Origin of the sequence: Blattabacterium cuenoti, assembly GCF_014251955.1 — a bacterium.
GTDB classification, from domain to species: Bacteria; Bacteroidota; Bacteroidia; order Flavobacteriales; family Blattabacteriaceae; genus Blattabacterium; species Blattabacterium cuenoti_L.
The window spans coordinates 1-57,671 of record NZ_CP059203.1; the positions used below are offsets into that span (position 1 = coordinate 1).

42 protein-coding genes, 3 tRNA genes, 1 other RNA gene and 1 pseudogene (1 of these 47 running past the window's edge) are annotated in these 57,671 nt (G+C 25.5%); 26 read left to right on the plus strand and 21 right to left on the minus strand.

Annotation, left to right across the window (positions count from 1 at the left end):
- From nusA to aspS, 3 genes are read left to right on the plus strand one after another with little or no spacing between them, the layout of a single operon-like run.
- Nucleotides 1-1,251, plus strand: coding sequence for a transcription termination factor NusA (gene nusA / locus H0H53_RS00005; RefSeq protein WP_185870507.1), 1,251 nt, complete (start codon nt 1-3; stop codon nt 1,249-1,251).
- 34 nt (nt 1,252-1,285) lie between these two features.
- On the plus strand, nt 1,286-3,958 hold the full coding sequence (infB, locus tag H0H53_RS00010; protein ID WP_185870508.1) for a translation initiation factor IF-2: 2,673 nt from the start codon (nt 1,286-1,288) through the stop codon (nt 3,956-3,958).
- Between the two features lie 54 nt (nt 3,959-4,012).
- Nucleotides 4,013-5,737, plus strand: coding sequence for an aspartate--tRNA ligase (gene aspS, locus H0H53_RS00015; RefSeq protein WP_185870509.1), 1,725 nt, complete (start codon nt 4,013-4,015; stop codon nt 5,735-5,737).
- A gap of 20 nt (nt 5,738-5,757) precedes the next feature.
- Here aspS and H0H53_RS00020 read toward each other — a convergent pair whose 3' ends face one another.
- A complete protein-coding gene (locus H0H53_RS00020) occupies nt 5,758-6,252 on the minus strand; it encodes an inorganic diphosphatase (protein ID WP_185870510.1) in 495 nt (164 codons plus the stop codon).
- A 15-nt stretch (nt 6,253-6,267) separates the two neighbouring features.
- Complete coding sequence (locus H0H53_RS00025) at nt 6,268-7,422, minus strand: dihydrolipoamide acetyltransferase family protein (RefSeq protein WP_185870511.1); 1,155 nt, start codon at nt 7,420-7,422, stop codon at nt 6,268-6,270.
- Nucleotides 7,423-7,516: 94 nt separating this feature from the next.
- On the opposite strand from H0H53_RS00025, the gene H0H53_RS00030 reads away from it, so the two are divergent.
- Entirely contained in the window at nt 7,517-9,085 is a 1,569-nt protein-coding gene (locus H0H53_RS00030) for an NAD(P)H-hydrate dehydratase (RefSeq protein ID WP_185870512.1), read from the plus strand.
- 44 nt (nt 9,086-9,129) lie between these two features.
- Here H0H53_RS00030 and lnt read toward each other — a convergent pair whose 3' ends face one another.
- The 6 genes from lnt to H0H53_RS00060 all read right to left on the minus strand — a co-directional run bounded on the left by lnt (nt 9,130) and on the right by H0H53_RS00060 (nt 17,067).
- Complete coding sequence (gene lnt / locus H0H53_RS00035) at nt 9,130-10,821, minus strand: apolipoprotein N-acyltransferase (RefSeq protein ID WP_238784266.1); 1,692 nt, start codon at nt 10,819-10,821, stop codon at nt 9,130-9,132.
- 68 nt (nt 10,822-10,889) lie between these two features.
- Nucleotides 10,890-11,316, minus strand: a transfer-messenger RNA (tmRNA) gene (ssrA, locus tag H0H53_RS00040).
- Between the two features lie 185 nt (nt 11,317-11,501).
- Nucleotides 11,502-12,653 carry a rod shape-determining protein RodA gene (rodA, locus tag H0H53_RS00045; protein ID WP_238784267.1) on the minus strand — a complete coding sequence of 384 codons (1,152 nt, stop codon included), beginning with the start codon at nt 12,651-12,653 and terminating at the stop codon, nt 11,502-11,504.
- Between the two features lie 113 nt (nt 12,654-12,766).
- Entirely contained in the window at nt 12,767-14,635 is a 1,869-nt protein-coding gene (gene mrdA / locus H0H53_RS00050; protein ID WP_185870513.1) for a penicillin-binding protein 2, read from the minus strand.
- A 511-nt stretch (nt 14,636-15,146) separates the two neighbouring features.
- Complete coding sequence (mreC, locus tag H0H53_RS00055) at nt 15,147-15,989, minus strand: rod shape-determining protein MreC (RefSeq protein WP_185870514.1); 843 nt, start codon at nt 15,987-15,989, stop codon at nt 15,147-15,149.
- A 40-nt stretch (nt 15,990-16,029) separates the two neighbouring features.
- On the minus strand, nt 16,030-17,067 hold the full coding sequence (locus H0H53_RS00060; protein ID WP_185870515.1) for a rod shape-determining protein: 1,038 nt from the start codon (nt 17,065-17,067) through the stop codon (nt 16,030-16,032).
- A 115-nt stretch (nt 17,068-17,182) separates the two neighbouring features.
- Here H0H53_RS00060 and H0H53_RS00065 point away from each other — a divergent pair, with 115 nt between their 5' ends.
- The 7 genes and pseudogenes from H0H53_RS00065 (at nt 17,183) to H0H53_RS00095 (ending at nt 26,199) form a co-directional block, all read left to right on the plus strand.
- Nucleotides 17,183-17,725 carry a 2-amino-4-hydroxy-6-hydroxymethyldihydropteridine diphosphokinase gene (locus tag H0H53_RS00065; RefSeq protein ID WP_185870516.1) on the plus strand — a complete coding sequence of 181 codons (543 nt, stop codon included), beginning with the start codon at nt 17,183-17,185 and terminating at the stop codon, nt 17,723-17,725.
- 67 nt (nt 17,726-17,792) lie between these two features.
- Nucleotides 17,793-20,114 carry a putative LPS assembly protein LptD gene (locus H0H53_RS00070; protein ID WP_185870517.1) on the plus strand — a complete coding sequence of 774 codons (2,322 nt, stop codon included), beginning with the start codon at nt 17,793-17,795 and terminating at the stop codon, nt 20,112-20,114.
- A 15-nt stretch (nt 20,115-20,129) separates the two neighbouring features.
- The gene (locus tag H0H53_RS00075) at nt 20,130-20,531 is read left to right on the plus strand and encodes a Rid family detoxifying hydrolase (RefSeq protein WP_185870518.1); all 402 of its coding nucleotides are present in this window, start codon (nt 20,130-20,132) and stop codon (nt 20,529-20,531) included.
- Nucleotides 20,532-20,591: 60 nt separating this feature from the next.
- Nucleotides 20,592-22,340 (plus strand): OstA-like protein, encoded by a 1,749-nt coding sequence (locus H0H53_RS00080; RefSeq protein ID WP_185870519.1) that lies wholly within the window; start codon nt 20,592-20,594, stop codon nt 22,338-22,340.
- A gap of 20 nt (nt 22,341-22,360) precedes the next feature.
- Nucleotides 22,361-23,584: an aspartate aminotransferase family protein gene (locus H0H53_RS00085; RefSeq protein ID WP_185870520.1), complete on the plus strand. Its 1,224-nt coding sequence runs from the start codon at nt 22,361-22,363 to the stop codon at nt 23,582-23,584.
- 112 nt (nt 23,585-23,696) lie between these two features.
- A pseudogene (gene truA / locus H0H53_RS00090) lies at nt 23,697-24,457 on the plus strand (tRNA pseudouridine(38-40) synthase TruA).
- A complete protein-coding gene (locus H0H53_RS00095) occupies nt 24,454-26,199 on the plus strand; it encodes an ABC transporter ATP-binding protein (RefSeq protein ID WP_185870521.1) in 1,746 nt (581 codons plus the stop codon). The pseudogene truA and the gene H0H53_RS00095 overlap by 4 nt, the downstream one beginning before the upstream one ends.
- Before the next feature lie 10 nt (nt 26,200-26,209).
- Here the strand turns inward: H0H53_RS00095 and H0H53_RS00100 are convergent, their stop codons facing one another.
- Entirely contained in the window at nt 26,210-27,481 is a 1,272-nt protein-coding gene (locus H0H53_RS00100) for a peptidylprolyl isomerase (protein WP_238784268.1), read from the minus strand.
- Between the two features lie 75 nt (nt 27,482-27,556).
- Here H0H53_RS00100 and lptB point away from each other — a divergent pair, with 75 nt between their 5' ends.
- Both lptB and H0H53_RS00110 read left to right on the plus strand, forming a co-directional pair.
- Complete coding sequence (gene lptB, locus H0H53_RS00105) at nt 27,557-28,288, plus strand: LPS export ABC transporter ATP-binding protein (protein ID WP_185870522.1); 732 nt, start codon at nt 27,557-27,559, stop codon at nt 28,286-28,288.
- Nucleotides 28,285-28,914 carry a thiamine diphosphokinase gene (locus H0H53_RS00110; protein WP_185870523.1) on the plus strand — a complete coding sequence of 210 codons (630 nt, stop codon included), beginning with the start codon at nt 28,285-28,287 and terminating at the stop codon, nt 28,912-28,914. The genes lptB and H0H53_RS00110 overlap by 4 nt, the downstream gene beginning before the upstream one ends.
- Here the strand turns inward: H0H53_RS00110 and H0H53_RS00115 are convergent.
- Complete coding sequence (locus tag H0H53_RS00115) at nt 28,894-29,448, minus strand: NAD(P)H-dependent oxidoreductase (RefSeq protein ID WP_238784269.1); 555 nt, start codon at nt 29,446-29,448, stop codon at nt 28,894-28,896. The two genes, H0H53_RS00110 and H0H53_RS00115, sit on opposite strands and share 21 nt — an antisense overlap.
- A 35-nt stretch (nt 29,449-29,483) precedes the next feature.
- The gene (mdh, locus tag H0H53_RS00120) at nt 29,484-30,422 is read right to left on the minus strand and encodes a malate dehydrogenase (RefSeq protein ID WP_185870524.1); all 939 of its coding nucleotides are present in this window, start codon (nt 30,420-30,422) and stop codon (nt 29,484-29,486) included.
- 120 nt (nt 30,423-30,542) lie between these two features.
- On the opposite strand from mdh, the gene gcvP reads away from it, so the two are divergent.
- Nucleotides 30,543-33,431 carry an aminomethyl-transferring glycine dehydrogenase gene (gene gcvP, locus H0H53_RS00125; RefSeq protein WP_185870525.1) on the plus strand — a complete coding sequence of 963 codons (2,889 nt, stop codon included), beginning with the start codon at nt 30,543-30,545 and terminating at the stop codon, nt 33,429-33,431.
- Here gcvP and tsaD read toward each other — a convergent pair.
- The 4 genes from tsaD to H0H53_RS00145 form a co-directional block, all read right to left on the minus strand.
- Nucleotides 33,428-34,471, minus strand: a complete 1,044-nt coding sequence (tsaD, locus tag H0H53_RS00130) for a tRNA (adenosine(37)-N6)-threonylcarbamoyltransferase complex transferase subunit TsaD (RefSeq protein ID WP_185870526.1) — start codon at nt 34,469-34,471, stop codon at nt 33,428-33,430. The genes gcvP and tsaD overlap by 4 nt on opposite strands.
- A gap of 186 nt (nt 34,472-34,657) precedes the next feature.
- Entirely contained in the window at nt 34,658-35,680 is a 1,023-nt protein-coding gene (locus H0H53_RS00135; RefSeq protein ID WP_185870527.1) for a sugar phosphate nucleotidyltransferase, read from the minus strand.
- Nucleotides 35,681-35,723: 43 nt separating this feature from the next.
- Nucleotides 35,724-36,077, minus strand: coding sequence for a dCTP deaminase/dUTPase family protein (locus tag H0H53_RS00140; RefSeq protein ID WP_238784270.1), 354 nt, complete (start codon nt 36,075-36,077; stop codon nt 35,724-35,726).
- A 2-nt stretch (nt 36,078-36,079) separates the two neighbouring features.
- On the minus strand, nt 36,080-37,564 hold the full coding sequence (locus H0H53_RS00145) for a lipopolysaccharide biosynthesis protein (protein WP_185870528.1): 1,485 nt from the start codon (nt 37,562-37,564) through the stop codon (nt 36,080-36,082).
- A gap of 148 nt (nt 37,565-37,712) precedes the next feature.
- Here H0H53_RS00145 and clpP point away from each other — a divergent pair, with 148 nt between their 5' ends.
- The gene (gene clpP / locus H0H53_RS00150) at nt 37,713-38,417 is read left to right on the plus strand and encodes an ATP-dependent Clp endopeptidase proteolytic subunit ClpP (protein WP_185870529.1); all 705 of its coding nucleotides are present in this window, start codon (nt 37,713-37,715) and stop codon (nt 38,415-38,417) included.
- 16 nt (nt 38,418-38,433) lie between these two features.
- Here clpP and H0H53_RS00155 read toward each other — a convergent pair.
- The 5 genes from H0H53_RS00155 to H0H53_RS00175 all read right to left on the minus strand — a co-directional run bounded on the left by H0H53_RS00155 (nt 38,434) and on the right by H0H53_RS00175 (nt 41,676).
- Nucleotides 38,434-38,507 (minus strand) — tRNA-Arg (locus H0H53_RS00155).
- A gap of 100 nt (nt 38,508-38,607) precedes the next feature.
- Nucleotides 38,608-38,682 (minus strand) — tRNA-Pro (locus H0H53_RS00160).
- 3 nt (nt 38,683-38,685) lie between these two features.
- Nucleotides 38,686-38,773, minus strand: a tRNA-Ser gene (locus H0H53_RS00165).
- Nucleotides 38,774-38,984: 211 nt separating this feature from the next.
- Nucleotides 38,985-41,006 (minus strand): HD family phosphohydrolase, encoded by a 2,022-nt coding sequence (locus tag H0H53_RS00170; RefSeq protein ID WP_185870530.1) that lies wholly within the window; start codon nt 41,004-41,006, stop codon nt 38,985-38,987.
- Nucleotides 41,007-41,163: 157 nt separating this feature from the next.
- Nucleotides 41,164-41,676: an Lrp/AsnC family transcriptional regulator gene (locus tag H0H53_RS00175; protein ID WP_185870531.1), complete on the minus strand. Its 513-nt coding sequence runs from the start codon at nt 41,674-41,676 to the stop codon at nt 41,164-41,166.
- A gap of 169 nt (nt 41,677-41,845) precedes the next feature.
- Here H0H53_RS00175 and H0H53_RS00180 point away from each other — a divergent pair, with 169 nt between their 5' ends.
- The 11 genes from H0H53_RS00180 to H0H53_RS03045 all read left to right on the plus strand — a co-directional run bounded on the left by H0H53_RS00180 (nt 41,846) and on the right by H0H53_RS03045 (nt 57,593).
- Nucleotides 41,846-42,037 (plus strand): Sec-independent protein translocase subunit TatA/TatB, encoded by a 192-nt coding sequence (locus H0H53_RS00180; protein ID WP_185870532.1) that lies wholly within the window; start codon nt 41,846-41,848, stop codon nt 42,035-42,037.
- Nucleotides 42,038-42,147: 110 nt separating this feature from the next.
- The gene (locus H0H53_RS00185) at nt 42,148-43,236 is read left to right on the plus strand and encodes a lytic transglycosylase domain-containing protein (RefSeq protein ID WP_238784271.1); all 1,089 of its coding nucleotides are present in this window, start codon (nt 42,148-42,150) and stop codon (nt 43,234-43,236) included.
- A gap of 82 nt (nt 43,237-43,318) precedes the next feature.
- Entirely contained in the window at nt 43,319-44,311 is a 993-nt protein-coding gene (gene recA, locus H0H53_RS00190; protein ID WP_185870534.1) for a recombinase RecA, read from the plus strand.
- Nucleotides 44,312-44,365: 54 nt separating this feature from the next.
- Nucleotides 44,366-45,133 carry an MBL fold metallo-hydrolase gene (locus H0H53_RS00195; RefSeq protein ID WP_185870535.1) on the plus strand — a complete coding sequence of 256 codons (768 nt, stop codon included), beginning with the start codon at nt 44,366-44,368 and terminating at the stop codon, nt 45,131-45,133.
- A 356-nt stretch (nt 45,134-45,489) separates the two neighbouring features.
- On the plus strand, nt 45,490-48,681 hold the full coding sequence (ccsA, locus tag H0H53_RS00200; RefSeq protein ID WP_185870536.1) for a cytochrome c biogenesis protein: 3,192 nt from the start codon (nt 45,490-45,492) through the stop codon (nt 48,679-48,681).
- Nucleotides 48,682-48,744: 63 nt separating this feature from the next.
- Complete coding sequence (locus H0H53_RS00205) at nt 48,745-49,509, plus strand: lysophospholipid acyltransferase family protein (RefSeq protein WP_185870537.1); 765 nt, start codon at nt 48,745-48,747, stop codon at nt 49,507-49,509.
- 1 nt (nt 49,510) lies between these two features.
- The gene (alaS, locus tag H0H53_RS00210) at nt 49,511-52,204 is read left to right on the plus strand and encodes an alanine--tRNA ligase (RefSeq protein ID WP_185870538.1); all 2,694 of its coding nucleotides are present in this window, start codon (nt 49,511-49,513) and stop codon (nt 52,202-52,204) included.
- A gap of 78 nt (nt 52,205-52,282) precedes the next feature.
- Nucleotides 52,283-55,066, plus strand: coding sequence for a 2-oxoglutarate dehydrogenase E1 component (locus tag H0H53_RS00215; RefSeq protein WP_185870539.1), 2,784 nt, complete (start codon nt 52,283-52,285; stop codon nt 55,064-55,066).
- 13 nt (nt 55,067-55,079) lie between these two features.
- Nucleotides 55,080-56,360, plus strand: a complete 1,281-nt coding sequence (odhB, locus tag H0H53_RS00220; protein WP_185870540.1) for a 2-oxoglutarate dehydrogenase complex dihydrolipoyllysine-residue succinyltransferase — start codon at nt 55,080-55,082, stop codon at nt 56,358-56,360.
- 14 nt (nt 56,361-56,374) lie between these two features.
- The gene (locus tag H0H53_RS03040; RefSeq protein WP_238784272.1) at nt 56,375-56,755 is read left to right on the plus strand and encodes a hypothetical protein; all 381 of its coding nucleotides are present in this window, start codon (nt 56,375-56,377) and stop codon (nt 56,753-56,755) included.
- Between the two features lie 373 nt (nt 56,756-57,128).
- Nucleotides 57,129-57,593, plus strand: coding sequence for a hypothetical protein (locus tag H0H53_RS03045; protein ID WP_238784273.1), 465 nt, complete (start codon nt 57,129-57,131; stop codon nt 57,591-57,593).
- On the opposite strand, the gene H0H53_RS00230 is transcribed toward H0H53_RS03045, so the two are convergent.
- A protein-coding gene (locus H0H53_RS00230) for a hypothetical protein (protein WP_185870541.1) crosses the window boundary here: on the minus strand, nt 57,578-57,671 show its 3' end. The gene runs 461 nt beyond the window's last position; 94 of the gene's 555 nt are visible here — the last part of the coding sequence; the start codon falls outside the window, past its right edge — the gene reads right to left on this strand; its stop codon occupies nt 57,578-57,580. The genes H0H53_RS03045 and H0H53_RS00230 overlap by 16 nt on opposite strands.

Sequence of the window (57,671 nt, forward strand, 5' to 3'; positions counted from 1 at the left end):
ATGGATAATGAAGCTTTAATAGATTCTTTTTCAGATTTTAAATATGAGAAAAATATAGATAGAGTGAATCTCATGGCTATTTTAGAAGAATCCATACGATGTGTATTGAAAAAAAAATACGATTCTTCTAAAAATTATGATATTATTGTTAATCCAGATCAAGGAGATTTAGAAATTTGGAGAAATCGGATAGTAGTCAAAGATGGTTCTGTGAAAGATATCAATAAAGAAATAGAATTATCTACAGCTCGTAAAATAGAACCAGATTTTGAAATAGGAGAAGAAGTAACGGAAAAAGTTGAACTAAAATCTCTTGGAAGAAGATCTATTTTATCTTTAAGACAAAATTTACTTTCAAAAGTAAATGAATACGATAATACAAATACTTATAAAAAATTCAAAAATAAAATAGGAGAAATTATTAACGTTGAAGTCTATCATATCTTGCCGAGACAGATTATTATGAGAGATGAGGAACAAAACGAAATGGTTCTCCCTAAACAAGAACAAATTCCAAATGATTTTTTCCGTAAAGGAGATCCTGTTAGAGTTTTGGTAAAACGAGTGGATTGGAAAGATAATAAACCCTTTGCTATTTTGACTAGAAGAGATGAAACCTTTTTAGAAGAGCTTTTTAAATTAGAAATACCAGAAGTTTCTGAAGGATTAATCACGGTTAAAAAAGTAGCACGAATTCCAGGAGAAAAAGCAAAAGTTGCTGTGGAATCTTATGATGATCGTGTAGATCCTGTAGGGGCTTGTGTTGGAATGAAAGGCTCTAGAATTCATCCTATTGTTAGAGAATTGAAAAATGAAAATATAGATGTAATTAATTATACATCTAATACACAATTATATATCACAAGAGCTTTAAGTCCTGCGAAAGTTTCCATGATGGAAGTTAATGAAAAACACAAATATGTCAATGTATATGTTCAATTTGAAGAAATATCTAAGGCAATTGGAAGGGGAGGACAAAACATCAAATTAGCTAGTCAATTAACTGGATATAAAATTCATATATTTAGAGATTTTCCTTATGAAGATGATGTAGAATTGACAGAATTCTCTGATGAAATAGAACCAGAAGTTCTAAAACAATTTCATAAAGTGGGGTTAAATACCGCAAAATCCGTTTTAAATTATAGAAATAATGATCTTATCAAACGGACTAATCTTGAAGAAAAAGTTATCAATAAAGTAGTTTCTATCCTCAAAAAAGAATTTGAAGAAGAATTCAATAATACATAAATTCTTTTATTTTTGTTCTTATTTTAATTATTATATGACTGATAAAATCAGATTAAAAACAGTATTGACGAAATTCAATATTTCCTTACAAAGAGTTGTTAGTTTTTTACAAAGAAAAGGAATCAAAATAGAAAATAATCCTAATGCAAAAATAGAAGAACAGGTATATAGGTTTCTTGTAAGAGAATTTAAAACTTACAAAGAAATACGAGATGCTTCTGAAAAAGCTTTTTTGCAAAAAAGAATAGAAAAAGAAAAAATAAAAAAAGAGGTGCTTAAATCTAAAAATATTTTTTCTGATACTCAGCAAATTATTCGTGCAAAATCGGAAAAACTAATTAGTTTTAAGAAGATCGGGAAAATAGATATTGATACATTAGAAAAAAAATATGGAACATATAAAAAAGAAAAAAAAAATAGAAAATCTTTTGAAGAAAAAAAAATTGAGAAATTTATTCCACAACAGAATAAAAATAACAACAAACCTGAACATATAGATACTATCTATCAAAAACTAGATGGGGTTATGTTAACAGGAGATAGAATTGATCTATCTCAATTTGAAAAAAAAAGAACCAAACAAGAAAATCACATTAAAAAAAAACGTAAAAGAATTAAAAAAGAAATAATTATTGAAGAAATAAAAAATATTCCTGTTAGTAGTAGAAAAAAACAGGAAAGAAGAAATGTTTTTAAAAATTCTTCTTATGATAAAAAAATGGATAAAAAAAATAAAAAAACTTATCAAAAATATGGAATAACAGACGAACAAATTGAGAAGCAGATTAAAGAAACTTTAGAAAAACTTTCCTCAAAAGGAATTAAATCAAAAGCTTCAAAAATTAGAAAAGAAAAACGTCAGTACAAAAAAGAGAAAAGAATTCTTCAGAATGAGAAAATAGAAAATGAAAAACAAGAAAAAATTCTTAAAATAGCTGAATTTACAACTGTAAATGAATTAGCGTCTATGATGAGTATAAACGCAACAGATGTTATTGTTTCTTGTATGTCATTGGGAATTATGGTCACTATGAATCAAAGATTGGACGCAGAAATCTTAACTCTTGTTGCTGATGAATTTGGATATAATGTAGAATTTGTAGGATTAGATTTAGAAGAAGCTGTTCAAGGAGATCATGATTTAGAAGAAAATTTAAAATCTAGACCCCCCATCATTACTGTCATGGGTCATGTGGATCATGGAAAAACATCTTTATTAGATTATATTAGAAAGACTAATGTCCTTGCTGGAGAAGCTGGAGGGATCACTCAACATATAGCCGCTTATAGTGTAGAATTATCGAATAATCAAAAAAGCATTACTTTTTTGGATACACCAGGACATGAAGCTTTTACTGCTATGAGAGCAAGAGGGGCACAAATTACAGATATAGCAATTATAGTTATATCTGCAGATGATCAAGTCATGCCTCAAACTAAAGAAGCTATTAGCCATGCTCAAGCAGCAAATGTTCCTATTATTTTTGTATTCAATAAAATTGATAAACCTAATGCAAAACCTGATAAAATTAAAGAACAATTGGCTAATTTAAATTTTCTAGTAGAAGAATGGGGAGGAAAATATCCTTCTCAAGAAATTTCAGCAAAATTAGGAACTGGAGTAGATAAACTATTAGAAAAGGTTCTTTTAGTCTCCGAACTATTAGATTTAAAAGCAAACCCCAATAAACCTGCTACAGGAACTGTTATAGAAGCTTCTTTGGATAAAGGAAGAGGATATATAACCACCTTGCTTCTACAAGGTGGAACATTAAAAGTAGGTGATTATGTTTTAGCAGGAAGTCATCATGGAAAAGTGAAAAATATTTTAGATGAACGTGGAAAATCCATTGCATATTCAGGACCATCGAAACCTATCACAATTCTAGGATTAAATGGAGCTCCTACTGCTGGAGATAAATTTAAAGTATTTAAAGATGAAAAAGAAGCAAAACAACTTGCTTCTAGAAGAGAACAATTACAAAGAGAACAAAATATAAGAGCTCAAAAACATTTAACTTTAGATGAAATAGGGAGACGTATAGCTCTAGGAGACTTTAAAGAATTAAAAATCATTCTTAAAGGAGATGTTGATGGCTCGGTAGAAGCTCTTGCAGATTCTCTAGAAAAATTATCTATAAATAGGATTATGATTAATATTATATATAAAAGTGTTGGTCAAATCACAGAATCTGATGTTTTATTAGCAAGCGCTTCAGATGCTATTATAATAGGATTTAATGTTAGACCCAATATTGGAGCTAAACAGATTGCAAAAAAAGAAGATATAGAAATACGGACTTATTCAATTATATACGACGTCATTAATGATATTCAAGAAGCCATGGAGGGAATGTTATCTCCAGAAATCAGAGAAAAAATATTAGGAAACGCAGAAATAAGAGAAATTTTTAAAATTACAAAAACAGGAACTATAGCTGGATGCATGGTAGTAGAAGGAAAATTATTACGTCAAGCAAAAGTAAGACTAATTCGAGAAGGAATTGTCATTCACAATGGTGGTGTTTTTACTTCTCTAAAACGCTTTAAAGAAGATGTCAAAGAAGTTTCTAAGGGATATGAATGCGGATTGGGAATAAAAGATTATCATCATCTAAAATATGGAGATATTGTAGAAGTTTACGAAGAATTATTTACTACTGCAAAGAGGACTTTTACTTCAGATAAAGATAATAAAAAAAAATAAGTTAATATCATCAAGTGGATGGATGATGAATCAATCACAATCAATAAATCAATAATGTATTCTCATCAACTACTATATAGAACACATAATTGTGGAGAACTTTGTAAAAAAGATATTGGAAAAGAAGTGGTTTTATCTGGATGGATTCAAAAATTAAGAAATCTAGGATCCTTAACTTTTATAGATATTAGAGATTACTTTGGAATAACACAACTTATTTTTTCAAAAAAAAGAAAAAAAAATACTGAATCTGAATTGGGAAAGGAATTTATCATTAAAGTTCGTGGAAAAGTAGTAGAAAGAGTCTCTAAAAATTATAAAATTCCTACAGGAGAAATAGAAGTTCTAGTCTCTCAAATTGAAGTATTGAATTCATCTATATCTACTCCTTTCCTTATAGAAGATCAGACAGATGGAGATGAAAAATCTCGTATGAAATACAGATATCTGGATATACGAAGAAATCCAATAAAGAATAATTTGAAACTTCGTCATAATATTTCTTTAGAAATACGAAATTTTCTTTCTCAAAATGGATTTTTAGAAATAGAAACCCCTGTATTAATTAATCATACTCCTGAAGGAGCTAGAAGTTTTGTAGTTCCATCTAGAATACATTCTGGAAAATTTTATTCTTTGCCTCAATCTCCTCAACTATTTAAACAATTATTGATGATTGGTGGAATTGATAAATATTTTCAAATTGTAAAATGTTTCCGAGATGAAGATGCTCGTTCTGATCGTCAAATAGAATTTACACAAATAGATTGCGAAATGGGTTTTGTCTGTGTCAGTGATGTATTGATTTTTTTTGAAAATTTTATAAAACATATATTTCAAAAAATAAAAAATATTCAATTAGAAACTTTCACACGGATTACCTATTCTGATGCAATTAGAATGTATGGAACAGATAAACCTGATTTACGTTTTGGAATGAAATTTGTGGAGTTGAATGATTTAGTTAGAAAAAAAGAAATTGAATTTTTTCAAAAACAAGAACTAACAATGGGAATAACTGTTCCAAAATGTAGTTATTATACATGTAACCAAATCAATTTAATGATTGAATGGATGAAAAAACAACCAAAGATAGGAATTGAAGATATTTTTTGGTTGAAATATTTTCCAGATAAAACATTGCTCTCTCCAATGAGTAAATTTATGAAAAATGAAGATATAATCACGTTCGTAAAACATTTTAAAGCAAACCCTGGAGATTTATTGTTCATTTTTTACGGAAAAAAAACAAGAAATCAACTCAGACAATTACGTTTAGTAGAAATGGCCCATCGTTTAAATCTAAAAAAAACTAAAGAATTTAAACCTTTATGGGTTACAGATTTTCCTCTTTTAGAATGGAATGAGGAAATTCAAAGATATAAACCCTTTCACCATCCTTTTACTAATCCCAAAGAAGAAGATCTTCCCTTTCTAGAAAAGTATCCGGAAAATATTCGTTCACAATCTTATGATTTGATCATTAATGGAGTTGAAATTGGAGGAGGATCTATACGTATTCATAATAAAAATATTCAAAATTTAATTTTGAAACATTTAGGATTATCCAAACAAGAAATCCAATCTAAATTTGGTTTTTTCATCAAAGCTTTTGAATATGGAGTTCCGCCTCATGGTGGAATTGCTTTTGGATTAGATAGATTAATCGCTATTTTAGAGGGAAAAGAAAATATAAAAGAATTTATTGCATTTCCAAAAAATAATTCTGGAAAAGATATAATGATCAATGCTCCATCTTTTTTGGAAATGAAAAAATGAAAAGAATTATACTACTTTACTTATAATAATTTATTCTTCTTATATCGTATAGAAGATTCTTCATAAACAAAAATAGCTTTCTTTTGATCTTTCCAATCTCCTATGATTACTTTTTTACCCTCTAAATCTTTGTATACCATAAAGAAATGTTCTATTTCTTTTTTCACATGAAAAGAAATTTCATCAATGCTATTAATGGGATTATAATTTGGATCTTCTGTAGGTACGCAAATAATTTTTTCATCTTCTCCTTTTTCATCAGTCATAAAAAAAATACCAATAGGTTTAACTCTAATTAAACAACCTGGAATTGTTGGTTCTGTTAAAAATACCAATACATCCAATGGATCTCCATCCTTTGAAAGAGTTTTTGGAATAAATCCATAATCTGTAGGATAACTCATAGAAGAATGTAAAACTCTATCTAAACGAATTAAATTATTTTTTTTATCAAATTCATATTTATTTCTACTTCCTTTAGGAATCTCAATGAATACATCAAAGTTTACTTCCATATATATTTTTTTGAATTATATTTTTGTGTAACAATTAAATTTTTCTAAATATAAGGCAACTTTTTTAGCAAATCCTCCTCCTAGAACTCCATCTATTACACGATGATCATAAGAATGTGATAAATAAATTTTATGTCTAATTCCAATAAAATCTCCTTTCGGAGTTTCAATTATGGAAAGTTTTTTTTGTATTACTCCTATCGCCAGGATAGCTACTTGTGGCTGATGAATAATAGGAGTTCCAAATAAATTCCCAAAACTACCAATATTGCTAATTGTATAGGTACCTCCTTGTGTTTCTTCAGGTTTTAATCGATTCGATTTAGCTCTTTTTATTAAATCATTAATAATTTTTATTAATCCTCTCAAACTATAGGAATCTGCATGTTTGATCACAGGAACTATTAAATTACCATCAGGTAATGCGGTAGCCAATCCTATATGAATATTTTTTTTTTTTCTAATATTAGTTCCATTCACAGAAATATTGATCATTGGAAGATCTTTTATAGCTTTAACTACACATTCTACAAATACAGACATTAAAGTCAATTTTTCTCCCGTATTTTTTTGAAAAGTATCTTTCATTTTTTCTCTCCATTTAACAATGTTTGTAACATCTGCTTCAACAAAAGAAGTAACATGTGCAGATATGTTTTTACTTTCTATCATATGTGATGCGGTCATTTTACGCATTCTATCCATTTCTATAATTTCCTCACTATTATTATGATATGAAAATGAAAGATTGTAAGGAGAAATGATTTTATTTTTAATATTTTGAATATATTTCAATATATCTTTTTTGGTAACACGTCCTTTGTCTCCAGTTCCTTCTATAGTTTCTAATTCATAGAAACTAATTCCTTCCCGATGAGCTATAGAACGGACAAGAGGGGAATAGAATCTTTTTTTTAATGATTCTTTTTCTTTTGTTTCTAAAATAGCTATAGCGGTTCCTACTTTAACCACTTCATTTGGAGAAAATAATTTTCTTTTCAATATTCCATTTACAGGAGAAGAAATTTCAGAATCTATTTTATCCGTAGCTATCTCTACTAAGAGATCTTCTTTTTTTATAGAATCTCCTTCGTTTTTTAACCAACGAATGATAGTAGCCTCCGCTATACTTTCACCCATGGCTGGAAGGGTCAAATTATATTCGGACATCTAAATTTTTTATCGTTTTATATTATATTATTTTTGTTTCTATGTAAAAAAGAAAAAACTAATAAAACCAAAAATAATAAATTCATTTTAAAAAATGAAAATTCTTTCGTTGAATCAAATTAAAAAAGCGGATCAATATTGTATTGATTACGAAGATATTTCTTCTGTAGAATTAATGGAAAGGGCCGCAAAAAGTTGTTTTAATTGGATGATTAAACATTATCATCATAAACTTATTAGAAAAATACCATTTATCATATTAGTAGGAAATGGAAAAAATGGAGGAGATGGACTTTCCTTATCTAAAATGTTACATTTACATGGGGTTATGGTTACGATATATATCGTAAATATTTCTAATCATTTTTCAAAAGAATTTATAATTAATAAAAATAAAATATTAAAATATGGAATAGAATTGAATACAATCAATGAAGGAGAAAAATTTCCATCGTTTAATAATAAAAACAGCAAACTTATTGATGCGGTTTTTGGAATAGGATTAAACCGTTCTATTAAAGAATATTGGAAATCTTTTTTTCATTATATAAATAATCAAAAATTTTCATCTGTTATTTCTATAGATATTCCTTCTGGACTTTTTATGGAAAAAAATCATGATGATTTTGAAGAAATTATTATAAAAGCGACTCATACATTAACCTTTCAAGTTCCAAAACTTCCTTTTTTTTTACCAGATTATGCAAATTATGTTGGAGAATGGCATTTGTTAAATGTTGGATGGAAAAAAAAATATACAAATAATATGCATGTTAAAAATTTTTATATTGATGACACAGACGTCCGTTTCATTTATAAGAAAAGAAAAAAATTTTCACATAAAGGAAATTATGGACATGGAGTTATTATAGGAGGAAGTTATGGAATGATTGGATCCATTTTTCTTTCTGCAAAAGCAAGTTTTCGAATTGGAATAGGAAAATTAAGTGTATATGTCCCACGTTGCGGAAATCAAATTATACAAACTATTCTTCCAGAAGCGATTGTAAAAACAGATATGCAAGAAAACTTAATCGGGACGATTCCCAATAGTTTTTTCACTACTACTAAGAAACATGCTGCAATAGGAATAGGAATGGGAATGGGAAAACACCCCATGACTGGATATGCATTAGAATCTTTTCTTTTAAGATTAAAAAATAAAAATAAAAAAATTCCTATGGTGATAGATGCAGATGCTATCAACATTCTATCTGGTCAATCAAACATCCTGAATCTTCTAGAAAAAGAAACTATTCTTACTCCACATCAAAAAGAATTTGATAGATTATGTGGACCATGGAAAAATGATTATCAAAAATTATATTTATTAAAAAAATTTTCTAAAAAATATAACCTTTTCCTTGTATTAAAAGGAGCACATACTGTTATTTCTACACCTCATGGGGATCTTTATTTTAATAGTACTGGAAATCCAGGAATGGCTACAGCTGGGAGTGGAGATGTACTTACAGGAATTATTACAGGATTATTAGCTCAAGGATATTCTCCAAAAGATGCTTGTATCATGGGAGTTTATTTACATGGTTTAGCTGGAGATATTGCATCAAAAGAATTAAATGAAGAATCTATAATGGCCATGGACATTATAAATTATATAGGAAAAGCTTATCAAAAAATAAAAAATCATAACATGATATAATATTATAATTCATTCATTATAATGAATAAATCTTTTTTTTATAATTATTTATTATTTATTTTATACATACGACGATATATTACTGTATATATGAAAATTATTATGGATAGAAAAAAACTGATTTTAGATATATAATCTCCATACTTGATATAGAAAGTTTTTTTTTTATTTATGAAAATTTTATTTGATAAAACTCCTTCTATTCCGTACGGAATAGAAGAAATGATTTCTCCTTTTTCGTTAATAAAACAAGACACTCCTGTATTTGCAGATCTTGCAATATATTTTCTATTTTCAATAGCCCTAAGACGTGCATAATATAAATGTTGCTGATATCCTTGTGATCTCCCCCACCATCCATCATTAGTAATAATAGCCATAAATTCTGCATTTTTTTTAAAAAATTTAGATACATATTCTCCAAATACAGATTCATAACAAATAATAGGAGCTACCTTGACTTCTAAAAAAGGATGTAGAAATATAGTAATAGGATCATCTTGTTTTCCATGTTCCATTACCGATCCTCCAAAATTAAGTAAAATGTTACCCAATATAGGAAAAAGAATTCTTTTATAAGGAAAAGTTTCTACAGCTGGGACTAGTTTAGATTTATGATGAATTTCAATCTTATCATCAGAAGATATTTGTATTATAGAATTAAATATATCAATCCATAGGATATCGTTTTCATTTTTAAAAAAAATTGGAGTAGAAGTTTTACTAAAATCTTTTTTTTTATAAAAATCGAATAATTCTATTCCTGTAATAAATACGGTTTTTGGAGAAATTTTTTTTAGATGATTTCTAAATATTGATATGATGGTGTTTCCCCCTATATTTTTCATATAAATTTTGCGACCATTTCCTGGAAATATTGTTTCAGGGGCTATAATAAAAGTATTTTTTCCAATTTTCTTATCTATTAATTTTTTCAATAAAGAAATCAATTTTTTCGTTGAAGTTTTATATTTTTGATGATATGGATGAATATTAGGTTGCAAAATTAAAACGTCAACAATTCCATCCTTTTTTTCTTCACATTTTAAGTATATATAATTTGAAATCAAAATGAGGAAAAAAATTTTTCCTATATTGAGAAATATATTTTTGTACAGAGAAAGTACGTTTTTATTCTTTTGATATTTTATAATAGAATTAATCAAACCTATGTTAACTATCCATATCCATGCCGTTCCTCCCAAAGAACCAGTATATTCATACCATTGAATCCATTCAATATGATTAGAAAATCCATTTCCTAAATTTAACCATGGCCAAGATAATTCCCATTCTAAATGCATTTTTTCAAATGAGATCCATGTACAAACTAAAAATACATATCCTATTTTTTTACTTTCTACATGTTTTTTTATCCATGAGTAAAACGTAAATACAATTGACATAAAAGAAGCATTAAGTAGAACAGGAATTAAGTAGGCTTCTATTGCAAAACTTCCATCCGGTCTTTTTGCATAAGATAACCACCATGTAGATATAGCATTCCATGTGAAAAAAGTAAAAAAAGACAATAAAAATATTATCAATACAATCTTTTTTTCTGAAAAAGAATGATTTAAATGTTCTTCTGCATATAGTAGAGGAATAAAAGCTATAAATAAATATAAAGGATTTCCGTAAGTAGGCCATCCCAATCCTAATAAAATTCCAGAAAGAAGACTGCAGAAAAAAAATTCAATTTTATCGTGTTGGATGAATCCTGATTTACAATACAATTAAAAAAAATTACTAGATTGAATTTTCAGTTTTTTTCTCTTTCTCTATTTTTCATTCAACATTTTAATTGTGGAGCTGGCGGGATTCGAACCCGCGTCCAAACAAGTAGCACAAAAGATTTCTACATACTTATCCAAAATAATTTTTTTTAGACTTAAATCGAGTTTTGGATCTCGAATAAAAGCTTAGATTCAAAAAAAACAGAATTGGAAAACTTAAGAATCATCCGTTTTCTTATCCTTATATTTATGAGTATCTCTTAATCAGTACCTATAAGGAAAAATTACTGAGAGATATTTTGCTTCTGCGTATTTTTGCAGATTTCACTTTTATGCAATAATGATGAAGAACATCATCATGCATTAAGCAGCAAAAGCGTATTGTTTTTCGCCGTTTATATGTTTGTAACGTTTTTTTTACGTGTAAAACCTTACGTCACACGGTATGCTTCCCTTTATCACTAATCTTGCTGTCAATTCCAAAAAGTCAGCCCCTTTTTTTTATTAATTAATATTAATCTCAATATCATTGAGAAAATAACAAAGACAAATTTATTAAAAAATTTTAAAAAAATCACATAAATTTACAGAAATATTAGTTTTAATTTAGAAACAGCATCCCCTACAAGACTCCTAATATTTTTTCTTTGTAAGAATAATTTTTATTGATTGATTTTCAATCAAATCAAACTATCTTGATCTGAAGCGTCTAATCTAATGAAAATAAATAATAGAACAGTAAAAGAGAAAAAAGAAGATCCTCCGTAACTAAAAAAAGGTAAAACAATTCCTATTGTTGGAAAAAGACCCATTACCATGCTTAAATTAATGAAAAAATGGATGAAAAGAATATTTCCTACTGAATATCCAAAAATTCTTCCAAAAACATCTTTTTGTTTCTCGGATAAAAAATATATTCTACTAATGAACAATAAATAAAATATAATTAATGTAACACTTCCTACAAATCCCCACTCTTCTCCTACAGTACAAAAAATATAATCCGTATGCTGCTCAGGAACAAATTTTCCTTTTGTAATGGTTCCTTTTTGATATCCTTTTCCAAAAAATTTACCGGAACCAATAGCCGTTTTTGAATAGAGAAGGTTATATCCTACATTATCTCTATATTTTCTATCAAATTCGTTTTGAAAAAGAATGTTAATCCTATCTTTATGATGTTGTTTTAAAAATTTATTAAAAAATAACGGAGAAATGATAACAAAAGTGGATAAAAAAATCAAAAGAAATAAATAAAATAATAAATCATTTATAGATCTTTTTTTTACAAGAAAAAAAAATAGGAAAACTGAAAAAATACAGAATATAATAATCCAATAGGATATATTGAAAGAAATAACAAACAAAAAAATTAAAAACAATACACATAAAAGAAAAAAGATAGATAATCCTTGTCTATATAAGGTAAAAATAAATGAAAAAAAAACTAGAGATGAACCTGGATCTGGTTGAAGAAATATTAATAATGAAGGCAATATGATTAAAAAAATAGATATAAATATATTTTTATTTTTTTTAACATTTTTTTGACTCAAGATCTTAGATATCATTAAAGATGTAGATATTTTGGCCAATTCAGAAGGTTGAAAACTAATAGGTCCAAAAACATACCAAGATTTTGATCCATTTACATTTTTTCCGAAAAAAAATACTCCAATCAAAAAAAGTAACGTAAATAAAAAAAAGAATGAAGAAAAATATTTATAATGTATTGGTTTTAATAAAAAAACCAAAAATATACAAATAAAACTAAATAAAATCCATACTAATTGTTTTTCCGCTTTCTCATAAGAAACAGAATATAGGTTCATGTATCCAAAAAAAATCATGAAAATATAAAGAATCACGATCCACCAGTCTATATTATTATTCCTTAGTAATGTTTTATTTCTTTTGATTTTTATTATCAAGAGTCTCTTTTTTTTTAATTTCTATTTTTCATTTTTGCTATATTTTCGTACACTTTTTGTAACCCTGAATTCATAATATTCTTTTCAAGATTTTTTCTATGAACATTATTTCTAATATATTTTTCTGCGATAAGACTGGCTATAGGACCTGCCCAACGAGATCCAAAACCTCCATTTTCTATGATTACAGAAATAGCTATTTTAGGATCTTCTACTGGAGCAAACAATATAAAAATAGAATGATCAGGTAAAGATATTGTTTTATGATTGATTTTTATAAAATTTTGTGAAGTGCCTGTTTTTCCAGCCATTCTAATATCCGATGATTTAAAATTTTTCCCAGTTCCAATTATAAATACTTTTTCCATTCCACTAATAATGAAATCAAAATATTTTCTTTTCACTTTAGTGTATTTAGCACGAATGTAATTAGGATTAGAAATAGGTTGATGATTGATATATTTTACAATATGTGGGGTATAAAAAAAACCTTTGTTTGCTATAGCACAAACCATATTAGCTAATTGTATGGGAGTGACATTGATTTCTCCTTGACCAATACTATTGGAAATAATTGTAATAGCATTCCATTTTGTATATCCATATTTTTTATTATAATAATCTCCAGAAGGAATAACCCCTTTTTCTCCAGTAGCTAAATCATTATACAAATAATTTCCAAATCCAAAACTTTTAATAATATCACACCATTCATTAACTCCTTTTGTTAAATTTTTTGGATATTTTTCAATGACGCGTTTATAAACTTGTGCAAAATAATTGTTACAAGAAACAGCAACAGCTGTTTCTATTCCTATAGGGACCCCATGAATTCCAGAATGACAATGAATTCTTTTTTTTCCATATTTAAATCCATTATAGCATATAAAAGTTGTTTTTGTATCTACTACTTTCATTTGAAGACCTGCTAATTCTGTCATTAACTTAAATGGAGAAGCAGGAGGATAACGAGCTTGTGTCGTTCTATCAAATAAGGGATAATCTATTGTATCTTTGATTAATTTTTTAAATTCTTTAGATCGGTTAATTCCTACAAATAAATTAGGATTATTGATAGGACTAGAAACTAAAGATAAAATTTCCCCATTTTTAGGATTAATAGCGACTATTCCCCCTTTTTTTTGGAACATAAGTTTTTCTGCATAATTTTGTAAATTCCAATCTATAGTTAGAGAAATATCATTTCCATTAATTGCTTTAATATTATTTTTTTTATTATTATAACTTCCTATAATACACCCTTTTTTATCTCTTATCCAATATTTTACTCCTTTTTTTCCTCTCAATATTTTTTCATAAGATTTTTCTACTCCAGCCCAACCAATAAAATCTCCTATTTGATAATAATTGGATTCTTTCTTGATATCCTTCTGGCTTACTTCTCCAATATATCCTAAAACATTAGCAGAACTTTCTACTTTATAATCTCTAAGAGAACGTTTTGTCCAATCAAATCCTTTATATTTATAAAGTTTTTCTTGTATATTTGCAAATTTCTCTTTTGAAATAAAAGGAAGAAAAACAGAAGGTAAATATTTTGAATAAGCTTTTGCTTTTTCTAAATTTTTGTGGAAAGTATCTTTTCTTATTCCTACAAGATTGCAAAACTCAATGATATTAAAATTTTCATCTATCAGTATAGGAATGACTATTAATTCGTAAATAGATTTATTAAACACTAATAAATTATTATTTCTATCAAAAATAGAACCTCTTTCAGGAATAATAATTTCTTGTTTTATAGAAGTGTTAAATGCATTTAAAATATATTTTTCAGTATATATTTGTATATAGAATAGTCGAGTTATAAAAATTAAACCTATAGAACTTAAAAAAATGTAAAAAATATATAATTTTTTCAATGTTTAATTTTTCTCAAAAAAAAATATATAATACATAAAATAGTTGTAAAAATACTGCTAAATATAGTTTTCAATAAAATAATTTTGTTGAAACAGGATAACTTCAATATTTCTAATATCAACAAAGAAAAATGATGTGTAATAATTAATGAGAAAATGTAAAAAAATTTCCTAATAAAAGGCAATTCATAAACAGAAAAATCACTTTTGTAAAGAAAATTTTTTCCTTCAAAAAATTGTAGAAATTTTAATCTAAAAAAAGCAGAAAGAGTCGTAGAAAAAGCATGTATTCCGCCAGAATTCATACAATGATCTATGATCCAACCTATCATAAAAGATAGAAACAAGAATACAAATCTATTTTCATGATAGGAATAAGTTAATATAAAAATTATATATATATAAGAAGTATACCAATCCAAAATTATATAATAGTTAAATACTGATATTTGAATTAAACAAATAAAAAAAATGGAAAAAACAGAGAAAAAAAAATTCTTTAGAAAATTCATTATTTATTTTCAACTTTATTTTTATTATAAAGTTGAATATTGTTCCATTCTTTTTTGAATAAATTTTTCACAACATAAGCATTTTCTATGTTAGAAAAATTTTCTAACAATTTTACTTTTATAACATAATTGGCATGTTCTTCATCAAATCTATAACAAGAGACTCTTCCAATTGGAATTCCTTCAGGAAAAGTTGCGGATTTTCCATCTGTTTCTACTATCTCTCCCTTGTAGATAGTAGAATGTTTAGGAATATCGTATAAAACAACAGATTCATGATCTAATCCATCCCAACTAACTGTTCCGAAATATTTATTTTTTTTTAATCTGGCATTAACTTTAATTTTTGGATTTAAAAGAGAAATAGCTATACTAAAATGTGGTGAAGTTTTTATAATAATTCCTGCAATTCCATCAGATAAAATAATCCCCATATCTGTTTTTATTCCATCTAAACTTCCTTTATTTATAGTGATATAATTTTCCTGTTCGTGGATACTATTATTGATAATTTTTACGGGAGTATAAACATACTGTTGTAAATAATCAATATTATTTTTTTTAAAATCTTTGGTTGTTTTTCTTATTTTAGAAGATAGTTGAGAATGACGTAATTTTATATTTTCTTTTATAAGTCTTTTATTTTCAATTTCTAATGAAAAATAACTATGAAATTTATGAATTGTTTCATAAATTTTTCCAATAAAAAAATTGGAGGAACCGTTATAAATATATTGATGAAAATTCTTTTTAGAAAAAGAAAGAAAAATAGCTGCAGATTCTAATAAAAAAAAGAAAATAAAAAAACGCCATTTTAGAAAAAAATTAATAAATCCACGCATAAAAAATAATGGTATTAGAATCTACCTTTTTTTTTACTATCTATTTCATTAAAAATGTAAATTTATCAATATTTTTCAAAGCAACTCCTGTTCCTTTGACTACAGCTCTCAAAGGATCTTCTACTAAAGAAACAGAAAGACCTGTTTTTTTAGAAATTCTTCTATCTAATCCTCTCAATAGAGATCCTCCTCCTGCCATATAGATTCCTGTTTTATAAATATCTGCAGCAAGCTCTGGAGGGGTTCTAGACAATGTTTCCATCACAGCATCTTCAATACGCAAAATAGATTTATCAAGAGCAGGAATCGTTTCTTTATAAGAAATATTCATTTCTTTAGGCTTTCCTGTTGGTAAATCTCTTCCTTGAATATGAATATCTCCAGGAGGATTCTCAATAGATTCAGTAGCGGCTCCTATATCTATTTTAATTTTTTCAGCAGTTCTTTCTCCAATATATAAATTGTATTTAGTACGAAGAAAATATGCAATATCATTAGTAAAAACATCTCCAGCTATTTTAATGGATTTTTGACAAACAATTCCACCTAAAGCAATTACTCCACATTCTGTGGTCCCTCCTCCAATATCAATAATCATATTTCCTTCAGCTTTTGTAACAGATATACCGGATCCAATAGCTGCAGCCATAGGTTCTTCAATCAGGTAAACTTCTTTAGCATTTAGATGTTGAGCGGAATCTTTCACGGCTCTTTTTTCAACTTCTGTAATTCCAGACGGAATACAAATAACCATAGTTAATGATGGGGTAAATAATTTTTTATTTATTCCTGGAACTTTTTTGATAAATTCTCTTATCATAAGTTCTGCTACTTTATAATCGGCTATAACTCCATCTTTTAATGGCTTATAAATTTTAATATTTTCATGTGTTTTTCCTTGCATTTGTTTGGCTTCTTCTCCTACAGCTAGGACTTTTTTACTTCTTACATCTATGGCAATAATTGAAGGTAAATCAACAATAACTTTATTGTTATGCATAATGAGGGTATTTGCTGTTCCTAAATCTATAGCAATTTCTTGAGTAAATAGATTTTTCATAAAATCAACTAATCCCATATACCATATTCTTCTTTATTATGAATCCTAAAAATATTCGCTCAATTTAAAAAATAAAAAAATATTTTTCTATTTAAAAATGAAGTTTTTCAGTATATTATAGAAAAATTGTTGTTTGAAAAAACATAACGTTTATTTGTTGCAAGGAAGTAATAAAGAAAATAAAAAAAAATATTTAGATGAATCTTTATTCTTAATTTCCAAAAAAATTGGGGAAATCATTAAAAAATCTTCTTATTTTGAAAGCATAGCTTGGAATATGAATAAAAATACATCTTTTTTTTATAATAGAGCTTTGCATATAAAAACATTTCATTCTCCTATAGAACTTTTAGAAAAAATTTTAAATATTGAGTTTCTTATAGGTAGAAAATCTACTTGTAGTAGTAGTCGTAGTACGACTACTCACTGTAATCCAAAAAATCGTCTCTACCAAGATAGAGAAATAGATATTGATATCTTATTTTATGATCATCTTATAATACAAAGTTCTATGTTAACTATTCCACATCCTTTGTTTCATTTTCGTAGATTCGCTATAGAACCAATGTGTGAAATTTCTCCAAAAAAGCATCATCCTGTATTTCATTTAACACTATTGGAGATATTAGGGGGATGTGTAGATAAGTTAGAAGTAAAAAAAATGGATATTAGTTAGAGATATAATTTTATGAAATTTATTGATTCAAATAAATAATAATTAACATAACAACTATTGAACTAATTTGTTAAAAATTACAAAATCTATTATTCTATTTGGAAAAGAAATTCTTTTCTTTTTTTTTCTATCCTTTTTTCTTTTTGCAAAAGAAGAAAAAAACAATAAATCTATTCTATCTGAATCTGAAAATCCTATTCTAGAAATAGGAAATCTTACGAAAAATAAATTCAAAAATATTATTAAATATAGTTCAAATACACAAGAACATAATATAAAAGAAGGAAAATCTTATTTAAATGGAAATGCTTTTATAGAATATCTTGATACAAAAATTGAAGCAGATTGGATAGAATTTAATTGGAAAAATGGAGATCTCAATGCTAAGTCGATTAAAAATAAATATATTACTGTTATACAGGGAAATAGAAAATTTTTAACAAAAAATTTTTTCATTAATTTGAATGATAAAAAAGGAGAAGCTAATGACGTTTGTATCCAAGAAAAAAATCATGTTATCATAGCAAATAACATAAAAAAAGAAAATAATGGAACGAGTTTGATGAAAAAAGTGATATATACATCCGATCCTCTTTTTATAGAAAAAAAAGATACTAATCCTGATTTTTATTTAAAAACAAATAGTTTAAAATATTTCCATCATCAAAAATCCATTATTACTGGACCAGTATTTTTTTATTGGTATAAAGTTCCTCTTCCTATAGTTTTTCCGTTTTTATATATGAAAGAAAATAAGAATTCATTTTATGGAATAAAATTCCCTAAATTGAGGATTAAAAATAAAAAAATTTATATAGAGAATATAGGTTTATTTTTTCCAATTTCCAATTATTTCAATTTTACAGTATTCAGTTCTATATATGGAAATGAAAAATGGAAATTAGAAACAGAAATAAAATATAAATTAAAAAATACAATATATAAGAATAATAATGGATTAATTCATTTTAATTATCAAAGATTTTCAAATAAAAAATTTGATTATCAATTCAAATGGAAACATAATAAAAAATTTAATTCTGATATAGAATTTAGTGCTGATATCAATTATTTAACAAGCAATAGACTTTTCACAAAAAAAAGTCATGAAGTTTATGTTTCAAATATGAATATCAAAAAAAAATTTGATAATCATTCTTTGTTAAATATATCTGCCTATCTTATTCAAAAAATGAACAAAGGAGAAACGAAATTAAAGATTCCAGAAATTCGTTTTTCTATGCATAGAAATCATTTTTTAGAAAAAAAAAATACATTTATTCGTCAATTTATATTTGATTATCAAATAACTGCATATAATTCCATAATATATGAAAATCCTATTTTTTTATTAAAAAGGACGAAACAGAAAATGGATTTTCAAACTGAAATGAATCATACTATAAATATGGCAACTTATGTTCATTTTTCCCCTTTTTTGAAAATTTCACCAAAAATTCATTATAATTATAACGTATTTTATCCACGTAATTTTTATTCAAAATGGACTTTTAAAACTTCGAATGTAGTATCAACAGACATAATTTCTAATCCGTTATATTTAGAGATAATAAACAAAAAAAATTTTATTTTAAGACATGAAATAGAACCTATGTTATCTTTTTATTATAATATTACACCTTTGCCTAATTTTTTTAAATTAAAAAAAAATTCTTATGAAAAAAAAATAAATTTAGTACTAAGAAATAATTTGGAATTGAAAAAATTTGATTCAAAAAATACTGAAAATAAAATAAAAATACTTGAATTTTTTCAAGTAAGTACTTCATATATTTTTGATCCCCCATTTTTTAAATGGGAAAATATCCATTTTATAGGATATACTAATTTTACAAAATATTTAGGAATCAAATATAAAGGAGGAATTTACTTTGATGAAAAATATGAAAAAAAAGAAAAAATCAATAAATATTTTGATTTTTCATTTCATTACAATTTCATTAAAAATGAAATGAATATTTTTTCTAAAAATAAAAAAAATAAACATGAAAAACGAGGAAAAAATCGTTATGAATGTTTCTTGTTTGATAGAGATAATTATGCAAATTATTCAATTCCATTGAATTTTAAAATAAATTTAAATTCAAATTTTTATGAAAAAAATACAGAAAAATTTTTTCATACATTTTTAAGTGTAAATGGATCTATAGAGATCACTAAATATTGGAAAATAGATATTCATACAAATTACGATATTTTGAAACAAAAAATTATGTTGGCTAACATAATTTTTTATAGAGATTTAAGAAGTTTCAAAATGAATTTCAATTGGTCTCCCATAGGAGATCGTTATTGGTCTTTTTTTATTGGAATAAAAGATCCTATGTTAAGCAATATTTTGCAATATAATGAAGAAAGACATTATTAAATTAGAAAAAAAAATATGAAATTAAAAAAATGTTCAATGGAAAAAATTCCATCTTTAGGACCGTATAGTTCATACGTTATTGTAGAAAACTTTTTATTTATTTCTGGTCAAATAGCTATTGATCCAACAACTAAAAAATTAATTTCTGAAACTATAGAAATAGAAACTGAAAGAGTCATGAAAAATTTGCAAATTATTCTTTCAGAAACTGGAATTGGATTTGAAAATGTTATAAAAACTTCTTTATTTATAAAAAATATAAATGACTATCCTAAAATAAATTTTATATATTCTAAATTTTTTCAGAAAGAAAATTATCCAGCTAGAGAAACTATACAAGTTTTTGGATTACCAAAAAATGCAAACATAGAGATATCCTTAATAGCACACACAAAAAAAAATAAAAACTTAACATGAATTTTTTATAGGAATTAGTAAGTAAGTAGGAGATAGGATTAAAAAAAGGGATTGGGATTCATGGATCATAAAAAATATTATTATTTATTTGTATTTGGTTTTTTTTTAATTTTATTGATTAATAATAATCAAGCATACACTTTTCCAATAAAAAAATTTTTTTTCAAAAAAAAAATACATCTGATTCATGCTGATTTTATACAAAAAAATGAAAAGTCTCACAACGATATTTTTGATTTAACGGGGCATGTTCATTTGGAACATCATGGATATCACCTTTTTTGTGATAAAGCTATATATTATAAAAAAAACAATCAATTTTACGGATATGGAAATGTTCAATTAGTATCGAATCAAAATAGAATATATTCTCAAAAAATAGAATTTTCAAAAAATTTTTTAAAAGTATCAAAAAATGTGATTTTATTTCAAGATAATATAAAAAAATTAACGGCAAATGCAATTATCTATAGTTTTATTAAAAAATCTTTTCAAGCTACTAAAAACGTTATTTTATTTATTAATAATAAATTAAAATTATCTACTCATATTCTAGAATATGATCTTAAACTTAAAAAAATTTTTTATAAAAAAGGAGGATGGATTTTTTATGGAAACTCTACAATAATCTATAGTAAAGAAGGAAGTTATTTTCTTACAAAAAAAAAAGCAGAATTAAAACATGAAATCAAATTAGTTAGTAATAATTATACAGTATATTCTAATACAATGAAGTATTTTTTTCAATTAGACAAACTAGATTTTTTAAGTCCTACTATTGTAATCCATAATAATAATCAATCAAGTAATTCTTTTCTTTACCTTAAAGAAGGTTCTTTTTTATTTAGAAAAAAAATTTTTTTGTCTAAAAAAAATTTTAGTATCCATTATAAAGGAAAAATTATAAAAGGAGGATATTTGTTTTTTGATCACAAAAAAAAATATGGATTTATAAAAAATGTTTTTTTTGAAGATCCTAAAATAGGATATCTAATGGGAGTTTATGGAATTTTTGATTTAAATTCTGGACTTTTCTCTTTAAAAAAAGATTCAACAGCTGTAAAAAAAATCTCTAATCAAGATTCTATTATTATTCATTCTGATACTATTCAAATTTCTTTATTGAAAAAATCTACTACCTTGATTCAAGCTTTTCCTGTTAAAAACATTTTTTTTATGAATGGAGTTATGCAAGGAAAATGCGATTTTTTAGTATATGAACAATCAAATAATAATTCTTCTATTATCCATTCTTCAATGCTATTGAATGGAAATCCTATTTTTTGGATTAACAACAACCAACAATTTACTGGAGATAGCATTAGTATCTCTATGAAAAACAATATGATAGATTCATTATCTATAAAAAATGTGTTTTTTATAAAAAAAATAAATTCAGAAAAATTTCATCAAATAAAAGGAGAAAATATGACTGGTTTTTTTAATCATGAAAAAAAAAATATAGAAAAAATTTTGATTAAAGGAAATGCTAAAAGCATTATTTTTCTTTATGATACTACACAAAATTTAATTAACAAATCATCTTGTGGAATAATCTTGTTAGAATTAAAAAAAGAAGGAAAAGAAATTAGTAAAATTTCTTGTATAGATAAAGCTTATTCAGAACTTTTTCCTTTTTCCTCTAAAAATATTTACAAAAAAAACCTTTTTTTCCCTAAATTTTTTTGGAGAGAAAGAGAAGAAAAAGAAATTCAATCTAAAAAAAATTCTGTTTTGAAACAAATAGAAAAATATAAAGAAGAAAGTTTTTTGGAACAAAAAGAAAGAAAAAAAATAAAAAAAAATTAAATTTTTTATAGAGAATAGAGATGAAAGGAAAAGAATTAGAGAATGATTTTATTCAATATCAAACTCAAGTTAATCCTAATTCCATGAAAATTATGGTGGATTATGCAGAAGGTAATTACATTTATGGAAAAAATGGAAAAAAGTATTTAGACTTTGTAGCAGGAGTTTCTGTAAATGTATTAGGACATGGAAATAAAAAAATAAAAGAAGCTATCAAAAAACAGGTAGATAAGTATTTACATACTATGGTGTATGGAGAATTTATACAAGAAATTTGTGTCAACCTTTGTAAAAAAATATCAGAAAATACTCCAGATCCATTGAAGACTACTTACTTAGTAAATTCAGGAACTGAAGCAGTAGAAGGGGCCTTGAAACTCGCTAAGTGTTATACAGGACGAGAAGAAATTATTTCCTGTAAAGGGGCTTATCATGGAAGTACACATGGATCTATGAGTGTTATGGGATATGAAAAAAATAAAAGACCTTTTAGACCTCTCCTTCCCTTGGTTAAATTTATAACATTTAATCAAATAGAAGAATTCATTTCTTCCATTACAGATAAAACAGCTTGTGTCATTTTAGAAACAATACAAACCTCTTCAGGGATAATATTACCTGATCGTTCTTTTTTAAAAAAAGTTAAAAAACAATGTCAAAAAAAAAATACTTTAATGATCCTTGATGAAATCCAAACTGGATTTGGAAGAACAGGAAAGCTCTTTGCTTTTGAACATTATGGAATTGTTCCTGATATTCTAATTATGGGAAAAGGAATGGGTGGAGGAATGCCTATTAGTGGATTTATTTCCTCTCATGAAATAATGAGATCTTTTTGCGATCATGTTCCATTAGGACATATAACGACTTTTGGTGGAAATGCTGTAGCAGCATCAGCGGCTTTAGCGACATTAATTCAACTAGTTGATTCTCAAATTATGGAAAAAGTATCGATAAAAGAAAAATGGATTAGAAAATATTTGGTTCATGATGAAATTAAAAATATTCATGGAAAGGGACTTCTCTTATCTTTTGAATTAAAAAACAAAAATCACATAGAAAAAGTATTACAGTCTTGTATAAAAAAAGGATTAATACTATTTCGTTTTTTATTTCATAACAGTTCTTTACGTATTTCTCCTCCATTAACCATCACAAAAAAAGAAATACAAATAGGATGTTCTATTATTATAGAAAGTTTAAATGAACTAAAGATAGGTTGTAATAATAGTAGTAAAAAGTAAATCGTGTTAATTTAATTAAAAAAAAATACTACTATACTAATATGTATTTTATTTATTGTGTTATGATATTCTCTTGTTTTTTAGTATGATGTAAATAAATATAAAAAAATTAATGGAATTATTAAGATTTTTTATTGAATTAGCTTATAATGGAAAATATTATCATGGATGGCAAATACAAAAAAAAACAAATACTATAGAAGAAAAATTAGAATATTGTTTATCTAAACTATTGAAAACGTCTCTAAATGTGGTAGGAGCAGGAAGAACAGATAGTGGAGTTCATGCAAAACAGATGTTTGCACATTTTGATTTAAAAAATAGGATAAACAAAAATTTGGTGAAAAGATTAAATGTTTTTTTGCCTAAAGATATTAAAGTAATTAATATTTTTCCAGTTAAAAAACATATTCATGCCAGATTTAGTGCAATAAGTCGTACTTATAAATATTATTTAACATCTGAAAAAAATCCATTTTTTCAAGATTTTTCTTGGTACTGTTTTTATTCTTTAAATATTAAAAAAATGAATATCGCTTCTAGAATTTTAATGGAATATAAAAATTTTAGTGCTTTTTGCAAAAAAAATAGGAAAGATAAAAAAAAAACAATATATGCAAAATATACAATGCTTATTGGTCTATAAAAAATAATAATACATGTTTTTTTACTATTGAAGCAAATCGGTTTTTAAGAAATATGGTAAGATCCATTATTGGAACGCTTATTGACGTTGGAAGAGAAAAAATGAGTATAAATAGATTTGTAGAAATTATAGAATCAAAAAATCATGCTAATTGTAGTAGTACAGTAGTTCCTGCATGTGGATTATTTCTTACTAAAATTCTTTATCCAGAAGACATTTTTTTATGAAAAAAAATTTGAAAGGATTTTATTTTCAACAACTTTTAAAAATCAGTTTAAACTACAAACTGATTTTAATATCAACAATCATCACTTCTATATTAATATCTTTCATATCTGCTTATAGACCAAAATTAATACAAAAAGCTATAGATGTTCATATAGTTTATAAAGATTTTTTTGGACTTAAAAATGTATTGATATGGATAATGACTCTTCTTTTTCTAGAAAGTATATTTCATTTTATTTTATTATATCTATCTAATATTCTTGCTCAAAATGTAATTGAAAAAATTAGAATTCTTTTATTTGAAAAATTTTTGCATTTTAAAAATTCTTTTTTTCATAAAACATCAATAGGAAAATTGGTGTCTTATTCTGTTTCAGACATAGAAACAATTACTGTGATATTTAATGATGGAATTTTGCTAGTATCTGGAGATGTATTCAGAATAATGATGATTATAATTATGATGTATACGATGCATAAAAAATTGTCTTTTATTGTTCTTTTTACTATTCCATTTATGTATATTATAACTCGTTTTTTTCAAAAAACATTAAAAAAAATGTTTCATGAAGAACGTATACATAATTCACGTTTAAATAGTTTTTTGCAAGAAAAAATTATAGGAATGTCCATCATTCAGCTTTTTCATAAAGAAAAAGAAGAATATTTAAAATTTAAATCAATCAATCATAGATTGATGAGTGCACATTTTAAAACTATTTTTTATTTTTCTATTTTTTTTCCAATTGTAGAAATTATATCTGCAGCAACAATAAGCATTGTCATATTTTATGGAGGATATCATTCTATTGATGGGTATAATAATATCAATGTAAAACCGGGACAAATCATTGCTTTTATTTTTTTTATTTATCTACTTTTTCGTCCTATGCGACAAATAGCAGATAGATTTAATATAATACAAAGAGGAATAGCAGGAATAGAACGTATATTTTCTATATTAAATTCTGGGGAAACAATTATTGATAAAGGAAACATACGAATCAAAAAGTTAAAAGGACATATTGTGTTTAATAATGTTTATTTTTCCTATCTTGATGGAGAAATGGTCCTCAAAGGAATTTCTTTTGAAATAAACCCTGGAGAAAAAGTAGCTATAGTAGGATCTACAGGTTCTGGAAAATCCACAATGACGCATTTAATTTCTAGATCTTACGAAATAAAAAAAGGAAATATTTTAATTGATGGACATCATATTCAAGATATTGAGTTAAAAAATTTAAGATCTCATATAAGAGTAGTGACACAAGATACATTTTTATTTAATGATTCTATTATGAATAATATTACTTTAGGAGATCCTTCTATTAGCATAGATAAAATAGAAAAAATGTCAAAAAAAATAGGAATACATAGTTTTATAACATCTTTGCCACATGGATACAAATATATTGTAAAAGAAAGAGGAGATATTCTTTCACTTGGAGAAAAACAGTTAATTTCTTTTTTAAGAGTACAAATGCATCCTTATTCTATGCTTATTCTAGATGAGGCAACATCTTCTTTAAATCAGGAATTAGAAAAATTGATTTATCATGCAACAGATTGTATAACAAAAAATAAAACTTCAATTATTATTACTCATCGTCTTTCTACATTAGAAAATGCAGACAAAATATTAGCGATGAATAAAGGATATCTTGTAGAAAAAGGAACTCATGAAGAATTAATCCAATTAAATGGATATTATGCAGGATTATATAAAAAAACCTTTCTTTAATAAAGAATAATCATGTACAAGATTTTTCTATTTTTAAGAAATAAGTTTTTTTTAATTGATTGTTAACCCAATTTTTAATCTCATGTTTTTTTTTAATGTTTTTCACAAGTTTTTTTAATCTTGGATAATCTTTTTCTAAAGAAATAGAATGAAAAGGAATTCTTTCCAATAATTTAACAATAAAGAAAACTTCTTTTCCATTGATAATTTCTTTATAGGGATCAGAAATTTCCCCATTTTTTAAATGATGTAATGCCTTTTTCATTTTTTCTGATAGATGATTTTCTTCAAATAAATTTTTTTTCCATATAAAAGAAAAATTCATGTTCATGTTCATGATTTTTATTGGATTTTTAATAAATATAATGTCATTTCCATCTAAAATTGTTTTAGGAATAATTTCATGATTTATAATTCGTTTTTTTACTAATTGAATAAATGATTTTGTTTTGCAAAATTCTTCTTCCGTATATTTAGGTTTGATTAAAATATGTCTAATATCTATTTTATTCCCTATTTTTTTTTCCAGTTTAACTAAATGAAATCCTAAATCTGTTTCAAAAGGTTCAGAAATTTCTTTTTCTTCCAAAGAAAAAACCACACGTTCAAATTCTTTTGATAGATCTTCTTTTTTGATTCCCTGAATCAGTCCCCCTTTCAATGCCGAATAGATATCTTCGGATAATAAAATAGCTTTCATAGAAAAATCCATATCTGAATGGATTTCATTTTTTATTTTTTTTAAGTAATCAATAATTTTTTTTCGGTGTAGTTCACTTAATTTTGGATAAAAAACCATATAGGATATCCTAACTTGTTTAGGAACTTTTGGTAAAGAATACTTATTCTTAAAAAAGAAAGATTTCACTTCTTTAGGGGATATTTCTAGATTTTTAATAATTTTTTGATGATATTTTTCTATATATTGATTATCTTTTAATTTTTCTAATTCTTCTGAAAAAGATTCTTGATTTGTAAATTTTTTTTGTGAATCTAACTCTTGATCATAGACTTTTATATTAGGATCTTTTTTTGCATGATAGAGTATTAATTTCTGAATGATCAAATTTTCTAATCCTTCGCAAAAGGTCATTTTTTTATCAGAAGAACTTAAATAATGTTTTACTTCAGAATCTAAAATAATTTCATTTCCTATTACTGCAGAAATCCCATTTACTTTATCTCCATTTTCTTTATCCAAAGAAAAAGAAAAATAAGTAGGAAAAAACAAAGAAATAATAAGAAAATATTTCTTAATCATATTTATGATGATATCATTCATACTATTAAATTTGCAATTTTGCAATTTAATATAAAAAATATTTTCAATCTACCTTTTCACAAAAAAAAAAAAACTATGACATTAATAGTCAAAAATATATGTAAAAAACATATAGTAAAAAATGTTTCTTTACAATTAAAAAATGGAGAAATAGTGGGATTAATAGGGCCTAATGGAGCTGGAAAAACAACTTCTTTTTATATGATAGTAGGATTGATTAGACCTGATATAGGAAAAATTCTTCTTAATGGAGAAGACATCACTAAATATCCCATATACCAACGTTCTAAAAAAGGAATTGGATATTTGGCACAAGAACCATCTATTTTTAGAAAATTATCTGTGGAAGATAATATTTTATGCATATTAGAAATGCAAAAAAATTCTTCTAAAGAAAGAAAAGAAAAAACAGAAAAATTGATTGAAGAATTTGGTTTGCAAAATATTAGAAAAATACGTGGAGATCTTCTTTCTGGTGGAGAACGTAGACGTACTGAAATTGCTAGATGTTTAGCTGTAAATCCTAATTTTATTCTTTTAGACGAACCTTTTTCTGGAATAGATCCAATAGCTACAGAAGAATTACAACAAATTATTTTTTCTTTGAAAGAAAAAAAAATTGGAATATTGATAACTGATCATAATGTTCAAGAAACGTTTCTAATAACAGATCGTATTTATTTAATGTTTGAAGGAAAAATATTAAAAAAAGGGACTTCTAAAGAATTAATACAAGATCCCGTAGTCAAAAAAGTTTATCTAGGAAGAAAATCGTTTTTTTTTTATAATAAAATCGTAAAAGAATGAATCACCGTTTTCTAGGACCAGAAGTAGGATTATTTTTAAATGGAGACCCCCCAAGAACTTTCTATCAAGAAAATTTTTCTTATGAAAAAATATTTGCTGTCAATGGAGCTTTTTCCTATCTAAAAAAATTAGGAATAGAAGTTGATTGTGTAATAGGAGATTTTGATTCTTTAAAAAAAAATGTCTACAATTTAGACAATAAGTTTTTTTTTGAAATTGATGATCCAAATTATACAGATTTTGATAAAGCATTAAAAATAATATATCAAAAAGGTTATTTCAATATAAACGTTTGGGGATCTAGTGGAAAAGAACAAGATCATTTTTTAGGAAATTTATCTACAGCCTTGAAATATAAAAAAAAATTATCCATTATTTTTCATGATAATTATCATTCTTATTTTTTTTCTGGTAAAAAAAATTTTTTTTACCAGAAAAAAAATAAAAAGATATCTCTTTTTCCATTTCCAAAAGTAGAAGGATTATCAACTCATGGGCTAAAATATTCTCTTACTAACAAATTTCTAAAAATAGGGAAATGCATAGGAATTAGGAATGAAGCAATTGATAATAAAATAGAGATAAATTACAAAAAAGGTGAATTATTAATTTTTATAGAAAGATAAATATTGATTTATTTTAAAAATAATTTTATCCGCATGTTTTTCCAAAACATATGAATGATTTTTTATATCATTATTATTCAATGAATTCATTGAAATGTGCACATATCCATGATAAATCATATTAAGAACAAATGCAGTTTGTTGAATGGGGCGTAAAAATTCATCTATAGTAAAATTATTTCTAGATCCAGCATGAAAAGAATTCTCTTCTGCTCCAGAAGTTATAGATACTAATAAATGTTTTCCTGAAAGAAAGTTTTTTCCATCATTATATAGTTTTGTAAAAACTTTGTCCTTCCATTCTTTCAGAAGAGATGGGTAACTGTACCAATAAAATGGAAATTGAAAAACAATAAATTCCACATTAAAAAGAATTTTTATTTCTTCATTTACTTTAACTTTGAAATCGGGATAAATATTATATAAATTTCGTATAATAATTTTTTCTTCTCCTTTATTTTTATCATGAATTCTTTTTACAATTTTTTTGTTCAAAATAGATTTTTTTATATTAGGATGAGCTACTAAAAACAAAATATTTTTTATTTTCATGATAAAAAAAATGAAAATTAAAAATTGATATCGTTTAATTTTAATTCTTTCATCATATTTTTTATATGATTTGCAGAATTTTTTAAAAGATCTCTTTCTTCTTTGTTTAATTGTAATTCTATAATTTTTTCAACTCCAGATTTTCCTAAAATAACAGGAACTCCTAAATATACATTTTTCAAACCATACTCTCCTTTCAAAAAAACAGAACATGAGAAAATACGTTTAGAGTTTTTTAAAATAGATTCCACCATTTGAACAACAGATGCACTAGGAGCCATCCAAGCAGATGTTCCCAATAAATTTACAATTTGTTCTCCACCTTTTTTTGTTTTTTCAATGATCTCCTGATTTTTTTCTTTTGATAAAAATTCCCGTATTGGGATACCAGATATAGAAGTATATCTATATAAAGGAACCATAGTCTCTCCATGTCCCCCCAATAACAAAGATTGAATATCATGAGAAGAACAATTTAACTTTTTTGATAAAAAATAACGATATCTAACTGAATCTAATATTCCAGCCATTCCTATTACACGAGAAGAATCCACTTTAGATGTAAGAAAACTAACATAAGCCATTACATCCAGTGGATTAGATACTATTATCAATTTTGCTTTTGGAGAAAAAAAAATAGATTTTTTAGTTGCATTATGAATAATTTTAGCATTAGTATTCACTAAATCATCACGACTCATTCCTGGTTTTCTAGGAATTCCACAAGTAATAATAATAATTTCAGAATTTTTCGATTTTGAATAATCATTAGTTACACCAACAACATGAGTATTTGATCCTACAATGGAAAGCATTTGAGATATATCTAGACTTTTCCCTTCAGCGAATTTTTCTTTAACATCTAATAAAACAATTTCTCTCACTATATCTTTTTGAGATAAAAGACTGGCACATGATGCCCCTACATTTCCTGCTCCGATAATAGTAATTTTCATTTTATATTTTGTTTGATACAACAAATGTATGTATGATTTTATCAATTTTGAATGATAATTATAAAAATATTTATCTAATTATCTTTGTATTTGTATAATGATAATTAAATATTCATTGTTATGAACAAGGATTTCATAATAACAAAATTCTATTATAGACATATAGGTCCTACCAACGAAGAAATTCAAAAAATGTTAGAAATATTAAAATGTAACTCTATCAAAGAGTTAATAAATAAAACAATACCAAAAGAAATACGTTTAAACAAAAAATTAAATATTCCTAATTCCATTTCTGAATATAAATATTTAAATCACATCTATAGAATTAGTAAAAAAAATAAAATTTATCGTTCTTATATAGGATTAGGATACAAGAATACTATAACTCCAGCAGTTATTCAAAGAAATATTTTAGAAAATCCAAATTGGTATACTCCTTACACCCCTTATCAATCAGAAATATCTCAAGGACGTTTGGAAGCATTAATCAATTTCCAAACTATGGTTTCAAATCTTACTGGAATGAATATCAGCAACGCATCCATGTTAGATGAAGGAACTGCAACAGCTGATGCTATGTTCATGATTTATAAAGATTATTTAAAAAGAAAACGTATCAAAAATTATCCATATTTTTTTGTTTCAAATGAAATTCTTCCGCAAACATTTGATATTATAAAAACAAGATGTTATGGAATAGGAATAAACCTCATTCAAGATTCTCATGAAAATATACAAAACAAAAAATACAATCAGAAAGAAATATTTGGATTATTGCTATCATATCCTTCTTCTTTAGGAGAAATTTATGATTATCGTGAAACAATAAAATATGCAAAAATAAAAAACATATCGGTAATAATATCCACGGATTTGATGTCTTTAACTTTGTTAAAACCTCCTGGAGAATGGGGAGCAGATGTTGTCGTAGGATCTACACAATCTTTTGGAATCCCTATGGGATATGGAGGGCCTCATGCGGCTTTTTTTTCTACTCATGAAAAATATAAACGTCTTCTTCCAGGAAGAATTATTGGAGAATCTGTGGATAGAAAAAACAAAAAAGCATTTCGTATGGCTCTACAAACAAGAGAACAACATATAAAAAGAGAAAAAGCAACTTCTAATATCTGTACATCACAAGTTTTACCTGCTATAATGGCATCCATGTATGCTATCTATCATGGAGCAAAAGGATTAAAAATCATAGCAGAAAATATTCATCAACATACTAAAAAACTTGAATTTTTATTAGTTAATAACATTGATCATATTAATCAAATAAATAGATTTTATTTTGATACTCTTAGAATTGGAATAAAAAAAACAAAAATTTTTTCTTTAGAAAAATTAAAACAAGTAGCTGAACGTAAAAAAACAAATTTTAGATATATAGATAAAAATCATTTAACAATTACTTTAGACGAGACCACTTGTGATAAAGATATTGATCATATTGTTTCTATTTTTCATGAAGTTGATAATCCAAAAAAATTTATTCAAAAAAATAAAAAAGAAAAATATAGTAGTAGGATTCCTAGTTTTTTTAAAAGAACTTCTAATTTTTTAGAACATAAAATTTTTCATAAATTTCATTCAGAAAATGAACTAATTCGTTATATCAATAAATTAGAAAGAAAAGATCTTTCATTAACACATTCAATGATTCCATTAGGATCGTGTACTATGAAATTAAATGCATCTGCAGAATTATTTTCTTTAAGTCAATATGAATGGAGAAATATACACCCTTTTGTTCCTGACAATCAATCTAAGGGGTACCAGTTTATTATTCAAAATTTAGAAAAATATTTAAAGGAAATAACTGGATTTCATGGAATTTCTTTACAACCTAATTCAGGGGCTCAAGGAGAATATGCTGGACTAATGGTCATAAAATTTTATCATCATTCACGGAACGAATCTAAAAGAAATATAGCATTAATTCCTTCTTCATCACATGGAACGAATCCTGCATCAGCAATGATGGCTGGTATGAAGGTGATCTTAATTTCTACTCAAAAAGATGGATCCATTGATAAAAATGATTTATTCAAAAAAGCAAAAGAGAATAAAGATTTTTTATCCGTATTTATGATCACTTATCCTTCTACTTATGGTGTATACGAATCACATGTAAAAGAAATAATAGATATGATTCATGAAAATGGAGGACAAGTTTATATGGATGGGGCCAATATGAATGCACAAGTAGGGTTAATCAAACCAGCGCATTTAGGAGTAGATATCTGTCATCTTAATCTCCATAAAACCTTTGCTATTCCTCATGGAGGTGGTGGTCCTGGAATGGGCCCTATTTGTGTTGCGCCTCATTTATCTCCTTTTCTTCCTAATCATCCTTTCCAAAAAAGGAAAAGAAAAATAACATTAACAATTTCTTCCTCTCCATATGGATCCTCTCTTATTTTACCTATTTCTTACGCTTATATTCGTTTATTGGGACCAGATGGACTTAAAAAGTGTACAGAAATATCTATATTAAATGCTAATTATATAAAGGAAAAATTAAAAAATTATTATCCAATATTATACTCAGGAAAAAATAATACAGTAGCACATGAATTGATTATAGACTGCAGAAATTTTAAAAAAACTATTGGAATAGAAGTAATAGATATTGCAAAAAGAATGATGGATTATGGATTCCATGCCCCGACTATTTCTTTTCCTGTAGAAGGATGTATGATGATAGAACCTACGGAAAGTGAATCTAAAGATGAATTAGATCGGTTTATTGAAACACTGATAAATATACGTAAAGAAATTAATGAAATTGCAGAAGGTCAATTTTCTAAAGAAGAAAATGTATTAAAAAATGCTCCGCATAGTTTAGATTTACTAACAGAAAATAATTGGATATACCCATATACTAGAAAAAAAGCGGCTTACCCATTGGATTGGGTAAAAGAAAGAAAATTTTGGCCTTCAATCAATCGCATAAATGATGGATATGGAGATAGAAATCTGATTTGTACATGTACTTAAAATGTTTGAAATTTTGAATATGAACATACATTAATAGGATCAAAAATATTTTTTTCATATTTAAGCAATCCTGTTATGGCTATCATAGCAGCATTGTCTGTTGCATATTTTTTTTTTGGAATAAAAATTTCCCACTTTTTGTTTTTCTTTTCAAGAACAAGAAAATGCCGTATAATTTCATTATTAGCAGAAACTCCTCCTGCTAAAGAAACTCTAAAAATTCCGGTATCTGCAATAGCTTTTTTTACCTTTTCCAAAAGAATTTCTGCAATAATTCTTTGTATAGAAGCGCATAAATCTGACAAATTATTTTGAACAAAATATGGATTTTTTTTTGATTTTTTTTTGATAAATTGCATAACATGACTTTTTAATCCACTAAAACTAAAATCTAATCCTTTCACTAATGGTTTTGAAAAAATAAATTTTTTGGAATTTCCATTTTTAGAAAAATATTCCAGTTTTGGACCACCAGGATAAGAAAATCCAAACATCCTAGCTATTTTATCGAAAGCATCTCCCACAGAATCATCTAAAGTGGATCCTAATATCTCCATTTTAAAAAAATCATTGACTTTTACTATTTGAGTATGTCCTCCACTTATCATTAAACATAAAAAAGGAAATATTGGATAATAACTCTTATTGAGATTCCCTTTTTTTATAAATTGAGAAAGAATATGTGCTTGAACATGATTGACGCCAATTAAAGGAATTTTCAATCCCATTGAAAATGATTTTGCAAAAGAAGCTCCTACTAATAAAGGACCTATTAATCCTGGTCCCAACGTAAAAGATACAGCATCTATTTGATTTTTGTTTATTTTTGCAGATGAAATAGCCATATTTACAGCCTTTACTAAATATTTTTCATGCAATCTTGCAGCTAACTCCGGAACAACTCCCCCATATTTTTTATGAATTTTTTGATGAATAATGATATTAGATAATACATTTCTATTTCTATTAACAACAGATACCGCAGTGTCATCACATGAGGTTTCTATTCCAATTACAATAGATTTTTTTTTATAAACCATAATAAAAAAAATATAATCAATATTTAACGAATCATGATTGATCCCCATTCCATTTAGGAATAATAAATATTAAAGAAAAAAAATAATCTATTTAATAAAAATTTATATTCAATAAAATCAAACACAAATAATTTACAAAAAGATAACAGATAAAAATAAAAAATCAAATTATCAAAAAATTTTGTTTCAATAAAAAAATTGAGAATAATCTCCCAAATTAACTTCTTTTGCTTTTCCAATATAGATAGTATGATTTCCAATCATAGAATTGAAAAGATTCGCCTGTCTAACTTCTGTATAATCTTGAATTAAAGATTTTTCTATTTTACTGTTTTTTATCTTCGTATATTTTCCTATTGATACATAAGGTCCAATAATACTATTTTCAATAATTGCTTTTTCTCCTATAAAACAAGGTTTTATAATTAAACTATTTTTTAAAGTGGATTTTTTATGAATTAATTCAAATTTATTGGATTCAATAGATAATATTTTTGAATTGGAGGAAATGGTTCTTTTTTTGTTTCCAAAATCCATCCATTCTTGAACTTTTTGAATAATAAATCGTTCTCCTTTTTTTCTCATATTTTCTAACGCAGATGTTAATTGATATTCTTCTTCATTTTTTATATCATGATCTAATATATATTGCAATTCTTTCTTAAGAATAGAACTATTCTTAAAATAATAAATTCCAATAATGGCTAAATCCGATACTATGTTTTTTTTTGGTTTTTCTATGAAATGAGTAATTAATCCTGTAGAAGGATCACATTTTACAATTCCAAACAAACTAGGATTTTTGACTTTTTTTGTCCATATGATATTATTATCGAAATTGATTTTTTCGAAATGATCATGATTATAAAATAAAGTATCGGAAAAAGCAACTATTGTTGGTCCTTTTAAAGAATCTTTAGCCTTAAGTAAGGCGTCTGCAGTTCCTAAAGGTTTGTCTTGATAGTATATGATTCCATCTAATCCAATATCGTTGGCTATATTTATTAGTTGATTTTCTATTTTTTTTCCTACATTTCCTATGATAAAAATGATTTCTTTTATTGATATTGAAAAAATAGATTGAGATAAATTTTCCAATAATCTTTTCAAAATAGATCTTCCTGCAATAGAAATCAATGGTTTAAGAGTGTTTAAAGTATGTGGACGGAGCCGTGATCCTTCTCCTGCCATAGGAATTATAATTTTCATATTATTTTATATTCTTAATTTTTATTAAAAATTATTATTTATTTCATATTCCAGTACTCCCAAAACTATCGCTTCCTCTTCTGCTTTGATTTAGAATATCAGATGATTCCCATTTTATTTCAGTATTTTTAGTAATGTTCATAATTCCTATTTTTTCATAAGGTATAATAAGAAAAGGTTTAAAAGAAATATTTATTATAAGAACTTTTATTTCTTTAAATTTTTTTTTTTCCTTATCCATAAAATGAATTAAACAGATCGTTTTAGTATCAATTAATTTTTTTATGAAAAAGTTATTTCTAGTTTCAGAAAATTGAATATAGATTCCTGTTGAAATTAATCTTCTTTCCAAAAAATTAATGGAAATAGATTTTTTAAGATAAGCTCTTAAAATCAATGTCAATGGGTATATTTCTTTTTGAATTCAAGAATTTCTAATACAAAAATTATGATTAAATACAAAAATTGTAAAAAGAGACTAATTTCTATTTTATTTTCATTAGTAATAACTATTACTAGAAAAAATGCAAAAAATAAATGTATGATAATTTTCCATGTTTTTTTACAGTTACAGAATTTAAGAAATTTTTTTTTCCCCCAAAAATATAAAACTAAAACCATACTTCCATAAGAAGTAAATGTCCCCCATGCGGGAATCATAAAACTATTATGATTAGAAATTATTAAAAAAAATACTCCATTAAACAAAATAGTAATCAATACACCAAATAAGGAAATATAAGTCCCTATAATAGGTTTATCTATAATTTTATAAAAAATGGACAAATTGATATAAATTCCTAGAAATAAATTTCCCATCATCACTATCGGAATAATGGGAATTGCAAGATGGTATTTTTTATCAATTAAAAATCCTATAAACATAGAAATATTTCCACATATCAATACGTAAAATATTAATCCTAATATTATAAACATATATGTGATTTCTTCGTAATAATATTTTGCATTAGAATCTTCTGATTTTTTAAAAAAAAAAGGTTCAATTCCTAATCGAAATGCACGAATGTATAAACTCATAAAAGATGCTATTTTGTAACATGCAGAATAAGCTCCATTAATTTCATCAGAAAGCCATCTTTTAATCAAAATTTTGTCAAGGTTTTCATTAAGAGAAAAAGCAATCGTTCCAAGCATAATAGGAATTCCATAATTCAACATTTTTTTAGCAATAATTTTATTAAATTTTTTTATAGAGACTTCTCTTAAAAGAATAGGAAAAACTAAAAAAAAATTAGTTAAAGATGAAATCATATTTGAAAAAAAAATGTAACCTGTTTTATCTGTAAAAGAATTAACTAATTCAAAAATAGAAAAATAGGATTTGGAGTTAAAGTCAGTTTTTGAATATGAATAATCATAATAATTCTTAGTAGAAGAAGAAAATAGATATATTATAAAAATAGATTGTATTAATATGTTAATCATATTTATAATAGTATATTTTAAAGCCATTTCATTAATACGAAGCCAAGCCATAGGAAGAATGCAAATAGTATCAAAAAATATGATTAAAAAAAACATGAAAAAATATTCTGGATGATTTTTATATCCAGCAATAGAAACTAAATATTTTATTGAATTCACGGAAATGATCAAAAAAAAAGAGGTGATAAATAATTGTACAATAACTCCTGTTGAAAAAATAACCTCTTTATCGTAAGTTTTTTTAGATAAAAATCTAAAATAAGTATTTTCTAATCCAAAAGAAATAAAAGCTATAACTAGGAAAGATAAGGCATACATATCAGTATAAAGAGAAAATTCTTCTCTTTTCAAAGATTGAGTAAAAAATTTTAAAAAAGCATAATTAATAATTTTTGGAAAAATGGAACCTATAGAATAGATAATGGTTTGAATCATTAATTTTTTGTACAAACTCAATAATTTTATCAAAAATTTAACATATCAATCATTCTAATTTCTACATTTTTTATTCATGTGAAAATTTTTTATGATAAGAAATATGAGTAAATTTGAAAAAGAAAACTCCTTTTTTTTAAACTAAATAATGGATTATAATAAAAATTCAGAAGAATTTATAAAATATGCAACTAAACATAAAAGAATTAATAGTTTAACAATTGATCGATATATTCAATCTACAACTCCTTATATTGTTGAAGAACGAAAACTAAATGTAGCTCAAATGGATGTTTTTTCTAGATTAATGATGGATCGTGTTATTTTTTTAGGAACTCCTATAGAGGATCAAGTTGCTAATATTGTACAAGCTCAATTGTTATTTTTACAATCTGTTGATTCTTTGAAAGATATTCAAATTTATATTAATTCTCCAGGAGGAGATGTATATGCAGGATTAGGAATATATGATACAATGCAAATTGTTGAACCAGATGTTGCCACCATCTGTACAGGAATGGCTGCATCCATGGCGGCAGTTTTGCTTTGTGCAGGAGTAAAAAATAAAAGATCAGGATTAAAACATTCTAGAATTATGATTCATCAGCCAATAGGGGGAACACATGGACAAGCTTCAGATATTGAAATTACAGTTCGTGAAATTTTAAAATTAAAAAAAGAACTTTATGAAATTATTTCTATCCATACAAATGCACCTATTGAAAAAATAGAAAAAGACTCAGATAGAGATTATTGGATGACCTCTGAGGAAGCTAAAAAATACGGAATGATAGACGAAGTTTTAAAAAAAAAAGAAAAAAAATCTGAAAAACATACTACTGAATCTCAATAATTATTAATTATTGTCGTGATCACGACAGGATTCGAACCTGTGACCTACTGCTTAGAAGGCAGTTGCTCTATCCATTTGAGCTACGTGATCGTGATTCATAAAATAGATAGTTAAAGTTAAGTTATAAGTTAATAATAAATAATAAGTAGAAAATAAAATTCTACAAAGGGAGTGTTGGGTTGGGTTGTCGTCGGGGTAGCAGGATTTGAACCTACGACCTCCTGGTCCCAAACCAGGCGCGATAACCAAACTACGCTATACCCCGAAGCGGAGAATGTGGGATTCGAACCCACGCGGTATTATTTTTCTACCGACAGTTTAGCAAACTGTTCCGTTAACCACTCCGGCAACTCTCCACATATTGTATTTGTATTTTAATGATTTCTTCTTAAAACTAAAAAAAAATAATACTAACTATCCTAGTCTATACTTACGACCATTCCATCCATACACAACACAATTATTCTTTTCTCTTATCTATTTATTTATTATTAGATCATCTTATCTTATCGGATTCTTACAAATCTAAAGTAGATCTATTAAATAAACAAATAATTTCTCTATTAATTACATAGTAGGATATTCTATTCTAGTATGATAAATATTGATCAATTTTTTTTTAAGAACTTGTTTGACTTTTTCTATTTCTTTCAAAGTGATATCTGAATTGGAAAATTGATTTTCTTTTTTTTGTTTATTGATAATATTTTCTACTAAATTATTTAAATCTTCATCAGATGGATTTCTTATACTTTTTGAAGCAGCTTCTACAGAATCACAGATCATAACAATAGCTGTTTCTTTAGAAAATGGTTTAGGTCCAGAATATTGAAATTGTTTTTTATCTATACAAAGATTAGGATATTTTTCTTTTTGTTTTTCATAAAAAAAATGAACCATACTATTTCCATGGTGAGTTCGTATAAAATCGGTAATAGGATCAGGTAAATGGTATTTTTTCGCTAATTGAATTCCAATTGGAACATGTTCCAAAATAATTTTGGCACTTTCTTTTGGACTTAAATGTTCATGAGGGTTTTTGGGGATATTGTGTTGATTTTCTGTAAAAAATATGGAATTCGGTATTTTTCCAATATCATGGTAAATAGCTCCTATTTTTACTAATAAAGAGTTAGCTCCAATAGAAACCGCAGCTTCTTCTGCTATATTGGCCACTGTTAAAACATGTTGTAAAGTCCCTGGAGCTTTTTGAGATAATAATCTTAATATGGGGGTGTTAATGTCAGAAAGTTCTAATAATGAAATATCTGAAGTAAGATTTAATAATTTTTCGAAAATGAATATTAGTGGGGGAACAAACAAAGTTAATAATCCGCTAAAAAAAAATAGAAAAAAAGTGGAAAAAGAAATATTTTCTAAAGTCCCTTCACGAATTAAAGTCAGAGAACAAAAAATAACTATATAACTCGCAGTGATTTTCCCTACAGCTAGAAATAGGTTTTTCATTTTATAAATGTTTTTTTTTGTTAACAGAACTAAAAAACCTGTAGTAATTTGAATAAAAATAAATTCGAAACTATTTGGGGCAATCAATGATAGTAATAAAATAGTTGTTATATGAATAATAAAACTCAAATTAAAATTGAAAAATGCACGAATACTTATGGGAAGAATGCAAAAAGGAATTAAATATAATGTTTTAGAATAATATTTTAAAGTTATGATTGTGATAAATGATATTAAGAATATATTAATTATTAAAAAGTTAATTTTTCTATTATTTTGAAATATTTTATTTTGAAAATAAAAAATATATAAAATAAATATGGAAAAGATCGTGCTAATTATTAAAAAATATCCTGCAATCAAACAATAGTTATTCCTAGTTTCATATTCTTTTTTCAAGGAGGATAATATTTGTAATTTTTCTCCATTAATAAGATCATTTTTTCTGATAATTTTTTCTCCTTTTGCAATAAAATGTTTTATTTTAGGAATAGATTTTATTTTTTCATCAAAAATTTTTTCAGTATAATTTTTTTCATAAAAAAGATCCGGGATAATAGTTTTTTTTAATCTTCTTTTTAAAAGAAATTCACGATAATTATTCTTAGAAATTTTTTTTTCAATAAGATCGTTTACTTTGTTAGAAGTATAAACATTTTTATACGAAAAGGATATCCAATGTTTCTTTTTTTTATAAAAAATTAAGGAAATATCTTTTTTTTTTCTAAAACTATCAAAATCTATATCTAGATATCCATATTTATATATAATATTTATTATACTAGTAATTCTTTTTTTAAAAGAAAAAAATTTATTTCTTCTTATGAAGAATTTCAATTTTTTTTTTATATTTTTAACTACTTCTGTATTTTTATGACAATAAATATTCTGATTTTTTTTTAGATTTTTAATTTCTAAATCGAAATCTTTATTATTTTTTAATACGATCAAATTAAATGGAGAAAATAAATCTCCGTAAATCCAAGTTTTTCCTTTTGAAAATTCATATTGAAAAATATTTTTTTTTGGAAAACAAAATGTTAATGATAAGACAGTAATAAGTGTAACTAAAAACTTATCTAAGATCTTTTTATATGTATCAAATCTGAAGAATTTAGACATTTCCTTAATAAAAAATTGAAACTATGCAATTTTTTGGAAGGATGAATATGTTTTTTTTACAAAAATTGTAAATCAACTAATCAATAATCTATATTATTAGAATTATATTATATTATTCTATTAATTGTTTTTTATGATATTAATTAAATTAAAAAACTCAATTAAGATGATTGGATTGATGTTGCTGTAATATATTGGATAGTAATCTATTTTCATCATTAATGCTTTCTTCTAAACAAATAGTAGATTCTGTTCTAAGAACACCTTTGATTTCTCCTATTTTTGAAATCACATCTCTAGCGTCTGAAGGATCTCTCGCTATAATTCTACAAAAAAGATTATATTTTCCGGAAGTAATGTACAATTGTACTATATTTGGAATTTTTTTTAGTTCTTCTTTAACTAATTGGGATTCTCTAGAATCAGAGAGTATTCCTACAAAAGCGATTAAATGAAATCCTAATGATTCATATCCAATGATCAATGTACTTCCTTTTATAATTCCAGCTTCTTCTAATTTTTTAACTCTAACATGAACCGTTCCAACAGATAAAGGTTTAATTTCTTTGCTTATTTGTTTACTAATTTCAGTATATGGAGTTCTAGCATTTATGTTAAGTTTTTTGACAATAGTATTGTCAATTTCGTCTGTATTATATCTTAGAATCATTGTTTTATATTTTTATTTTTAAAGATATTAAAAATACCAAGATACAAAACTTTCTTTTTAAGATGTATTCTATTCTTTTTCAATATATTTTTGTAATTTTCATGAAAGACTTTTTGATTTATAAGATAATTTCATAATTTTTTTTATCTTTGAATAAAAATTCCATACAATGGATTTTGTTTTTATTTTTTTCACGCTACTTGGAACTTTTGGGACCACAGAAATTGTGGTCATTGTTATTCTTGCACTTTTACTTTTCGGAGGGAAAAAGATACCAGAATTAATGAAAGGATTAGGGACAGGATTGAAAGAGTTCAAAAAAGCTTCTGAAAAAGAAGATTCTGCAGTAGAAGAAGAATAAAAACTTCTTTCATTTTCTTTTCTTACACAAATTCATTTCATTTTCTGTTTGTTTGTTGATTAGCGCTTTTTTTTTACAACTAATTAATGACAACAATAAGAAGAAATATTATGTTTTTTGTTCTAATCTTAAAAAGTCTGATTCTCCAATCAGCATCGAAACCATTTGTTGAACAAAGAAGGGTGATTCTTTTTTATTATAAAAAAACTCCTATCAAAAATATTGATTTAATATATATAGATAATATTTTTGAAAAAATTTTTGGATACGAAAAAAAATATTTCTCTAGTAGAAAAAAATTACGAAAACAGATACATAGACAAAAAAAACATAGAAATAACAACATTATTATTACTACTATTAATGTTGATGAATTGAAATCAAGGATAAATTATCTTAATCAAAAATCTCAAATAAAAATACTAAAATATAATACTATTGTCCATGCTTCCGTAGAAAGTTATCTTCGTATGGGAAAACATATAGAAAAAATTATTTCATTATCTGATCACTATTTTCCTATATTTGAAGAAAAACTTGAAAAATATCATCTTCCAAAAGAATTAAAATATGTCGCTATCATAGAATCAAATCTAAATTCTACGATTACATCTCAAGCTGGAGCACAAGGAATTTGGCAAATTATGCCTGAAACTGGAAAGAAATATAATCTAAAAATTAATCATCTTTATGATGAAAGAAATGATCCCGTCAAATCTACAGAAGTTGCGTGTAGATATTTTAAATATTTATATAAGAAAATAGGAAATTGGGAATTGGTTTTAGCCGCCTATAACGCTGGACCTGGAAAAATTGATAAAATATTAATCCGTCATAGAAAAGAAAAAAAAGATTTTTGGAATTTGTGGGAGGCACTTCCAAAAGAAACCAAAAATTATATTCCTAAATTTATTGCTATTAATTATGTAATGAATTATTACAAAGAACATAATATCTATTCTCCCTTAGAGACTCCTTATCATTTTCATAAAAAGAGGAAATTCATTCCTATAAAAAAAGAAAAAATGTTTTTGAAATTATTTTCTTCTACATTAAATATTTCTGTTTTTTCTTCTAAAAATTTGAAATTGATCAATCCACAATATTTTGGAGATCTCCTTCCACCTGAAAAATACTTTTTCAGATCCCCAGGAAAAGTTATTTTTTTCCAAAAAAAGAGAAAAAAAATAATTAATTAATAATTATTGTGTTTCATTTTATGATATGAACAGAACATAAGATATTTTTTTCTTTATTGAAGAAAAATTTATTTTCAAGATTATGAATGAAAAATTTGAACAAAAAAAAAGATCCTTAAGATTTGTATTAGAGAAAATGGATAAGATCTATGGAAAAGGAACAGTAATGCAGATGGGAGATACTCATATTGAAAATTTAGAAATCATATCTTCTGGATCACTTAGTTTAGATATTGCTTTAGGAATCAAAGGATTTCCTAAAGGTAGGATTATAGAAATATTCGGACCAGAATCTTCTGGAAAAACAACTTTAGCTTTGCATGCGATCACTCAATCTCAAAGATCAGGTGGGTTCGCAGGATTTATTGATGCAGAACACGCTTTTGATTGCATTTATGCAAAAAAAATAGGGGTTAATATCAAAGAATTAATTGTTTCTCAACCAGATAATGGAGAACAAGCTCTTGAAATAGTAGATAATTTAATTAGATCAGGAGTCATTGATATGATAGTCGTTGATTCAGTAGCCGCTTTAACTCCTAAAAGTGAAATTGAAGGAGAAATGGGAGATTCTAAAATTGGATTACAAGCAAGATTAATGTCTCAAGCTTTAAGAAAACTTACTTCTAGCATAGGAAAATCTAAAAGTATTTTAATATTTATCAATCAATTACGTGAAAAAATTGGTGTATATGGAAATCCAGAAGTTACTACGGGAGGAAATGCTTTAAAATTTTATTCTTCTATACGATTAGATATCCGAAAGGGAAATCAAATTAAAAGTGGAGAAAAAATTTTAGGAAATAGAACAAAAGTAAAAGTAGTGAAAAATAAGCTTTCCCCTCCTTTTAAAACTGCAGAATTTGATATTTTATACGGAGAAGGGATTTCAAAAATAGGAGAAATTCTTGATTTAGGTGTAGATTTAGGGATCATTAAAAAAAACGGTTCTTGGTTTAGTTATGGAGAGATGAAACTGGGACAAGGACGGGATTCTGTAAGAGAATTTTTAAAAGAGAAGAAAAATATTCTAAATGAAATGCAAAAAAATATAATGAATCAATCTCTTCAATAATTTTTTTTCTATTATTCATATTCATAATAGTAATAAAAACTAACTATAAAAAATATGAAAATTACTTTTTTAGGAACTGGAACTTCACAAGGAATCCCTATTATTGGGTCTAAACATCCAGTATGTTTATCTAAAAATCCTAAAGATAAAAGACTTAGAAGTTCAATTATGATAGAAAAAAATAAAAAATACTTTTTGATAGATTGTAGTCCAGATTTTCGTTATCAAATGCTAAGAAGTAATCATGAAAGATTGGATGCTATTTTCATAACCCATGAACATCAAGATCATATAGGAGGATTAGATGATATAAGACCTATTAATTTTAACATGAAAAAACCTATTCCAGTTTATGGATTACGACGCGTATTAGAAAGTTTAAAAAAACGGTTTTATTATATTTTTTCAGAAAAAAAGAAATCAAATACTTCAAATCTATCTATTCATGAATTAGATAATTATACGGATTTTTTTATTGTAGAATACTTTAAAGTTTTTCCTTTATCCATATGGCATGGACCGCTTCCTATTTTGGGATTTCGTATAGAAAATTTTGCATATATAACGGATGCAAGCAGCATTCCTATTCATACAATGGAACAATTAAAAGGATTAGATATTTTGGTTTTAAATGTATTAAGAGAAGTTCCCAAACATCCTTCTCATTTTACATTATCTGAGGCTTTGAAAACAATTCAAAAAATTAGTCCTAAAAAAACTTACTTAACCCATGTTAGTCATTTGTTAGGATTTCATGAAGAAATTCAAATACAATTGCCTAAAAATGTTTATTTGGCTTATGATGGATTGATTCTTTATTAAGAAAATAAAAAAGAAAGACTCACTTTCCCTTTCCCTTACCACCACTAACTAACTAAACTACGACTAAACTAACAATAACGACCCTACCTACTCTACTACTTACGACTATAGTCGTATTTTTTTTATTCCTTTCCTTCTTGCTTAGTCGATTTATTTTTCCTAACTACTTAACTTAGTTTATTGATTAATTATATTTATATATAATCAATAAAATTAAAAAAAAGCTTTCTATTATTTATTCTTTATATATATATATTCTTTCTTAAGAAGAAGAAGAAGTAGAATGGATATGTTATTAATAATATGTTAAGTTAGATAAGGAAATCAAATAAAAAATTAAAAAATACTAACTAAATATGCGAACGTTAAAAAATATTTTATTTTCTACAAAAATTACTGCAGTTTTATTTTTATTATTGTCCTTATCTATGGCATTAGCTACTTTTTTAGAGAAAAAATATTCTACAAATGTAGCTAAAATATTTATTTATGAATCAAGTTGGTTTGAAACGATAATATTTCTAATCATAATAAATTTGATAGGAAATATATGGAGATATAAATTATGGAATAAAAAGAAGTTTCCTTTATTCATTTTTCATATATCATTTGTATTTATTTTTATTGGGGGAATCTTTTCTAGATATTATAGTTTTGAAGGGACTATGTCTCTCAGAGAAGGAGAAACTAACAGAGAAATTGTTTCTAGAAAAAACTATATCAAATTACAAGTGGATCAAGGACCACATACAATGGTTTATCAAGATCCTTATATTTTATCTTCTTTTCATAATGGATATAAAGGAAAATTTATTTTTAAAGGAAATATTTTGAAAATAAAAATTGTAGATTATATTCCATGTGCGAAAGTCATTCTTTCTACTACGACTAAAAAAAAACCTAAAAAAAAAATTATCAAAATTATTTCAACAAACAAAAAAGGAAGAACTGAAAATTTTATTCAAGATGGAGAAATAATAAAAATAAACAGAATCATTTTTTCTTTGAATAGAAAAATTCCATTGGGAATACAAATTTTTGAAAAAAATAATAAACTTTATGTAAAATCTTCTTTTTTCGGAAAAAGTATCAATATGAGAAATAGAAAGATAGATTTTTTATTAAAAAATACTTCTACTCCTTTGAAAATAAAATATTTATATAAAATAAAAGTAGATAAAAATCATGAAATACAATGGGTTATTCCTGAAGGAATTGTAAAAGGAAAATTAGAATATATTCAATCATGTAAGAATGAAAATAATGAAAAAGAAGGTAATAATGATTTACTAGATGCGATTACTGCAAAAATATCATTTCAAAATCAATCAAAATTGATTACTTTTTTAGGAGGAAAAAATGTAACCGAAATGAGTGATCCTATATCATTCAAAAATTATAAAATATCTCTTGGATATGGATCTATTTTTTTGAATCTTCCTTTTTTTTTACGATTAAATAAGTTTCAAATAGAAAATTATCCAGGTTCTGAATTTCCATCTTTTTTTATTAGTCATGTTACACTAATAGATAAAGAAAAAAATAAAAATTATTTCATTTATATGAATAATGTCCTCAATTATAAAGGATATAGATTTTTTCAATCCGGATATGATCCAGATGGAAAAGGAACACATTTTTCTGTAAATAACGATTACATAGGAACAAATTTATCATACATTGGATATGTTTTCATGAGTGTAGGAATGTTTCTTACTCTATTTTGGAAAGGAACTAGGTTTAGTTTTCTTAAAAAAAAATTAAAAGATTTATCTAAAACTTCTGTATTCTTATTCTTTCTATTATTTGTAGGAGTTTTTTTTACTCATGCTAATAATAGTAGTAGTATGCATGATTTTAACAAGATTCCTTTAGAAAGTATTTCTGAAAATATTCATATTTCTAGAGAACATGGAGAGAATTTTGGCCGTTTATTGGTTCAGGATAACAAAGGAAGAATAAAACCAGTAAATACTCTTGCAATAGAACTTCTTCGTAAAATACATAAAAAAAATTATCTAGAAAATTTAGATGCTAATCAATGGTTGATTTCTATCCATCAAGATAATCTTTTTTGGACTAAAATTCCTTTTATTAAAGTAGATAAAAAAGGAGGACATGAGTTTTTAACTAAAATACGAGCAAATAGAAAATATTATGTCTCTTTGATAGATCTTTATATTGTTGATTCTAAATCAAAAAAATTGAAGTTTCTTCTACAAAAAGATTATGAAAAAGCTTTTTCTAAAAATCCTGTTCAAAGGAATAAATACGATAAAGCTGTTATTAATCTTAGTGAAAAAGTAGGAGTTCTTCATGGGATTTTTCAAGGAAAGTATCTTCGTCTCTTTCCTATTCCAAATGATAAAAACCATACTTGGTCCAGTTGGATAATACCAGATTCCAATAACAGTTTTAATCCTATTGGTTTTTTTATGCTAAACAATTATTTAAAATCTTTGTTTCATTCGCAAAATAAAAGAGATTGGAAAATTTCGGATAATGAAATTCAAAAAATACGTTTATATCAATTAAAACATGCTTCTTCTATTTCTCCTTCTGAAAAAAAAATAACTATAGAAATTATTTATAATAAATTAAATATTTTTTATAATTTGTTTTTTCTTTATATGATGATTGGAATCATTCTTCTTACAATTTCTTTTGTAAAAATTTTTATTCAAAAAAAATACATGTATTGGATTGATAGAATTTTAATTCTAATTTTATTGGGTCTGTTTGTTTTTGAATTTTTAGGATTAATTTCAAGATGGTATATATCCGGACATGCTCCATGGAGTAACGGATATGAATCTTCTATTTTTATTAGTTGGTGTTTAGTTGGTGTCGGATTTATATTTTATAAAAATCAATTTGTTCCAGGAATTACAGCATTAATTTCATCTATTTTGTTAATGTTATCAAATGGGATGGATCCTGAAATAACGAATCTAGTTCCAGTTCTAAAATCTCATTGGTTAATCATCCATGTAGCTGTCATCACATCAAGTTATGGTTTTTTTTTCACGGGTGCATTTTTAGGATTTTTCGTTTTGATTTTATACATTTTTTTAGGATTAGTACGGAATAATAATTTATACGATTATAAGAAAAAAATTAAAATTCATATTCATCAATTAACTGTTATTAATGAAATGAGTATTACAATAGGACTTTTTTTATTGACTATAGGAACTTTTTTAGGTTCAGTTTGGGCCAATAGTAGTTGGGGACGTTATTGGAGTTGGGATCCAAAAGAAACTTGGGCTTTGATCAGCATAATGATTTATGCTTTTGTATTACATATGCGTTTAGTCCCAAGTTTAAAAGGTGTATTTATTTTTAATATTTCTAGCATTTTAGCAATAAGTTCCATTATAATGACTTATTTTGGAGTCAACTATTACTTATCCGGATTACATTCTTATGCGAAAGGCGATCCTATTTTTATTCCTTATTGGATTTATTATAGTTTGCTCATTTTATTATTTGTTACGATTCTATCGTATTATTCCAAAAAACATTATGAAAAATACGAAAATGTATAATATTTTTTTGGCATATGTTCTTGATTGATTCATTTAATCCAAAAAAAGAGAACGGTAAAAACATTGAAAAAAAAAGGAAGTACTCTGTTTAGAGATGCATTTGGGAATCTACATTTTATAAAACGTTTTTTAATTTTCACTTTTGGTTGTATTTCTTATAATCGTTATAATGGATTTAATCAATTACAACTCAAAGGAACAGAATATATTAAAGATCTTCCGGACAAAAGAGTTCTTTTTGTTTCTAACCATCAAACCTATTTTGCAGATGTTTTTGCTATGTTTCATGTCTTCTGCAGTGTTAAAAATGGATTTATAAATTCTATAAAAAATCCTATTTATCTTTTGAATCCAAAAGTAAATTTATATTATGTAGCGGCTAAAGAGACTATGAGTCAAGGATTTCTTACTAAATTGTTTACTTATTCAGGGGCTATTACTGTAAAAAGAACATGGAGAGAAGGAGATAAAAAAGTCAATAGATCTGTAAATATTTCTGAGATTACTCGGATGGGAACTGCTTTAAATGATGGATGGCTGATAACTTTTCCACAAGGAACGACAAAAGCATTTGCCCCTGGACGTAGAGGAATTGTTCATGTTATAAGAAAATTTAATCCTATTGTTGTTCCTATCGTTATAGATGGATTTCAAAAAGCTTATGATAAAAAAGGAATTCGAGTTAAAAAAAAAGGAGTTTTGCAAAAAATGAAATTTAAAGAACCAATTAAATTAGACATAAAAAATGATACTACTGATAATATAATGGAAAAAATTATGGATTCCATAGAACAATCTCCTAAATATTATGGTATAAAAAACATCTAGTATGAAATATAAACATATAAGGGATACTTTTCTTAATTTTTTTCGAAAAAAAGAACATAAAATTTTTTCTTCTTTTCCCATTTTTCTAAAAAATGATCCTACTCTTCTTTTTATTAATGCTGGAATGAATCCTTTTAAGGATTACTTTCTAGGACATAAAAATCCAGAATATAAACGAATTGTAAACATTCAAAAGTGTCTAAGAATTTCTGGTAAACAGAATGATTTAGAAAATGTAGGATATGACAATTATCATCATACTATGTTTGAAATGTTAGGAAATTGGTCTTTTGGAGACTATTCAAGAAAAGAAACTATAGAATGGGCTTGGGAACTTTTAATACAAGTTTTTAATATTCCTAAAAAAAATATATACGTATCTATTTTCTTAGGAGATGAAAAAGATGGATTATCCATGGACAAAGAAACTTTACGATGCTGGGAATCGTTAGTAAGCAGAACAAATATTCTCTTTTTTGGAAAGAAAGAAAATTTTTGGGAAATGGGGAACATAGGCCCTTGTGGTCCTTGTTCTGAAATTCACGTAGATTTACGTAGCAAAGAAGAAAAAGAAAAGTTATCTGGTAAATATCTTATAAATAAAGATCATCCTAAAGTAATAGAAATTTGGAATCTTGTTTTTATAGAATTTTTACGAAAATCAGATGGAACATTAGAAAAGCTTTCTACAAAACATGTAGATACAGGAATGGGACTGGAAAGATTATGTATGATTCTACAGGGTAAATCTTCTAGTTACGAAACTGATATTTTTTTTCCAATAATTAGAGATATAAAAGAATCTTTAGGGGGAATTTATAAAAAAGAATTTGATCAAGAGGTTTCTATCCGTATCATAACAGATCATTTAAGAGCTATTGTTTTCTCTATTTCAGATGGTTTGTTACCATCAAATAATGGAGCAGGTTATGTGATAAGAAGAATTTTAAGAAGATCCGTTATTTATATGACTCGTTTTTTATCTCAAAAAGAACCTTTTCTTTATAAATTTGTGAATTCTTTAGTAAGAGAGATGAAAAGTTTTTTTCCTGAATTAAAAAATAAAAAAGAATACATTCAACATGTGATTCAAGAAGAAGAAGCTTCTTTCTTTAAAGTAATTGAAAAAGGAAATGAAAGAATTCAACATATAATTATAAAATATCAAGAAAAAAATAAAAAAATGATCGATGGAAGTACAATTTTTAAATTGTACGATACTTATGGATTTCCAATAGAATTCTCCAAGATATTAGCGGATAAGAATAATTTATTAATCGATGAAAAATCATTCCAAAAAGAATTACTAAAACAAAAAGAAAAATCTAAAAAAGAAAAGAATATAATAGAAATAAAAAAAAAAGATTGGATTCAAATTCACGATAATTTCTCTTTTAATCATGAAAATTTTATAGGATATGATTTTCTAGAATGTGACATTTTAATTGTAAAATATAGAAAAGTAGAGAGTCTGATTAACAATCAAAAAAATTATTATTATGAATTAGTTTTTTCAAAAACTCCTTTTTATCCTGAAGGAGGAGGACAATTAGGAGATACTGGGATTATAAAAAATGAAATGGATGAAGAAATTTATATTGAAAATACAAAGAAAGAAAATTCTATGATTCTCCACATTGTTAGAAAACTTCCTTTAAATATTTCTTTAGCTTTTAAAGCTATTGTGAATAAGGATAGGAGAGAAAAGATTGAAAAAAATCATACAGCTACTCATTTAGTCCATTTTTCATTGAAAAAAGTTTTGGGAAAACATATTCAACAAAAAGGATCTTTTATTGGAGAAGATTATTTACGTTTTGATTTTTCACATCATCAAAAAATAACAATTGAAGAATTACATAAAATAGAAAAATTAGTTCAAGAACTAATTTTTTCTAATTTTCCTTTAGAAGAAAAACGATCTTATCCTTTTCACAAGGCTATAAAAAAAGGATATCATGGAGATTTTCATGAAAAATATGGACAAAAAGTACGAGTGATTACTTTTGGTCTTTCTTCTGAATTATGTATTGGAACCCATGTTCAATCTACTGGATCAATTCAAGTTTTCAAGATTTTATCAGAATCTTCTATTTCATATGGAATAAGAAGAATAAAAGCAGCCACTTCAAAAGAAGCTATTCAACATTTAAAAAATATTTGTATTCAATATGAATACTTAAAAAAAGTCATGAAATATCCGGAATCTCCAATGAAAAGTTTTCTTAGTTTGCAAAAACTAAATAAAAAATTAAAAAAAGAAATTGAAAAAATATATTCTCATCAAATCAAAGTATTCAAAAAAGAATATTTTTTTAAAGCTATCCAATTATCTTTTATGACATACATCTGTGATATATCTAATGAAGAAAAAGAATTAGATCTTCATATTATTAAAAAAATTGTTTTAGATTTACGACATGAAATACCAAATCTATTTATGATAGTAGGATTTCTCAAAAAAGAAAAACCAATAGTTTTGATATCTATTTCAGATTCCATTATTAAAAGGATTAATATTCATGCTCACCAAATTATACAAAAAATGACGGATCATATTCATGGAAAATGTTGGGGAAAATCGTTTTTTGCTACTTCTATAGGAAGTAATAAATATGGATTAAGTTTAGTTTCAAAAGAGGTTACAAAATATATTAAATCATTAAATTTAAATGATAAAACAAAAATGATATAATATAACTTAAAATTATTAATAAATAGATTTGATTTCTAATTTGATAAATCTTTTAGTAATTTTAGTAAAAAACTATGTATGAATGATCGATATTCTTTTTTAAACGATATCCATGATATAGAATTTCTTTATAAGAAATATAAAAATAATCCTAATTCTATAGAACAGAGTTGGTGTGCTTTCTTTCATGGATTTGATTTTTGTGAAGAAAATTATCTAAATTTTCATAAAAAAACAGAAATAAATAAAACTCATACTTCTAAAAAAAAGAATCCTGTTGGATTTTTGATAGAAAAATCCAATCATTCCATATATACAGAATTTTTAGTTTACAATTTGATTCATTCATACAGAACAAGAGGTCATTTTTTTGCCAATACAAATCCTATAAAGGAGAGAAGAAAACATTTTCCTTCTTTGGACTTAAAAAATTTTGGATTATCTGAAAAAGAACTTGATCTTCCATTCGAAGCAGGAAAATTAATTGGTTTGGGAAAAACTTCATTAAGAAATATAGTTCATTCTCTGAAAAACATTTATTGTAATTCAATAGGAATAGAATATATGTATATTTCTGATCCTAAAAAAATAGAATGGATTGAAAAATGGTTTCAAAAAAAACTCTCCTTTTCTACAGAAAAAAGAAAGTTTTTTTTGAAAAAATTAAATGAAGCTGTTGCGTTTGAAAATTTTATTCATACTCAATTCGTAGGTCAAAAAAGATTTTCTATAGAAGGAAATGAATCTATATTACCGGCATTAGAAGAAATGATAGAATACACTTCCAATAAATATTTAACAGAAGATTTTGTAATAGGAATGTCACATAGAGGACGGTTAAATATTTTATCAAATTTTTTTCAGAAAAATTATTCTCATGTTTTCAGTGAATTTCAAGGAAAAGAATATAAAGAAGAAATATTTTCCGGAGATGTTAAATATCATTTAGGATTTACAAAAATTAGAAAAACAAGTCAAGGTAGACCTATTAAAATGAATTTGGTTCCAAATCCATCTCATTTAGAATCTGTAGATTCTATTGTAGAAGGAATTACAAGAGCAAAAATAGATATGAATTACAATCAGAATAGCAATTCTGAAAAAATTATTCCTATTCTGATTCATGGAGATGCAGCATTATCAGGTCAAGGAATTGTATATGAAGTTCTACAATTATCCAGATTAAAAGGTTATAAAACTGGAGGAACAATTCATCTTGTCATTAATAATCAAATAGGATTTACCACAAATAATACCGAAGGTCGTTCCAGTATTTATTGTACAGATTTAGCAAAAATAGTCCTTTCTCCAGTGTTACATGTTAACGCAGATGATATAGAGTCTGTTATTCGTGCTATTTATTTTGCAACAGATTTTAGAATGCATTATCATGAAGATGTTTTCATAGATTTAATTGGATATAGAAAATATGGACATAATGAAGGAGATGAACCTCGTTTTACTCAACCTTCTTTATATAAAACTATTTCTAAACATCCTAGTTCTTATAATTTGTATAAAAAAAAATTAGAAAAAAAAGGGATCATTAATATAGATGATGTCAAAAAAATGGAAAATGAGTATGAAGAAATTCTGAAAATAGGATACAATGAAGCTAAAACTATAAAATGGAATGTTCTGAATTCTTTTTTAGAAGAAGATGCATGGAATAATTTTCCTATCACATATAATACTAAAAAAATCTTTAAAAAAGCAAATACTCAATTTCCAATTAAAAGACTGATAGAAATTTCTAATAAAATTTTTACTCTTCCTATTGAAAAGAAATTTTTTAGGAAAACGAAATTTATTTTTCAAAAAAGATTGAATCTGGTAAAAAATCATTTAGTCGACTGGAGTATAGCGGAACTATTAGCATATGGAACACTTTTAGATGAAGGATTTCATATTCGTTTATCAGGAGAAGATGTAGCAAGAGGTACATTTTCTCAACGTCATGCAATCGTAAAAACAGAAGAAGAAGAAGAAATTATTCTTTTGAATCAAATTCGAACAGATCAAGGAAAAATACAAGTATATAATTCTCCACTTTCAGAGTATGGAGTTTTGGGATTCGATTATGGATATGCTTTGTTTTCTCCTTATATTTTAACTTTATGGGAAGCTCAATTTGGGGATTTTGGAAATGGAGGACAAATTATTATAGATCAATATATTTCTTCTGGAGAAAAAAAATGGAAAATGAGAAATGGAATTGTCATATTGCTTCCCCATGGATATGAGGGACAGGGCCCAGAACATTCTTCTGCTCGTGTAGAACGTTATTTACAACTTTGTGCTAATAATAATTTATTTGTTGTTAATTGTACTACTCCATCCAACTTTTATCATCTCTTGAGAAGACAAATGAAATTAAATTTTAGGAAACCACTTATCGTTTTCACTCCAAAAAGTTTACTTCGTCATCCAAAATGTTTCTCACAAATAGAAGAACTTTCTGAAGGAAAATTCCAGGAAATTTTAGATGATCCTAATGCAAATGAAAATATTGAAAAAATTACAAAATTAATTTTTTGTTCTGGAAAAATATATTATGAATTATTAAACAAAAAAGAATCTATTAAAGATGAAAAAACCGCTTTAATTCGTATAGAACAAATTTATCCTTTAAAAGAAGAAAAAATTAAAGAATTATTTCATAAATACAAAAACAAAAAAAGTGTTCTTTGGGTACAAGAAGAACCAGAAAATATGGGATTATGGAGTTTCATTTTAAGAAAATTAGGAAGTAACATCCCATTCCATTTAATTGCACCATCTGAAAGCTCCAGTCCTTCTACAGGTTCTTATTCATATTTTTTTAAAATTCAAAATAAGATATTAGAAAAAGCTTTTAAATAATAAAAAATTTTATATGATAATAAAGGTGAAGGTTCCTTCTCCAGGAGAGTCAATTACAGAGGTAGAAATTTCCTCATGGCTTGTTAAAAATGGAGATTACATTTCTAAAGGTCAGATAATAGCAGAAATAGATTCAGACAAAGCTACTTTGGAAATTTTTGCAGAAGAAAATGGAATCATAACCTTAATGAAAAAAAAAGGAGAAAAAATACAAGTAGGCGATGTTTTATGTCTCATAGAGAAGACTTCTGATAAAAAAAACCAATCCAATAAGATTCATGGAGAAAAAACAAAAAAAAATAATAAAATGGAGAATGAAACCATTAAAAAATATCCTTCTCCATCTGCAAAAAAAATATTGACAGAAAAGAATATTTCTATAGAATCTGTTCAAGGAACGGGAAAACATGGAAGAATTACAAAAGGAGATTGTCTCCTCCTAGGAGGAGGAGAAGAAGATTCTTCTGCTACTACTCCTACTAATAATGATAATAATAATGAGGAGAGTCATTTTCCTGCGTCTGCTGCTGTAGTGAGAAGACCAACTACAACGATAATGTCTAGATACTATACGAAAACTCCTCTTTCTTCTCTCAGAAGAAAACTCTCTGAAAGATTAGTATCTGTTAAAAATAGGACAGCATTATTGACTACATTTAATGAAGTGGATATGCAGGAAATTTTTTTGATAAGAAAAAAATATAAAAATATTTTTAAAGAAAAACATGGAGTGAATTTAGGATTCATGTCTTTTTTTACTAAATCATGTGTTAGAGCATTATATCTATATCCAGATGTAAATGCAATGATTAGTGGAGAAGAAAAAATTAATTTTGAATATTGTGATATCAGTATTGCTATATCTGGACCAAAAGGATTAATGGTTCCTGTAATAAGAAATGCAGAAAATTTATCATTTAGAGGAATAGAACAGGAAATTAACAGATTGTCTGAACGTGTTCGTAACGGAACAATTTCTATAGATGAAATGACAGGAGGGACGTTTACCATAACCAATGGGGGAATATTTGGATCTATGCTTTCTACTCCAATTATTAATCCACCTCAAAGTGCTATTTTAGGAATGCATAAAGTCATGGATAGACCTGTCGTCATTAATGGATTAATTGAAATACGTCCTATAATGTATTTAGCGCTATCTTATGATCATAGAATTATTGATGGAAAAGAATCTGTTGGATTTTTAGTTTCTGTAAAAGAAGCGATAGAAAATCCAATCAAATTTTTAATGGAGGGAAATGAAAAATATATTCATAAAATATTAGAATTATGATATGACTTAAAAAAATGATTAATTATTTTCTTATTTTTATTTCTTTTTTTCATTATTTAATCCTTTTATTTTTTTATGAAAAAAAAATCCCTATCCATGTTATTGAATCCAAATTAGGTTTATTTTTTGATCGTAATGTTGTTTTTTCTGATACAACAACAATTAAGAAAAATAGAAGTAGGAATAGTAATGTGAAAAATAATAACATTACGAAGACAATTAACATAATGTTTATGTTGCCTTTATTAATAATGGATTCTACTAATAAAAATCATGAATTATTGAGTGAACGTGCTTTATCCTTCTATCTTGGCTCTAAATATGCAAGTGATTTTTTTTTGTCAAAAAAACAAAAAATCAAGTTTTTGATACAAAAAATGAAAAAAATAGAATAATCAAATTTTTAGAAACATACAATTTTTCTAATACTCATGTTATTATAGGACCTTTTTTTCGTTCTTCCTTAGAAGAAGTTTCTAAAAAAAATAAAAAAATTCCCATCATTTCTCCATTCCATTTGTATCTTCTGATTCATTAAATGATTATCCTAATATTATTCAATCTGAAGTCAAAGACATTGATCTTGTAGATCCCATTTTAGAAGAAATTAAATTTCTTTCTAAAAAAGAAAAGATTAAAACTTTATATTTATTAGGTACAACAAATAGATCTGAAAAAATAGCCGATTATATCAAATACAAATTACTACAATGGGATCCACATTTTCAAACTATTTTTTTCTATCATACTTTTCCAATTTCTGCGAATGTGAAAAAGTATCCTTTTTTTTCTGTTCTTTTAGGAGGAGATGCATATATTGGAAAACAATTTTTTGATTTTATTAAACATTTTTCTACAAAACAAATAAAACCTTTTGGAATAGGATATAATGATATTTATTATCAAAATATTCCTATATTAAAGAAATATAGATTTGTATTTACAACAAAACATCATTTTAACAAAAAAAAAAGAAAAATATTTTCTATTATAAGAAAAAAATTTGGAAAAAATTTAAATAAATACAAATTATTAGGTTTTGATTTAACTTATGATCTATTATGTAGATTAACTACTACAACAGATAGAAACCTTTTCAAAACTATAGAAAAAGAAGAATTTACGGGAATAGTTAGTAAGTATCACTATAAAAAAATTTCTAAGAAAGGAGGATATCAAAATAAAGGATTATGGATTATTCGTCTTTTGTTTTGTAATTATTTTCTCAAATAAGGATTTTGTCTATTTTTGTTACTCAGATTCATTTTTTTCATTTGGACTTTGATTATTTGAATATGATCATGTAATAAC

Coding starts and splice junctions, on each gene's coding strand:
- nusA (WP_185870507.1), top strand. CDS start 1: ATGGATAATGAAGCTTTAATAGATTCTTTTTCAGATTTTAAATATGAG.
- infB (WP_185870508.1), top strand. CDS start 1,286: ATGACTGATAAAATCAGATTAAAAACAGTATTGACGAAATTCAATATT.
- aspS (WP_185870509.1), top strand. CDS start 4,013: ATGTATTCTCATCAACTACTATATAGAACACATAATTGTGGAGAACTT.
- H0H53_RS00020 (WP_185870510.1), bottom strand. CDS start 6,252: ATGGAAGTAAACTTTGATGTATTCATTGAGATTCCTAAAGGAAGTAGA.
- H0H53_RS00025 (WP_185870511.1), bottom strand. CDS start 7,422: ATGTCCGAATATAATTTGACCCTTCCAGCCATGGGTGAAAGTATAGCG.
- H0H53_RS00030 (WP_185870512.1), top strand. CDS start 7,517: ATGAAAATTCTTTCGTTGAATCAAATTAAAAAAGCGGATCAATATTGT.
- rodA (WP_238784267.1), bottom strand. CDS start 12,653: ATGAACCTATATTCTGTTTCTTATGAGAAAGCGGAAAAACAATTAGTA.
- mreC (WP_185870514.1), bottom strand. CDS start 15,989: ATGCGTGGATTTATTAATTTTTTTCTAAAATGGCGTTTTTTTATTTTC.
- H0H53_RS00060 (WP_185870515.1), bottom strand. CDS start 17,067: ATGGGATTAGTTGATTTTATGAAAAATCTATTTACTCAAGAAATTGCT.
- H0H53_RS00075 (WP_185870518.1), top strand. CDS start 20,130: ATGAAATTAAAAAAATGTTCAATGGAAAAAATTCCATCTTTAGGACCG.
- H0H53_RS00080 (WP_185870519.1), top strand. CDS start 20,592: ATGGATCATAAAAAATATTATTATTTATTTGTATTTGGTTTTTTTTTA.
- H0H53_RS00085 (WP_185870520.1), top strand. CDS start 22,361: ATGAAAGGAAAAGAATTAGAGAATGATTTTATTCAATATCAAACTCAA.
- H0H53_RS00095 (WP_185870521.1), top strand. CDS start 24,454: ATGAAAAAAAATTTGAAAGGATTTTATTTTCAACAACTTTTAAAAATC.
- H0H53_RS00100 (WP_238784268.1), bottom strand. CDS start 27,481: ATGAATGATATCATCATAAATATGATTAAGAAATATTTTCTTATTATT.
- lptB (WP_185870522.1), top strand. CDS start 27,557: ATGACATTAATAGTCAAAAATATATGTAAAAAACATATAGTAAAAAAT.
- H0H53_RS00110 (WP_185870523.1), top strand. CDS start 28,285: ATGAATCACCGTTTTCTAGGACCAGAAGTAGGATTATTTTTAAATGGA.
- mdh (WP_185870524.1), bottom strand. CDS start 30,422: ATGAAAATTACTATTATCGGAGCAGGAAATGTAGGGGCATCATGTGCC.
- gcvP (WP_185870525.1), top strand. CDS start 30,543: ATGAACAAGGATTTCATAATAACAAAATTCTATTATAGACATATAGGT.
- tsaD (WP_185870526.1), bottom strand. CDS start 34,471: ATGGTTTATAAAAAAAAATCTATTGTAATTGGAATAGAAACCTCATGT.
- H0H53_RS00135 (WP_185870527.1), bottom strand. CDS start 35,680: ATGAAAATTATAATTCCTATGGCAGGAGAAGGATCACGGCTCCGTCCA.
- H0H53_RS00145 (WP_185870528.1), bottom strand. CDS start 37,564: ATGATTCAAACCATTATCTATTCTATAGGTTCCATTTTTCCAAAAATT.
- clpP (WP_185870529.1), top strand. CDS start 37,713: ATGGATTATAATAAAAATTCAGAAGAATTTATAAAATATGCAACTAAA.
- H0H53_RS00170 (WP_185870530.1), bottom strand. CDS start 41,006: ATGTCTAAATTCTTCAGATTTGATACATATAAAAAGATCTTAGATAAG.
- H0H53_RS00175 (WP_185870531.1), bottom strand. CDS start 41,676: ATGATTCTAAGATATAATACAGACGAAATTGACAATACTATTGTCAAA.
- H0H53_RS00180 (WP_185870532.1), top strand. CDS start 41,846: ATGGATTTTGTTTTTATTTTTTTCACGCTACTTGGAACTTTTGGGACC.
- H0H53_RS00185 (WP_238784271.1), top strand. CDS start 42,148: ATGTTTTTTGTTCTAATCTTAAAAAGTCTGATTCTCCAATCAGCATCG.
- recA (WP_185870534.1), top strand. CDS start 43,319: ATGAATGAAAAATTTGAACAAAAAAAAAGATCCTTAAGATTTGTATTA.
- H0H53_RS00195 (WP_185870535.1), top strand. CDS start 44,366: ATGAAAATTACTTTTTTAGGAACTGGAACTTCACAAGGAATCCCTATT.
- ccsA (WP_185870536.1), top strand. CDS start 45,490: ATGCGAACGTTAAAAAATATTTTATTTTCTACAAAAATTACTGCAGTT.
- alaS (WP_185870538.1), top strand. CDS start 49,511: ATGAAATATAAACATATAAGGGATACTTTTCTTAATTTTTTTCGAAAA.
- H0H53_RS00215 (WP_185870539.1), top strand. CDS start 52,283: ATGAATGATCGATATTCTTTTTTAAACGATATCCATGATATAGAATTT.
- odhB (WP_185870540.1), top strand. CDS start 55,080: ATGATAATAAAGGTGAAGGTTCCTTCTCCAGGAGAGTCAATTACAGAG.
- H0H53_RS03040 (WP_238784272.1), top strand. CDS start 56,375: ATGATTAATTATTTTCTTATTTTTATTTCTTTTTTTCATTATTTAATC.